Below are 50,942 nucleotides of genomic sequence, written 5' to 3'. Positions count from 1 at the left end.
GCTCCCCCTGTGAGAGTAGGACATTGCCAAGCAAAGAGGAAAAAGCAGCTAAAACTAGCTGCTTTTTGTCTTTAAGATTCTAAGTTTAATTGTAGGTTTGGGGGGAAATGTATATTTTTCTATAAAAGTGTATTTTTGGCTTATATATTACAAAAACAGCATATAAAATGAGAAAACGGCAAATATATTAAGATTTTGGCTTCTTATGAAATAGTTTATTTGGCTAATATGTTGAGAATGACAGGGTTCTAAGGGTCACAACAGTCTTCATTGAGGCTCATAGTTTAGATAAAATGATACAAGGCAAGAAAACATGATGAATTATTGCAGCCAAACCTTAAAGATAACGTAAATTTACATAAAACCTATAGTGAGATGACTGTCTACTAGTCTAGCAAGTTGGAGAATCTATATAGATAAATAATAGTCAAACAAAAAAACTCAGAAAGATCCACTAACGAACGTATGAGTTTTTAACAATTAGCTAATTAAGGGTCATCTTAAAGTGTTATGCGGTATCAAATATGAAGACGCTCTGAGAGTAGACCCTAAGCATCTCATATCTAATTATTGGAAAATACCACCGTTAATTGTATTCTTGTTTTGAGTTTTCATTTGAGTCTTTCACCATTAAAATGAACGACTTAACAAAAGCAGCTACTTTCTAATTATAGAACTATATACAACATATCCTAACCCTGCTATGAGCATAAATCCAAGGACAATCACTGTAATGGATAAAGGTGTATCTTCATCTTGATCATTTGTTAGAACTTCGCCTTCTCCTAAGATTACAAGATCCTCACTTGCAGCAGATAGTTCCTTTGTAAGTGAACAGAGTCCAGTGTTTAATTTACCCTCATATTCAGAAGCATAAACCAAATAGCTATCATCCATATTAAAGGCATAGCCACATGCTGCGGAATCTTTAGCTGTATAGATGGATATCTTTCCTTCTGATACCCCCTTCCAGGATTGATCTACTTGAAAAGTAACCTTCATAGGTTCTGATGGATTTAATTGATTTTTAATATCAATAACTTTTCCAGAGAACACTGCAGTCACTTGTTTATATTCCTCATCTACTGGAGGTGGCTGAATACATGAACATGCATATGAAGGGCTGGGCTGAAAGAACAGTGTTGAAGCAATTAGGAAAAAGCTAATACATATAAACTTTAAAAACCTCATTGTTTTTCCCCTCCTTTTATACTTAGACGAGGTTCAAAGAGGAAAGTTACATAGGTAGATAAAATATACTTATTAAGGAATGCTTAGTCAGCCAACTTTTTTATCGGAACCTTATTTTTCTTGGTTTCATCAGGGAATTGTCTGTGAAGATGGAGGATTAGTAGTCCATGCTGGTAATGAGCATCTACTCTGTCATCTCTTACACTGTAAGGGAGTTCAATGTCCCGTTTGAAGTTTCCCTGCATGATGCCTTCTTGTAATAGCTTAAACCCTTTATAATTTAAATTCACTTTGCCTTCCACTTCAAGTATGTTTTGATTGACGATGACATGGATATCATCCATATTGTTAATGCCTGGGATGTTAATGATGCAAAGTAGTTCATTCTCACCTTGGTACAAGTTGTATTGAGTAAGCTGATTTTGGAGAATTCCGTCAAAATTATTCCAGAAGCTTTCACCAAAAAAACCTTGAAATTGATCTTTTAGGTTAGAAAAGTCCTTTAAGTAAGGGTTGTTCATTTTCTTAGCACCTCCGATATATTCCTGATACATTTTATGAAGAGAATGTGTTTATGTGCCTATGTCATAGGGAATGTTCTAAAGATATGCGAAGTTTGTTACAATAGATACTTAAATAAAGGGGAATAGTAAATATAAGTATTTTGAGGGGGCGAAATATTGTTAGAAAATAGCTTATTTATGATTTTGATCATTTTAGTAATTAATATTACATATGTATCCTTCTTTACGATAAGAATGATTTTAACACTTAAAGGATATCGTTATGCTGCGGCCTTCCTTAGTACGATAGAAGTTGTCATTTATGTAATAGGTCTAGGTTTAGTTTTGGATAACTTGAATGAGATTCAAAATCTTGTAGCTTATGCTGCTGGTTATGGTATTGGTGTTGTTGTGGGAATGAAAATTGAAGAAAAGCTTGCTTTAGGGTATATTACTGTCAATGTAATTACAAAAGAGTATAATCGAAATTTGCCTAAGGAGCTTCGTGAAAAAGGATACGGTGTAACAACCTGGAAGGCTGAGGGATTAGAAGGTGACCGAACTTCTATGCAAATTTTAACTCCGAGAAAGTACGAGCTTGCCCTATATGCTAGGATAAAAGATATAGATCCAACTGCATTTATCATTTCGTATGAGGCTAAAACGATACATGGAGGATTCTGGGTAAAGAATGTAAAGAGAGGTAAGTTACAGGATGCAAAAGAGTAAGCCATTGAAAATACGATTTACTGTTGAGGAAAATGAAACGATTGATGCATGTATCGATATGATGAAGAATGAAGGTTATTTGCCTATCCGTCGAATAGAAGAACCAGTCTTTAAAGAGATAATAACAGAGATCGACGGTCTAAGAGATATTCAGCCATGTGGTCGAAAAATTGTATTTGAAGGTAAATTAGAAAAACCCGAACGTTGGTAACTATTTTTTCTATTAATGTTCGAATTTATGTTGTGTTTTCTTCAGTTTGATGGTATTCTATAAATAGAAATCACTTGAAAAGTATAGATTCAATATTCGTTTGCCTCATATAATCTTGGGAATTTGGCCCATAAGTTTCTACCCGGTAACCGTAAATTACTGGACTATGAGGGAAAGTGATAGGGTTTTCCTGTCGTTTTAACTTTATGACAAGTACCCATGTAATTGCTTTCTCTTAATAGGGAAACACTACATGGGTACTTTTTTATTTTTAGATAATTCAAATAGTATAAAAAAAGATGTTTTAGCTAGGGGGAATTATTGTGAAACCGGTTGTTGGGGTTATAATGGGTAGTGCTTCTGATTGGGAAACAATGAAACATGCATGTGAAATATTAGATGAGCTTTCAATCCCTTATGAAAAGAGAGTTGTGTCTGCACATCGAACTCCTGATGAGATGTTTACCTATGCTGAGAATGCAAAAGAGAGAGGTTTAAAAGTGATCATTGCAGGTGCCGGGGGTGCTGCGCATTTACCAGGTATGGTAGCCGCGAAGACTCTACTCCCTGTGATTGGTGTTCCTGTGCAATCAAAGGCACTAAATGGAATGGATTCTTTACTGTCCATTGTCCAGATGCCAGGTGGGGTTCCAGTTGCAACGGTTGCGATTGGGAAATCAGGAGCAACAAATGCAGGATTACTAGCAGGTCAGATTTTAAGCTTACATGATATAGAAATAGAGCATAGATTGTTTGAACGAAGAGAGCGAATGAAGCAAATGGCGATGGAAATGAGTGATCAGCTTGTTTAAGACAGTTTTACCAGGAAGTACAATTGGCATTGTTGGTGGAGGTCAACTCGGGAGAATGATGGCTATATCAGCTAAAGAGATGGGCTATCGAATTGCTGTATTGGAACCAACACCGGACAGTCCTTGTGGGCAGATTGCTGATATCGAAATAATCGGAGCATACCATGATCAAAGCGCCATCGAAAAACTAGCTGTTGTAAGTGATGTCATTACTTACGAGTTTGAAAATATCGACCATACAGCACTTACTTGGTTAGAAGAAAATACGTATTTACCACAAGGAGCCGAGCTCATCAGGGTCACCCAGGACCGGGAAACTGAAAAGGATAAGATTAGTAGTTTAGGAGTTCCGGTAGCGCCTTATCAAATAGTAAAGTCTGAAAAAGAACTTGAAGATGCAATTGAATCGATAGGACTACCTTGCGTGGTGAAGACTTGCCTTGGTGGTTATGATGGGAAAGGTCAGGTTGTCATTAAAAAGCTTGGTGACAAGGAAAAGGCATTTAACCTTTTAATAAGCGGTAAATGTATTGTTGAGGGATGGGTTCCTTTTGATAAAGAGGTTTCGATCATTATTGCAAGGAGTCCTAAAGGGGAAATCCAATGTTTACCAATGGCAGAGAATATTCATATTGAAAATATCTTACACCAATCTATTGTTCCTGCAAGGGTCAGTCGGGAAGCGTGTGATAAAGCGTATGAAGTGGCCAAAACCATTGCAGATGGAGTTGGACTAATTGGTACTTTAGCGGTAGAAATGTTCTTAGTTGGAGATGAGGTTTATGTTAATGAACTTGCACCTCGACCTCATAATTCAGGGCATTATTCAATCGAGGCCTGTGTGACATCACAGTTTGAGCAACATATTCGTGCCATATGTAATCTCCCTTTAGGTGAGACAATGCTCTTAACACCGGCCATTATGGTGAACTTATTAGGTGAACATGTGGAGTTAGCTTTGGAGCATATTGAGGTCCTAGAAGGTAGTAAGATTCATTTATACGGTAAAAAAGAGGCAAAGATTAAGCGGAAAATGGGGCACATTACTTTTATAGGTAAAGATCTTGAAACTATGATAGAAAATATTTCGACTCTAGCAATTTGGAAAGAGAAGATGGGGGTAATAGAATGATTGAACGTTATACAAGACCTGAAATGGGCATGATTTGGACCGATGAAAATAGATTTAATGCATGGCTAGAGGTAGAGATTTTAGCTTGTGAAGCATGGGCTGAGCTTGGAGATATCCCGAAGGAAGATGTTGCTTTAATTCGTCAAAATGCATCCTTTAATATTGGGCGTATTTTTGAAATTGAGGAAGAAACAAGACATGATGTCGTAGCATTTACAAGAGCGGTATCAGAAACACTTGGAGAAGAAAAAAAGTGGGTTCACTACGGATTAACCTCAACAGATGTTGTGGATACGGCCCTTTCTTATATATTGAAGCAAGCGAATGATATTTTGCGAAAAGATTTACAAAACTTCGTTGATATTTTGAAAAATAAAGCGTTAGAACATAAGTACACAGTAATGATGGGAAGAACACATGGTGTGCATGCAGAGCCAACGACGTTTGGCTTGAAACTTGCCCTTTGGTATGAAGAAATGAAGCGTAATGTAGATCGCTTTGAAGCGGCAGCAACAGGAATTGAATTCGGGAAAATGTCTGGTGCTGTTGGGACGTATGCGAATATTAACCCATTCGTTGAGACCTTTGTATGTGAAAAGCTAGGTTTACAAGCCGCACCAATTTCAACTCAAACATTGCAGCGTGATCGTCATGCTCACTATATGGCCACTCTTTCGTTGATTGCGTCTTCGATCGAAAAGTTTGCGACAGAGGTTCGTGGTTTACAAAAGAGTGAAACGAGAGAAGTGGAAGAGTTTTTTGCAAAGGGTCAAAAAGGGTCTTCCGCAATGCCTCATAAGCGTAACCCAATTGGTTCTGAGAATATGACAGGACTTGCGCGCGTGATTCGCGGTCACATGGTCACAGCTTACGAAAATGTGGCGCTTTGGCATGAACGTGATATTTCCCATTCTTCTGCTGAACGAATTATTTTACCAGATGCGACAATTGCACTGAACTATATGCTGAATCGTTTTGGAAACATTGTTAAGAATCTAACAGTGTTCCCTGAAAATATGAAGCGTAATATGGAAGCGACATTTGGTCTTATTTACTCCCAGCGCGTGCTTTTAGCCTTGATTGATGCAGGGATGTCAAGAGAGGAAGCCTATGACACGGTTCAACCAAAAGCTATGGAGGCTTGGGAAAAGCAAACCTCATTTAAAGATATTGTGATGACAGAAGAGAAGATAACGTCAAGACTCTCGCAAGCTCAAATAGATGACTGCTTTGATTACAACTACCATCTTTCGCAGGTTGATTATATTTTTGACCGAGTTGGACTATAAGTTCTAGGGGGATTCCTAATGGAGAAGCTTGGCTTGCTATACGAAGGAAAAGCAAAGAGAATTTATGCAACGAATGATGAAGAAGTTGTATGGGTCGAATACAAGGATAGTGCAACTGCCTTTAACGGAGAGAAGAAAGCGACAATCTTTGGAAAAGGTCGTTTAAATAATACGATTACTGGTTTGTTATTTGAAATGCTTGAGGAGAAGGGAATTTCGACACATTTAGTTGAAAAGCTTTCTGACACCGAACAGCTCGTAAAGCGAGTCAAAATTATTCCTATTGAAGTTGTGGTCCGTAATGTAACAGCAGGTTCTTTAGCCAAGCGCTTAGGGCTTGAAGAAGGTTTGGAGCTATCGCAACCAATTATCGAGCTATATTTTAAAGATGACGATTTGGGTGATCCTCTTATTAATGAGGATCATGTGAAATTGTTGAATATAGCAACTGAGCAGCAAGTCGCAGAGCTAAAGAGTAAGGCGCTTGATGTAAACGCAATATTATTGCCGTACTTTGCAGACAAGAATTTGAGATTAATAGATTTTAAGTTAGAGTTCGGGGTAACTCCAGAAGGAAACGTGCTATTAGCAGACGAAATTTCACCTGACACATGCAGGCTTTGGGATAAAGAAACCAATGAGAAGTTAGATAAAGATGTTTTCAGAAGAGATTTGGGCAACTTAACAGATGCATATGAGCAAATACTAGAGCGATTAGGGGGATCACCATGTACAAAGTAAAGGTATTCGTTACGTTAAGAGAAAGCGTTTTAGACCCACAAGGAACAGCGGTTAAAGGATCACTTCATTCGTTATCATACACAGAAGTTCAAGACGTTAGAATCGGGAAATTTCTAGAGTTGACGATTGAAAAAGGGACTCGTTCTGTTGATGAGCTTGTGAAGGAAATGTGTGAACGTTTGCTGACTAATACAGTCATTGAAGACTTTACGTATGTGGTGGAGGAGGTTGTCGCTCAGTGAAATTTGCGGTGATTGTCTTCCCAGGTTCGAATTGTGATGTTGATATGTTCCATGCGATTAAGGATGAGCTAGGTGAAGAGGTGGATTATGTGTGGCATGATACAGAGTCACTAGATTCCTATGATGCCATTCTTTTACCGGGTGGTTTCTCATATGGTGATTACCTAAGATGTGGTGCACTTGCTCGCTTTTCAAAAGTAATGGGGGCTGTTGTTAAGGCTGCAGCAGTTGGTAAGCCAGTTCTTGGTGTATGTAATGGATTTCAAATTTTGCTAGAAGCTGGTTTGCTGCCTGGTGCTCTTCGTCGAAACAAAGATCTAAAGTTTATTTGCGGGCAAGTGGAGCTAGTGGTAGAGAGTAACAATACAATATTTACTTCAGGCTATGAGGTGGGAGAAGTTATCACGATTCCAGTGGCTCATGGAGAAGGAAACTATTATTGTGATGAAAAAACACTGCAAGAGCTAGTGGATAATGAGCAAATTGCTTTTAGGTATAATGAAGATTTTAACGGAAGTCTTTCAAATATAGCGGGTATCACGAATAAACAAGGGAATGTGCTTGGAATGATGCCACATCCAGAGCGTGCTGTGGATACATTACTCGGTAGTAGCGATGGACTACAACTATTTCAATCTATTTTAAAGACTTGGAGGGTATCTTCTCATGTCGTTACTTCTTGAACCAACTTCGCAGCAAATTAAATCAGAGCATATCTACCGAGAAATGGGACTTAGTGACGAAGAGTTTTTGCTGGTTGAAAAAACGTTAGGACGTCTTCCTAATTACACGGAACTTGGTTTATTTTCGGTAATGTGGTCCGAGCATTGTAGCTATAAAAACTCGAAGCCCGTTTTAAGTAAGTTTCCAACAAAAGGAGAACGTGTTTTGCAGGGGCCAGGTGAAGGTGCTGGGATCGTAGACATTGGTGATGGTCAGGCTGTTGTGTTTAAGATGGAGAGTCATAATCATCCATCTGCTATTGAGCCATATCAAGGGGCAGCGACTGGTGTAGGCGGGATTATTCGTGACGTTTTCTCAATGGGTGCTCGTCCAATTGCTCTATTAAACTCGTTGCGTTTTGGAGAATTAACAACTCCTCGTATGAGATTCTTATTTGAAAATGTCGTAGCGGGTATTGCTGGCTATGGTAACTGTGTGGGTATTCCAACTGTGGGCGGGGAGATTCAGTTTGACCCTTCTTATGAGGGGAATCCACTTGTGAATGCGATGTGTGTGGGGTTAATTGAACATAAAGACATTAAAAAAGGTGTGGCATCTGGTGTTGGCAATACCGTGATGTATATTGGGGCGAAAACAGGTCGTGACGGGATTCATGGTGCCACTTTTGCCTCAGAAGAGCTGAGCGAAGAATCAGAAGCAAAGCGCCCAGCTGTTCAGGTTGGCGATCCATTTATGGAAAAGCTTCTTCTTGAGGCATGTCTTGAGCTTGTGAAATGTGATGCAATGGTTGGGATTCAAGATATGGGTGCGGCAGGTTTAACGTCTTCATCAGCTGAAATGGCAAGTAAAGGCGGATCAGGTATTGAGATGAATCTTGATCTTGTGCCGCAGCGTGAAACGGGTATGACGGCTTATGAGATGATGCTTTCTGAATCGCAGGAAAGAATGGTCGTTGTCGTTGAAAAGGGCCGCGAGCAAGAGATTCAAGATATTGTGATGAAATATGATCTAGAAGCAGTGGCGATCGGTGTTGTAACAGATGATAAAATGCTACGTTTGGTTCATCATGGCGAGGTTGTTGCCGAAGTTCCAGTTGATGCGTTAGCAGAGGATGCACCGGTTTACCATAAGCCATCAAGCGAGCCTGAATACTACCGTGAATTCCAAGCGATGGAGAATGACATTCCTGCTGTTGACGATGTTCAAGAAACCTTATTCAAGCTGTTAGCTCAGCCAACGATTGCGAGTAAGGAATGGGTTTACAACCAGTACGATTATATGGTGAGAACGAATACAGTCGTGTCACCGGGATCAGATGCAGCGGTTGTTCGTATTCGTGGAACGAGAAAAGCATTGGCCATGACAACGGATTGTAATTCTAGATATATTTATTTAGACCCAGAGGTTGGTGGGAAAATCGCAGTAGCAGAAGCGGCACGAAATGTTGTATGTTCGGGAGCTGAACCTATCGCGATAACAGACTGTCTAAACTTTGGAAATCCAGAAAAGCCAGAGATCTTCTGGCAGCTTGAAAAAGCAGTAGATGGAATGAGTGCTGCTTGCACGAAATTGAATACACCTGTTATAAGCGGGAATGTTTCTTTATATAACGAAACGAACGGAACAGCCATTTATCCAACGCCAACAGTTGGTATGGTTGGGTTGATTCAAGATATTGACCATATAACGACTCAAGCCTTTAAAAAGGATGGAGATTTAATCTATGTAATTGGGGAAACGGTTGCTGAATTCGGTGGTAGTGAGCTTCAGAAAATGACATATGGACGTATTTTTGGGCGTGCTCCTGAGCTTGATCTTGAAAAGGAAGCGACTAGACAATCCCAATTATTATCTGCCATCCGCGCTGGATACGTTCGGTCTGCACATGATGTCTCTGAAGGAGGACTCGGAGTAGCGTTTGCTGAATCCGTTTTCGGGACTACATTAGGGGCAGATGTTGAGCTAGAAGGAAATGCCACCGTAGCTTTATTTAGTGAAACTCAATCCCGTTTTGTTGTGACAGTAAGTTCTGAGGATAAGGAGCGCTTTGAAGATAGTGTTGAGGCAGTTTTGGTTGGAACAGTAACAAATGTACCTAAGCTGGTTATTCGAATGGAAAACACGGCGGTCATTAACGCAACAGTGGATTCATTATCCGCAATTTGGAGAGGAGCAATCCCATGTCTGCTGAAATCAAAGGCTTAAACGAAGAGTGTGGCATTTTTGGAATATGGGGACATTCAGATGCTGCTCAAATCACTTACTATGGCTTGCATAGTCTTCAGCATCGAGGACAAGAGGGTGCAGGAATTGTTGTTTCCAATGGAGAGCAATTAAAGGGTGTTAAAGGTTTAGGTCTGGTTACTGAGGTATTTAAGCAGGATGTGATGCAGGATCTTTACGGAAAAGCTGCGATTGGTCATGTGCGGTATGCAACTGCAGGTGGTGGTGGGTATGAAAATGTCCAGCCACTTCTGTTCCACTCCCAAAGTGGTGGGCTTGCTCTTGCCCATAACGGGAACTTAGTAAATGCGACAGCTTTAAAGCATCAGCTAGAAGGTCAGGGGAGTATTTTTCAAACAACATCAGATACAGAGGTTTTAGCCCATTTGATTAAACGTGGTGGAAACCTCCCTCTTTCAGAACGAATGAAGAACGCACTGTCTATGTTAAAGGGTGCATATGCTTTCTTACTTATGACTGAGAATGAAATGATGGTTGCTCTTGATCCGTTAGGAATGCGTCCATTATCACTAGGGCGGTTAGGAGATGCTTACGTAGTTGCATCTGAGACATGTGCTTTTGATGTGGTTGGAGCAACATTTGAGCGTGAAGTTGAGCCAGGAGAATTGATTATTATCTCGGATGAGGGAATCCGTTCAGAACGCTTTTCGGGTGTCCAACACCGTGCCATTTGTAGCATGGAGTATATTTATTTTGCGAGACCTGATAGTAATGTGGACCAAATTAACGTTCATAGTGCACGCAAAAATTTAGGTAAATGGCTTGCATTAGAGGCACCTGTCGAGGCTGATGTAGTTACTGGTGTACCGGATTCTAGTATTTCTGCGGCAATTGGATATGCAGAGTCAATGGGCATTCCGTATGAACTAGGTTTAATTAAAAACCGCTATGTAGGAAGAACCTTTATCCAGCCTTCACAATCCTTACGTGAGCAAGGCGTGAAAATGAAATTATCCCCAGTTCGTGGAATTGTTGAGGGGAAACGGGTAGTAATGGTTGATGATTCGATCGTTCGTGGGACAACGAGTCGTCACATTGTACAATTGCTTCGGGATGCTGGAGCAACTGAGGTACACGTACGAATCAGCTCACCTCCCATCAAGAATCCATGTTATTACGGAATTGATACATCAACAAAGGATGAACTGATTGCTTCATCAAATTCCATTGAAGAAATCCGCAGAATAATTGGTGCAGATTCATTATCCTTCCTAAGCAATGAAGGATTACTAAATGCAATCGGACGCCCAGACCAAGACGAAAACAAGGGACAATGCATGGCATGCTTCACGGGAAAATACCCAACCGAAATCTACCCCGACACCGTGCACCCATACGAAAAATGCTAGAAAAGATACTTTAAGCACAGTTTGGTTTAGCGCTTTAAAGGAATGGGGGCCTGGCCCCCATTCCTTTAAAGCAGTAAAGTTTTTTATTGCACTGGAGGTTAGTTGGATGGCTAGTTCGTATAAGGACGCTGGAGTGGATATTGAGGCTGGTTATGAAGCGGTTGCTAGGATGAAGAAGCATGTGGAGCGGACAAAGCGTTCTGGTGTGATGAGTAGTATTGGCGGATTCGGTGGCATGTTTGATTTGTCTGGACTAGGCCTTAAGGAACCGGTTCTTGTTTCTGGGACTGATGGTGTAGGGACGAAGCTGATGCTGGCTTTTATGGCGGATCGACATGATACGATTGGGATTGATGCGGTTGCGATGTGTGTGAATGATATAGTTGTTCAAGGCGCTGAGCCTTTGTTTTTCTTGGATTATATTGCATGTGGCAAGGCACTTCCTGAGAAGATTGAAGCGATTGTGAAGGGTATTTCTGATGGATGCGAACAAGCGGGCTGTGCATTAGTTGGTGGAGAAACGGCGGAGATGCCTGGTATGTATGACGAGCAGGAATATGATCTTGCTGGTTTCGCTGTTGGAGCTGTGGAAAAATCCAAGATCATTACTGGGGAAACCATTCAACCAGGTGATTGCTTAATTGGTCTAACATCTAGTGGACTTCATAGTAACGGCTTTTCTTTAGTTCGGAAAATTCTCCTTGAGAAAGCAGGGTATTCTTTAGGAGACCAGGTCGAGGGATTAGAAGGAACACTAGGGGACGAACTACTTACCCCGACACGTATTTATGTCAAACCACTCTTACACGCAATGAAAAACTACACACTTAAGGGAATGGCTCACATTACAGGTGGCGGATTCATCGAAAACATCCCGAGAATGCTCCCAGAAAATTGTGGTGTAGAGATTGACCATGGTTCGTGGCCAGTTCCTCCCATTTTCGACGTGCTACAAAGGGAAGGTAATCTCACACAAGAAGAAATGTACAATATTTTTAATATGGGAATAGGAATGGTGGTCGCCGTTGATCAGGATAACCTTATTCCAGTAATCCAATCTTTAGAATCCCAAGGTGAAAAAGCCTATATCATTGGACGTGTTAAAGAAGGATCAGGGGTCACATTTGGAGGAGGTTCCTTAACATGAAGCGAATAGCCATATTCGCATCAGGCTCAGGTAGCAATTTTCAAGCCATTGTGGACTCTATTAAAAATGGCACATTACAAGTAGAAGTAAGGCTCCTAGTTTGTGATAAGCTAGATGCAAAAGTAATTAAAAGAGCCGAGAAAGAGGGTATTCCTACTTTCTCTTTTTTTCCAAAATCCTATGAATCAAAGAAGAAGTATGAAGAAGCGATTCTCCAAGTTCTACAAACGTACGAAGTAGATTGGGTTATTTTAGCAGGCTATATGCGTTTAGTTGGAACCACTCTGCTGCAAGCCTATGAAGGGAAAATTGTTAACATCCATCCATCCCTTTTGCCAGCATTTCCAGGAAAAGATGCGATAGGTCAAGCATTTTCAGCAAGTGTTAAAGTGACTGGTGTGACCGTTCATTTTGTGGATGCTGGAATGGACACAGGACCGATTATTGATCAAGAAGCGATCAAGATCGATAGTCTTGATACGTATGAAAGCCTGCAAGCAAAAATTCAGGTGATCGAGCATGAGCTTTACCCTAAAACCATACAAGCATTAGTAATGGGAGGCAACATACATGAAAAATAAACGAGCACTTATAAGTGTTTCTAATAAAGAAGGGTTAATTCCTTTTGTCCAAAAGCTAACTGAGCTTGGGGTAGAAATAATTTCAACGGGTGGGACAAGTAAATTACTAGAAGAAAACGGAGTAAATGTAACTGGGATTTCCGAGGTTACAAGTTTCCCCGAAATGCTTGATGGTCGTGTTAAAACACTTCATCCGATGATCCACGGTGGACTTCTAGGAATTCGTGATAATGAAGAGCACGTTAAAACCATGAAAGAACATGGAATTCAGCCAATTGATTTAGTTGTCGTGAATTTATACCCATTTAAAGAAACAATCCAAAAGCCAGATGTGTCCTATGAGGATGCAATTGAAAATATTGATATTGGTGGACCTTCTATGCTGAGATCAGCTGCAAAAAACCATCGTTTTGTGACTGTTGTAGTGGACCCGTCAGATTACGAAAAAGTAGTAAATGAACTTACAACTAATGATGAAGTTTCATTTGAGACGAAGCAACGTCTAGCTGCTAAGGTTTTCCGTCATACAGCTGGCTATGATGCATTAATTGGTGAGTACTTAACAAACCTAGTAGAGGAAGAAAATCCCGAATCATTAACTGTTACTTATGAAAAGAAACAGGACCTACGTTATGGTGAAAATCCACATCAAAAAGCAGCATTTTATCAAAAGTCTATCCCAACTAAGGGCTCCATTTCTTCAGCTAAACAACTACATGGTAAGGAGCTTTCCTATAACAATATTAACGATGCGGACGCTGCACTCACAATTGTAAAGGAGTTCAAAGACCCTGCCATCGTTGCGGTGAAGCATATGAATCCTTGTGGAGTGGGTGTTGGGGAAACGATTAGCTCTGCTTATGACAAAGCCTACGAAGCAGATCCTATTTCAATCTTTGGTGGAATCGTTGCAGCAAACCGTGTAATTGATGCTGAAACAGCCATCAAGCTAAAGGAGATCTTCCTTGAAATCGTGATAGCTCCTGGTTTTACAGATGAAGCTTTTGAAATTCTTTCGTCAAAAAAGAACCTTCGTTTACTGCAGGTCGAGGTAGAAATTCATTCGAAAATTGAAACGCGTTTAACTACGGTAAGTGGTGGTGTACTGGTTCAAGAAAGTGACCACCTATCATTTGAAGATGCAGTTATTTCCATCCCAACAAAAAGGGTACCGACTGATTCAGAATGGGAAGACTTAAAGCTTGCATGGAAGGTCGTCAAGCATGTAAAGTCCAATGCGATTGTTTTAGCAAAGGATGGAATGACGATTGGAATCGGTGCTGGTCAAATGAACCGTGTGGGTGCAGCAAAAATTGCCATTGAGCAAGCGGGTGAACAGGCAACCAGCTCAGCCTTAGGATCTGACGCCTTTTTCCCAATGGATGATACCGTTGAAGCAGCAGCAAAAGCGGGGGTAACAGCTATTATTCAACCAGGTGGCTCTATCCGTGATGAGGATTCAATTAAGAAAGCAGATGAATACGGTATGACCATGGTATTTACAGGGATTAGGCACTTTAAACATTAAAAAAGGAGGGCGAATCATGAATGTGTTAATAGTAGGACGAGGTGGAAGAGAGCATGCCATTGCTTGGAAGGCGTCCAAGAGCCCTCTCGTAAAAAATGTTTTTGTTGCTCCAGGTAATCCAGGCATGACTGATGTGGCGACTTTAGTTCCAATTGATGAAAACGACCATGAAGCCCTTATTGCTTTTGCTAAAGAGAATGTGGTTGAATTAACGGTTATCGGTCCTGAAGGTCCATTAGTGAATGGAATTGTTGACCGTTTTCAAGAGGAAGCGCTCCAAGTTTTTGGACCACGTAGTCATGCAGCGGCAATCGAAGGTAGTAAAGCTTTTGCAAAAGACTTAATGAAGAAATACGGAATTCCAACTTCTTCCTATGCAACCTTTACTGAATACGCCGAAGCCAAAGCATATGTAGAAAAAGTGGGAGCACCTATTGTGATTAAAGCAGACGGGCTTGCTGCTGGAAAAGGTGTTGTCGTCGCTATGACGCTAGAAGAAGCATTGGCGAGCATTGAAATGATGATGGTGGAAGAAAAATTTGGTCAGGCTAGTACACAAGTGGTCATAGAGGAATACTTAGAAGGCGAAGAATTCTCGTTAATGGCCTTTGTTCATGGAGAAAAAGTATATCCAATGGTAATTGCACAAGACCATAAACGGGCTTTTGACGGAGACCTTGGCCCAAACACGGGTGGCATGGGTGCCTATTCTCCTGTACCACAAATTAGTAATGAGGTTGTGAACGTTGCAATTGAAACGATCCTAAAGCCAACAGTAAATGGAATGATAAAAGATGGTGCCCCTTTTACAGGTGTCTTGTATGCTGGGTTGATGCTAACGACAGATGGGCCAAAGGTCATTGAGTTTAACGCACGGTTTGGAGATCCAGAAACACAAGTGGTGTTAGCAAGATTAGAAAGTGATCTCGTTGAAGTAATGAGAGATTTGTTAGAAGGAAAAGAGCCTACGATTAACTGGTCAAAAGAGGCAGTAGTAGGTGTCGTCGTGGCTTCAAAAGGCTATCCAGAGGCTTATGATAAGGGAAATCTGATACTTGGATTAGAAAATATAACGGGTGCTCGGGTTTTCCATGCTGGAACCGCAATTCTTGATGGTCAATTTGTAACAGATGGAGGCCGTGTTCTAGTAGTAGCCTCATCTGGACAAACGATAAATGAAGCGAAGAATCAAGTATATGAACAGCTTCAGCATATCCAATCAGAACATGTCTTCTACCGCAATGATATTGGTGCAAAAGCTATCTCACGCGTTTCCGTTTAATAAATACAAAACAAATGGCAACAATACCACCAATAACAGAAGCGAGAACAAATGACATATCCGTCACATACTCCCAAAACATAGGATCAACTCCTTAATTAGTCCCCTTGCTGTTCGTAGCAAGGGGGTTTTTGTTTGAATTGTAAGCTATTGATTCTATAGTAAGTGCTTACACATAGAACCAATAGTTTGGCATATAGGATCGTGAATTTGGCTCATAGACCTGGAAAAAAGATTAAGTGATTATTCCATCAGAAGCCATTCTAGCAACACAAACCATGCTTGTTCACAGGATTCATGTCGGATTAAATGCCGTATTATGTTCCTGCTCTTGCTCGAGTTGCTGTTGCTCTTGAAATTGATGGTAGGCATACGTTACTGGGCAAAATCTAACAATACCCATTCCGATTTTCAGTGCTGCAATCATGGCAATCATCAAATAGCTTTCGTTATGAGGTCGTCTTGAAAGTTTAGCTGTTGCCCAAGCAAGCATTGTGAAGCCACATGTTAGTCGGATTAATGCATTAACTATTCCAATATTGGGTTTCATTTTTACACCTCTTGTAAGTTTACTTATTTTTCTAAATTTGTTTACTGCTTTACCTTGTGACTTATGTTAGGATAAAAAAAGAAGCTGACTGGATGGAGGAATGTGGATGTACGACCCAAAATTTCGCTGGAGAAATCAAGAATTACGTAAGCATGTTGAAATCATCGATGGTAAGTATTCACCGACAATACTCTTAACGAATGCCACTTTTCTTCACTCGGGACTCAAGCAATGGTTGAAAGCGAACATTTGGATTTATGAAGACCGTATAGTATATATAGGTGACCAATTACCGAATGCTGATGTACATACAGAGACGTTTGATTGCTCAGATCTTTTTCTTGTTCCAGGGTATATTGAGCCACATGCCCATCCATTTCAATTATATAATCCCCACTCTCTAGCCCAATATGCATCTATGTTTGGAACAACGACTTTGATAAATGATAACCTCGTCATGTTTTTGCAGTTACCAAAAAAGAAAGCGTTTTCTTTGATGGATGACTTTCAAAAGCTACCTCAGACTATCTATTGGTGGTGTCGATTTGATTCTCAATCACAGCTGGTAAATGAAGAGGAACTATTCTCTTCTGAAAATATTAAAGCTTGGCTCGAACGGGAGGATGTAATTCAAGGTGGTGAACTAACCGGTTGGCCCAAACTGCTTCAAGGCGATGATAGAATGCTTCAGTGGATACAAGAAGCGAAGTATCAAAAAAAGCGGATTGAAGGCCATTTCCCAGGGGCGTCTGAGCGAACACTCGCAAAAATGAAGCTACTCGGAACCGATTGTGATCATGAATCTCTTTCTGGAAGTGATATATACAATAGACTACTACACGGGTATACGGTGTCTCTTCGTTACTCTTCTATTCGTCCTGATTTACCTTTTTTATTAGAGGAAATAAAGGAATTACAGCTACAGAGTTATGATTCATTACTCTTCACTACAGATGGTTCAACACCCTCTTTTTACGAGCAAGGAGTTATAGACTATATGATTAAAATGGCGATTGAGAGTGGCATCCCACTAATCGATGCTTATCATATGGGCTCTTATAACGCGGCAAAATATTATCATATGGAAAGTATCTTAGGGCAAATTGCAACAGGTAGAGTCGCAAATATTAACTTCCTTACCTCAAAAGAAGTACCTACCCCAGTTCATGTTTTAGCAAAGGGAAAATGGTTGAAGTATGATGGTAAACCAACTTATGTAGATGAGCCTTTCAGCTGGGAGAGTAGTGGTTTAGGACCACTTGCCATCGATTGGAATTTATCAGTTGAGGATCTCCAGTTTTCAATAAAACTCGGGATGAAAATGGAGAACGCAGTCATTATGAAGCCGTATACCATAATGCTCGACAGTTCTGTAGACAACCTATCAGAAGATCATGATGAAAGCTTCCTCTTACTTATTGATCAAAAAGGAAAATGGAGGATTAATACCTTCATAAAGGGCTTTGCAAAGAATGTGCATGGGCTAGCAAGCTCTTATTCGAATACAGGCGATTATATTGTCATCGGTAAACGAAAACAGGATATGCTCCTCGCTTTTGGTCGGATGAAAGAGCTCGGGGGAGGAATTGTTCTCGTTGAAGAAGGAGAAATTATTTATGAGCTAAGCTTACCAATAGGCGGAAGAATGTCGATGCTTTCTTTAGAGGAGTTAATTCCGATTGAAAAACAATTCAAATCATTGATGAAGGACAAAGGCTATCCCTATATGGACCCAGTTTATACATTGTTATTTTTATCATCGACACATCTTCCTTATATTAGAATTACGCCTGTCGGAATCTATGATGTCATGAAGAAAATGGTACTCTTTCCTACCATAATGCGTTAAAATGTAAAAGTGGTATTCAAGAGATTTCATACTAATAAAACAACAGAATCATTCGATTTTTAGTAGATAATTTCACTAAATTAGAAAAGGTTGTGTCTCAAATGAAACGTATCCTCTACCTAGTCGCCCTATTTCTCCTTTTTCTAGTAGCAGTTGCTTGTTCAAAAGATGAGGCTGCTCCTGCAAGCACGGAGCCAATTGAAGCAGAAGAGACCGAAGAGACCGAAGAGAATGTTGAAAATGAAGAAACGTATAAAAAGATGCATCCGTTAACAGGTTTAGGAACAAATGAACCTATCAATCAGCGAACTATTGCGGTAATGGTGAACAATCATCCCAAGGCGCGCCCTCAATCCGGTCTACATAAAGCAGATATCGTCTATGAAGTGTTGGCAGAAGGAAATGTTACGAGATTTCTAGCCATCTTTCAAAGCGAGATGCCAGAAACAATAGGACCAGTTAGAAGTGCTAGAGATTACTACGTAAAGCTCAGCACTGGGTTTGATGCTTTCTATATCGCTCATGGTTATAGTCCCGATGCACAACAGCTACTAGAAACAGGTGTAGTAGATAATATAAACGGTATGATCTATGATGGAACCTTATTCAAGCGAGCTGAATTCAGGAAAGCTCCTCATAATTCTTATATTACCTTTGAGAATGTCATGAAGGGTGCAGAGGATAATAATGTGGCCACAACACATGACCTAGAACCACTTACCTTTTTAAATGAAGATGAAGTTGGAGCCATTCAAGGTGATGAAACTGGAGATGTTCGAGTTGCTTATTCCAAGAGTGATTTTTCAATTGTTGATTACAAGTTTGATTCGAGCGTTGGAAGATATTTACGCTACAGCATGGATGAGCTTACAGAAGATTTAGATTCAAAAGAACCTGTTTATCTAGATAATATATTGATTGTAGAAGCATCTCACGAAATCATTGATGATGCAGGACGAAATGACATTGATTTGACTTCTGGTGGTAATGCGTATTTATTGCAGAAGGGTAAAAAGATGGAAGTAGAATGGAAGAATGTGAATGGCAGAATCGTCCCTTATTCAAATAGTCAAGTTGTAGGTTTAGTCCCTGGTAAGACATGGATAAATCTAGTACCGAATTTGGACATGGTTTCAGTGATCTCAGCAAACTAATCTTATTTTAATAAAACTTAAGGAGTTAACCATATGCAAATAGAAAAACTGCGTGGAAAAGAACTGGATCAATTGTTTAAGGCTGTTCTTTCATTAAACGATCTCGAAGAATGTTATCGATTTTTCGATGATCTTTGTACGGTAAATGAAATTCAGTCTCTTTCTCAGCGCTTAGAGGTTGCTAGGATGCTTCGAGATGGACTAACCTACCATAAGATAGAAGCAGAAACTGGTGCAAGTACAGCTACAATTTCTCGTGTAAAACGTTGTTTAAACTACGGGAATGATGCCTATCAAATGGCATTAGAGCGTTTATATGAACCGGAAAAGAAATAGTTTGAGATTATCAACGATACTTATTCGTTGATTTTTTTCTTATTTAGACCATAAATCTTCATAATTTTCCTAAATAGAGGCAAACTACCTATATGAATTTGGTAAAGAAGGGAGTCGGTTAATATGGAAGTACATCATGATCAGGTAGGTTTATCAACAGCAGAGATGTCGTTTCTCTGGTCGAATTATATTGGGGATACCATGTTGATTTGTGTATTTGAGCATTTTCTCCGCAATGTTGAGGATAAGGATATTGAGAGTGTGCTATTGCATGGCTTGGATCTTGCAACAAAACACGCCAAGGAAGTAAAGGACATATTTATAAAAGAAAACTTCCCTATACCTCAGGGGTTTGGGCCACAGGATGTGAACCTAGACGCACCTCGTTTATTTTCCGATCAATTTTATTTGTACTACTTAAGGCTAGCAATTCGAGGAGGACTTGCAAATTTTTCAATAGCATTCTCCAATTCGCATCGTGATGATGTTAGAAAATACTTCATGCATTGTATTCACGAGGATACTGAGCTATTCAATAAAACAGTAGATTTGATGTTAGAAAAGGGTTTAACTAGCCGTCCTCCAGGTATTCCAGTTCCGAAAAAGATAGATTTTATTCATGACAAAGCATTTCTCGGAGAATGGTTTGGGGAAGATCGTCCCTTAACATCTATTGAAATCTCCAATATATTCTCAAATATTGAAACGAATATGCTTGGTTCTGCATTATTAACAGCATTTAGTCAGACAACTGAGGAAAAGAAGCTTAAAAACTATTTCCAGGACGGAATAAATATAGCTAAAAATCATATTGAATCCCTTTCGAAATTAATGGAAAATGATCCCTTAGTTCTTCCTCAATTATGGAATCCGGAGATAAGTGATTGTATTAAACCGGTTTTTTCAGATAAATTAATGCTACAGCATAATGGCCATGCTACAACGGGTGGTATTGGAAACTACGGTATAGCCCTTGCTTCTAGTCAGAGACGAGATATAGGAGCTATGTATATAAAATTAACAGCTGAGAGTATTATGTACGGAGAAAAAGGAGCAAGACTTGCCATCAGCTTCGGCTGGCTCGAGCAGCCCCCATTATCAATAGACAGGGATGAATTAGTGAAGAAGTAGTGCCGTTTCGGGTACTGCTTTTTTATTTTAAGAGTTTGGGCAGCGCTAATCATATATATTTGCAATTAATTGTTTTTCAACGATTAGACATTTTCACAAAGCCCCGCTTTATTAATATGAACATGCCCCAGTTTCCCCGAAAAATTTCCCAATAACTTACCTTCAGATTCAAAAGGTGTTTTTAGCTTCAATTTGATATAATGTTAAAATGGATAAGAAATGTGGAGGAACAATTATGTACGATATAAAGGAATGGAAACATATCTTTAAGCTTGATCCTAATAAAGAACTAAGCGATAGAGATTTAGATAAAATTTGCGAGTCGGGAACAGATGCAGTGATCATTGGTGGTAGCGACGGGATTACAGAGGATAATGTTCTTCATATGCTAGCGAGAGTTAGGCGATATGCGGTTCCTTGTGTGCTCGAGGTATCTACGATTGATTCAATAACCCCAGGATATGATTTCTATTTTGTACCGACCGTATTGAATAGCCAAAACCGAAAGTGGATTTTGGACTTGCAGCATGAAGCATTGTTGGAGTTCGGGGATATGATGAATTGGGATGAAATTATGGCCGAGGGGTATTGTGTACTCAATGCTGATTCCAAGGTCGCTCAAATCACAGAAGCGAAGACTGACTTAAATGATGAAGAAGTTATCGCCTATGCTAGAATGGCGGACAAGCTATTTCGCCTGCCGATTTTTTATTTAGAATATAGTGGGATTTACGGTGATCCACTCTTAGTGAATAAGGTAAGAACAGTCCTTGAGAACACGAGACTTTTTTATGGTGGGGGCATTGAAACCGCCGAGCAAGCAAGGGAAATGGCAAAGGCTGCTCACACGGTTGTCGTCGGAAATGTTTTGTATGAAAATCTTGAAGAAGCATTAGCAACTGTAAAAGCAGTTAAGGGGTAATTCTAGCTTTTTAGAAGGTACTATAGTATGATAAAATAAAGAACAAGTGTTCGTTGATTAATACGGTTAGGCGGTGGAGAAATGCAATTTATTAGTAATAAACTCTTATCAGGATTAAACCCAGAGCAACAAGAAGGAGTTAAGCATACAGACGGTCCATTACTATTGATGGCAGGTGCAGGAAGTGGAAAGACCCGAGTTTTAACCCATAGAATTGCCTACTTAATGGCTGAAAAGGGCGTAGCTCCGTGGAATATATTGGCCATTACATTTACTAATAAAGCATCACGTGAAATGAAAGAGCGTGTGGCTAGAATAGTGGGTGGGGTCGCTGAAGATATCTGGATCTCAACCTTTCACTCGATGTGCGTACGTATTTTGCGTCGTGATATTGATCGATTAGGCTATAGCCGGAATTTTACTATACTTGATACAACAGATCAGTTATCTGTTATTAAAAATGTCTTAAAGGATAAGAATATAGACACAAAAAAATTCGAGCCTAGAAGTATGCTAGGTTCAATCAGTGGTGCAAAAAATGAACTAGTCACACCTGAGGAATATGTAAAGACGGCGGCAGGACCATATGAGAGTATTGTGGCAAGTGTTTACACGGAATACCAAAAGCGTCTGCGGAAAAATCAAGCATTAGATTTTGATGATCTCATTATGACAACTCTCCATCTTTTTATGAGAGTTCCGGAGGTATTAGAAAGCTATCAGCGTAAGTTTCAGTATATTCATGTGGACGAGTATCAGGATACGAATAAAGCTCAATATATGCTAGTTAAGCAAATGGCTAGTCGATTCCAAAATCTATGTGTTGTCGGGGATTCCGATCAGTCGATATATCGTTGGCGCGGGGCGGATATTGGTAATATTCTTTCTTTTGAGAAAGACTATCCAAGAGCAAGAGTCATCTTGCTCGAGCAAAATTACCGATCATCAAAACGTATTTTACAAGCGGCGAATGAAGTTATTGAAAAAAATGCCAACCGGAAACCGAAAAAGCTTTGGACTGAAAACCCAGAAGGTAACAAAATTGTGTATTACCGTGGTTCAAATGAGCAGGATGAATGCTATTTTGTAGCTGGAATAATTAAGCAGCTAGTTGATGCAAGAAACGGAAAATACTCGGATTTTGCTATTCTATATCGAACAAATGCCCAGTCACGTGTAATGGAGGAAGTTCTTTTAAAATCGAATATTTCTTATAACATTGTGGGCGGAACTAAATTCTATGATCGTAAAGAAATTAAGGATATTCTTGCTTATCTTCGTTTGATTGCTAATCCGGATGACGATATAAGTTTAGAGCGTATTATTAATGTGCCTAAACGAGGAATTGGTTCCACAACGTTCGATAAGATTGCTAACTATGCTGCTTTACATGATATGTCCATTTATGAAGAGCTGCAGATGGTGGAACTAGTTGGTTTAAGTGGTAAAGTAACGCATGCATTGGTTGAATTTCGTGATCAGCTAAGAAATTGGGTTCAGATGCAAGAGTTTTTATCTGTAACCGAGCTAGTAAACGAAGTACTAGATAAAACAGGATACCGAGACATGTTAAGAAATGAAAAGACAATTGAAGCACAAAGCCGTTTAGAAAACATAGAAGAATTTCTATCCGTTACAAAGAATTTTGAAGAGAAAAACGAAGAGAAAAGTCTTATCTCCTTCTTAACGGACTTAGCTCTTATATCTGATTTAGATCGTTTAAATGAAGATGAAAAAGATGATCAAGGCAATGTGGTATTAATGACGTTGCATGCTGCTAAAGGATTAGAATTCCCAGTTGTTTTTTTAATGGGGTTGGAAGAAGGCGTGTTTCCTCATAGCCGTTCCTTTTTTGATGAGGCAGAGTTGGAAGAAGAACGACGCCTAGCTTACGTCGGAATTACAAGGGCAGAGAAAAATTTATATATTACAAATGCTGAAATGCGTACGTTATTTGGCCGTACAAGTATGAATCCAGTGTCACGCTTTATTTCTGAAATTCCAGAAGATTTACTTGAGAAAGCACATCTAGAAAAAGCAAAGGCATCTCCATTCTCGGGTTCAGCAGCTCGTCCTCTTCCTGAGCGACGTCCGCCTGTTATGCGTCCTGTTGCGAATACGACTGGTGGAGAATCGATTGGGTGGAGAGTAGGAGACAAAGCGACACATAAAAAGTGGGGAATTGGTACTGTTGTAAGCGTCAAAGGTGAAGGTGAATCCAAGGAATTGGATATTGCCTTTCCAAGTCCAACAGGCATAAAGCGGTTATTGGCCAAATTTGCCCCGATTGAAAAATCCTAAGTTCATGCTAAGTCACCTTAAAGGAGTGAGTGTATGTCTGAGCAAATAAAGACTAAGGTAAAAGAGCTTCGGAATCTCTTAAACAATTGGAATTATGAATATCATGTTCTAGACAAACCATCAGTATCAGATGCTGAATATGACGTGGCCATGCAAGAGCTTATTCGTCTTGAGGGAGAGAATCCAGATCTTCTATCTGTGGATTCTCCTTCCCAGCGGATAGGAGGACTACCATTATCTGTTTTTGAAAAAGTGGAACACAACACGCCAATGCTTAGTTTAGGAAACGCATTTAATGAAGCCGATCTTCGTGACTTTGATCGTCGTGTCAGACAAGGCGTGGGCGAGGATGTGTCGTATACGTGTGAGCTTAAAATAGATGGTCTAGCTGTCTCGTTACAATTTGAAGATGGACTTTTTATAAGAGGTGCAACACGCGGTGATGGTACAGTTGGGGAGGATATTACTCAAAATGTAAAGACCATCCGTTCCATTCCCTTACGACTATCAAAGCCTGTAAGCTTAGAGGTTCGTGGTGAGGCTTATATGCCGAAAAAATCGTTCGAAGCATTAAATGATATCAAGCTAAAGGCAAATGAAGAACCCTTTGCCAATCCTAGAAATGCTGCAGCAGGATCCTTACGCCAGCTTGATCCGAAGCTAGCGGCAAAGCGTAATTTATCCATCTATGTCTATGGAATTGGAAATGTGGGTCAGACAGGAGTGACTTCTCATAGTAAAGGGTTAGATTTGTTAGACGAGCTAGGTTTTAAAACCAATTCTGAACGTAAAAGATTTACAGGTATCGAGGAAGTTATCCAATATATTGAACAATGGCATGAAAAGAGGCCTGCTTTAGCTTATGAGATTGATGGAATTGTAATCAAAGTAGACTCACTGGAGCAGCAGGATGAACTAGGCTTCACGGCAAAAAGCCCACGCTGGGCCATTGCATACAAGTTTCCAGCCGAAGAGGTTATTACAAAATTAATAGATATTGAGCTCAATATAGGTCGGACAGGAGTGGTCACTCCAACGGCTATTCTAGAGCCAGTGCGAATAGCCGGAACGGTTGTAAGAAGAGCATCTCTACATAATGAAGACTTAATTCGCGAGAAGGATATTAAGCTTGGGGATTATGTTGTGGTGAAAAAAGCAGGAGATATTATTCCTGAAGTGGTCAATGTTTTGCCAGAACGAAGAACAGGTGAAGAAAAAGACTTTCTGATGCCTACTCATTGTCCAGAGTGTGAGAGTGAATTGTTACGCCTTGAAGGGGAAGTGGCACTTCGTTGTATCAATCCCATGTGTCCAGCCCAAATAAGAGAAGGCTTGATTCACTTTGTATCCAGGAACGCAATGAATATTGATGGTCTAGGTGAGAGTGTCATTAGCCAGCTTTTCCAAGAAAACCTCATAAAAGACGTAGCAGGTATTTTCCGATTACGAAAAGATCAGCTCATTGAATTAGAACGGATGGGAGAAAAATCTGCTACTAATCTAATAGAAGCTATTGAAGCCTCCAAAAAGAACTCCTTAGAAAAATTACTTTTCGGGTTAGGCATTCGTCATGTAGGTGCCAAAGCAGCTAAAACTCTAGCACAGCAATTTGAAATGATGGATAGGCTACAAGAAGTTACAGTAGAAGAACTAGAAGAGGTCAATGAAATTGGGGAGAAAATGGCGGAATCCATTGCTACTTATTTTGGGAAGCCAGAGGTTATAAAGCTTTTGGAAGAGTTAAAAGAACTTGGTGTTAACCAGTCATATACTGGACCCAAGCGCGTAAACATTTTAGCTATCGATTCTTTCTTTGCAGGAAAAACAGTCGTGCTTACAGGAAAACTGGAAATTTTAACACGAAATGATGCAAAGGAAAAAATTGAATTACTAGGTGGAAAAGTTGCCGGAAGTGTGAGTAAGAATACCGATTTGCTCATTGCTGGTGAGGCGGCAGGTTCCAAGCTAGAGCAAGCAAATAAGCACGGAGTAGAAATTTGGAATGAAGAGAGATTAATTCAAGAACTAGACAAATGAGGCTGTTTTCAAATAAATTTGTTGAGATGAACTAGACTTGTTTAAGGTTTAACGCTAACTTATAGCAGCAAAGTTTTATGAATAGAGCCGTAAAAAAAGGGGTGAAGAAGGATGAGGAGACTCGGGGTATTCTTCATAATAGCCATCCTCTTCGTAAGTGGATGTGTGCCAAAGTTTGAAAAAGATGAAGAGATTGTAAGCGAAACGGACAATTCGAAGGAAACCGCTATTGTTCCAAAATATAAGATCTCAGATCAGTATTATCGAACGGTATTGCCTTTTAAAGCAAGTGAATCTAGGGGATTAGTTGTTAAAGAAAGTAGTAACCGACTTGATATTGATGAATTTGAGACAGGATTAATGAGGATGTCACAAAATACATTTTCATCCGATAACTATTTATATCAGGATGGACAATACTTGGATAACTTGACGGTATCAAGCTGGCTCAAGCGTAAGCTCTCAGCGGATAAGTTAGAAGGTGCTGAAGGTGATGTTTTGGGATTAAATCCAGTTAAAGTTAAAGCTCCTGGTAAAACACTTAAGGATATAAATGAAGAGAGTCCGTTGTATTTATCCCATATGTTAGAGCAAAATTACCTTATTAAAGATGCCGAAGGGAAAGCGGAGTTAGGCGGTATCTCCATCGGACTTGCTCTCAACTCCGTTCACTATTACAAGCAAGAGGATGATTTTTCACGCGAGTTTCCAATAACTGATGGGGAACTGGAGCAGCAAGGCAAACTCATGGCTGATGAAGTTATTAAGAGAATTAGAGCCATCGAAGGGTTAGAAAATATCCCAATTGTTATCGGACTTTTTAAGCTGGAGGCAAGATCTTCGGTTGTACCAGGACGCTTTTTGAGTGTAGCTGAAGTGAAAGCGAAATCAAATTCGATTGATAAATGGGCTACTGTAAATGAAGAATATTATCTGCTTCCTTCATCAGAAGCAGAGCAGAATTACCGAGATGATCATACAAGAATGCTTAACTTTAAGGCAGACATCGATGAATATTTCCCTAATTATACGGGAGTTATTGGAAGAGGATTTTATCAGGATGAGCAATTAACAGAACTAACAATTGAAATTCCTATGCAATTTTATGGAAAAGCAGAAGTAGTCGGGTTCACTCAGTATGTAACTGGGCTCATTATGGAGCATTTTCCAGACTACTTTTCTGTCAAATGTTACATTTCTTCAATAGGTGGTCCTGAGGCATTGATTATCCGTGAAGTAAAGCAAGAAGAGCCGTTTGTTCACATCTATCAATAACTTTTTAGAGTGAAAGATTTGAAAGAACATAAGGTCTCAGTTAGAATAGGAAATGTAGAATGAAAACGTTTTTTTCTAGGGCGAAATGAAAGATTGATTCGTCTTAATTTATTTATTTTATTTAATCTTTAAGGGGGCAAATTCATTGGTAGTACCTTACAAACATGAACCATTTACCGATTTTACAGTGGAAGAGAACAAGAAAGCGTATGAAGCGGCTCTTGCTACTGTTGAGTCTTATTTAGGAAAAGACTATGATCTCATTATCGGTGGAGAGCGTATCTCTACAGATGACAAAATTGTCTCAGTAAATCCTGCGAATAAAGCAGAAGTGGTCGGTCGCGTATCAAAGGCAAACCGTGATCTTGCAGAGCAAGCAATGAAGGTTGCAGATGAAACTTTTAACACGTGGAGAAAAGTGAAGCCAGAGGTTCGTGCGGATATTCTTTTCCGTTCAGCTGCCATCATGCGTCGTCGCAAGCATGAGTTTTCTGCAATTTTAACAAAAGAAGCAGGGAAGTCTTGGAATGAGTCAGATGTAGAAACAGCTGAAGCCATTGACTTCTTAGAATACTACGGTCGTCAAATGTTAAAATTAAAAGATGGGCTTCCAGTTGAAAGCCGTCCAATTGAATACAATCGTTTTGGATACATACCTCTTGGAGTAGGCGTTATTATCTCTCCTTGGAACTTCCCGTTTGCAATCATGGCGGGTATGACAACTGCTGCAGTAGTTGCGGGAAACACGGTCTTATTAAAGCCAGCAAGTACAACTCCTGTAATAGCTGCTAAATTTATGGAAGTGCTTGAAGAAGCAGGTTTACCAGCAGGTGTAGTTAATTTCATTCCTGGTAGCGGTGCCGAAGTAGGAGATTATTTAGTCGATCATCCTCGCACTCGTTTCGTTAGCTTCACAGGATCTCGTGATGTTGGATTACGCATTTATGAGCGCGCTTCAAAGGTACATGAAGGCCAAATTTGGTTAAAGCGTGTAATCGCTGAAATGGGTGGCAAAGATACGATTGTTGTTGATAAGGAAGCTGATTTAGAACTAGCAGCTAAAGCAATCGTTGCTTCATCATTTGGATTCACTGGGCAAAAATGTTCAGCTTGTTCCCGTGCAGTTATCGTGGAAGATGTATATGATCAAGTATTAAATCGTGCAGTAGAGTTAACCAAAGAACTTTCTATGGGTGATTGTTCGGTTTACGGCACATTCATGGGTCCTGTTAATGACCAAGGTGCATTTGACAAGATCATGAGCTACATCGAAATCGGAAAAGAAGAAGGCAAGCTACTTCACGGCGGCGCGGGAGACAATTCAAAAGGATGGTTCGTCCAACCAACAATCTTTGCTGATGTAGATGAAAACGCTCGTATCATGAAGGAAGAAATCTTCGGACCTGTTGTAGCCTTCTGCAAGGCCCGTGACTTCGACCATGCAATTGAAATCGCAAACAACACAGAGTACGGCTTAACAGGAGCGGTTATATCTAACAACCGTGCCAACATGGAAAAAGCACGTGAAGATTTCCACGTAGGTAACCTTTACTTCAACCGTGGATGTACAGGTGCTATCGTTGGCTACCAACCATTCGGTGGCTTCAATATGTCAGGAACCGACTCCAAAGCAGGCGGACCAGACTACCTAGTGCTTCACATGCAAGCAAAAACAACATCAGAAATGCTGTAAAAGATAGGAACCCCACTCTTCTTGGTGAAGAGTGGGGTTTTTTAATTGAGGTTGGGTTTAGTGCTTTAAAGGAGTGGGGGCCTGTCCCCCACTCCTTTAAAGCGTTAAAATATGGTTGTATCATTTTGTTTGGATTTCTTTTATGATAAGAAACAGTAGATTTGGACTTTAGAATAATAATAAATGGATTATATAACAGCAGGGATGATGATGGGATGACGACGTTTTTGTTATTGATGGGGCTTGGAATGGTTTCGGCTTTTATTGGGACGCTTGCTGGAGGTGGTGGGATTATTACGCTACCTGCGATGTTGCTTGTGGGGATTCCGATTCAGGTTGGGATCGCGACGAATAAATTTTCTTCCGGAGTGGCTTCTTTTACGAGTATTCTGTATTTGTTGAAGCATAAAGTTTTTTCAATCAAGGGATTATTAGCAATTGTGTTAATTGCTTTTTTCGGAGGGATCGCTGGAGCTCTTGTTACGACTAGTGTAAGTGAACAGACCATGAATACAACAGCTTTAGTCCTACTTGTTTTTGCTCTTTTTGTAACAATGAAAAATAAAAAATGGGTTGCAAGTGTAGCGCAGGAAACAGAGCAGAAGTCTAAATATCTAAGCAAGATCATCCCGTTCTTTATTGCAATTTACGATGGTGGATTTGGGCCTGGGTCGTCCACATTTGGAATTATTCACTTCATGCGCGAGCAATACTCGTATGTGAAAGCAGCTCAGCTCTCAAGGGTACTCAATTTTGGGAGCTGTGCAGGTGCATTTATTATTTTCTATCAAACTGGGTATGTCGAGTGGCATTATGCGATTGCGCTTGCAATCGGAGCGGCAATTGGGACGCAAATTGGTATGGCTACGCTACCCAAGATTCCACTTAGCGTTGCTCGTGCTATGTTGATTACGATTATCCTATTGCTAATTGGACAGGTAGTTGTGAAAACATTTTAAAGATTTGTAGAAATATAGAAGAATGTGGATGAGAGTATCCATAATTCAAATCTTGTGTATAAAATCAGGAAGTGATTATAAAAATTGGTAAAAGCATGACTTCTTATGCAGGAAGTCATGCTTTTTTGTTGAAGAATTTTGGAGCTAGGAAGTTGGTTACATTGACTAGAAACATTATAAAGAAATTCTTGTAAATCCAACTGACAGCTAAATTTAGACCTTCTGATTTTCACGGTTTGACTGGTTATTCTGCAGCGATTTGCACATCGATTCGTCATGATCCAATAGATTATTTTATCCAGTGTAATACAGAAACAATGGACCTACACAAAAGAACAGTAAATGTTTTGGTCCATAAAGGAATTATAAATTTTTAATCAATCTAGTGAAGGTATTCCGCGGGTAAAAGAAAAGATTATCTTACGAATTACCCTGTATATAATGAAAACAATGAAGTTTCTACAAAGAGCATGGAATTAAGTAAGAGGTAGAAGCAACGTCATGAAGTGGAGAGTGTAACGCCCCTAGAAGTAGTGGCTAACGAGGTCAGAATGTTAATTGTCTTTATTCATTATTTAACAGATGATACATCCGTTTCTAACTCTTCTCAAACTCTAAAAGCTACATATATAGGTACGTATGAACGCTGGCAAGCAGATTGGTCTAAAATGAGCTGGCAATTATTATCTGTGGAATCTCAGGATCATTAAACGGGAATAAATTTTTAACCATGTAACTGAAAGAAGTGCTACCTACCTGAGGTGGCACTTCTTTGTATTTATAAAATTGAGTGCTCGAAATTCCAGCTTGTTGCTAAGGATTCTACTTCTCAATTTCCTTCTTAGGAACAAAATCAAAAATCTCTCGTGTCTCAAAAGTATCAATTAACCGATTCAGCCAGTCATAGTATTCAAGGCTGTTCTGGAGCTTGGTTGTATCTAATTCGGCTAGTTCACGAACTTCCTGTGAAACATCTTCATCAATTAGTAGTTCTTTTAATTCTTTCATTGATTTTTCAATGGCAACTATATTCATGGAAATACCTGCACGCCATTTTATGGAAAAGAAATCAAAAAAGGATTGGTGCCAGTCTTCTTCTATTGCATATAAGTCTTTTCGTGCTCCTTTTACCCAAACCTTATCGACCATATTAAGGTCTAGGAGGCTTCTAACAGAGGTACTCATGCTCGTCTTACTCATGCCAAGCTCTTCTTTCATTTCATCAAGAGTAAGAGGGGCACCTGAAAATAGAAGGAGACCATATAATCGCCCGATTGAGGGGGTAATCCCGTAAAGATTCATATTTTGCGCAATAGCATCTATGACTCTTGATCGCGAGCGTTCTAGTTTTTCAATGTCATTCATTAAGTATCACATCCTGTGTGTAGGTGTTATAAGTTATAGATTACCTATTCCCCCGTCGATTGTAAAGGATTGAATACATGTGTAAAAAGTAGAATAGTAGCGTATTTGTAAGTATATACATAGTAAATATCGTACAGTTTATTCTGTACGTACAATATAAACGAATAAGACGTAATATGCCGTTTGTCCTTGATTTGGAAGAGACTTATAATTAAATAGTCCCATAGGTAATCCAGAAGAGGTGAAAAAATGGAAAATAAACAACCAAAGATAAAGGTAAGCAATGTAACAAAGATTTTTGGAAAAGCATCCAAGAAAGCATTGCAATTACTAAAAGAGGGGAAGTCAAAAGAAGAAATATTAAAAGTAACTGGATCAACAGTTGGGGTCAATCGTGCCTCATTTGAAGTGAGTCCAGGTGAGATATTTGTCATTATGGGTTTGTCAGGAAGTGGAAAGTCTACTCTCGTAAGACTGCTAAATCGGCTAATTGAACCGACTAGCGGAGAGGTCTATATTGATGGTAGTGACGTTGTGAGGATGAGTAAAGAAGAACTAAGAAATGTTCGCCGCAATAAAATTAGTATGGTATTTCAGAAGTTTGCCCTTTTCCCACACAGAACTGTTTTGGAAAACGTAGAGTATGGATTAGAAATACAGGGTGTTGATAAGGGAGAAAGAATAAAGAAAGCCACAGAGGCTCTTGAGTTAGTTGGACTAAAGGGGTATGCACATCAATATCCTAGTCAACTTAGTGGAGGAATGCAGCAGCGTGTAGGTTTAGCAAGAGCGCTGGCAAATGATCCTGATATTCTTTTGATGGATGAAGCATTTAGTGCCTTAGATCCACTTATTCGAAAAGATATGCAGGATGAGTTGCTAGAATTGCAGTCTAGTATGGAGAAGACGATCGTATTTATTACCCATGATCTTGATGAAGCACTTCGAATTGGTGACCGCATAGCCCTTATGAAGGACGGGAATATTGTCCAAATTGGGACACCGGAAGAAATTTTGATGAGTCCATCAAATGACTATGTGGCTAGATTCGTAGAAGATGTAGATTTGTCAAAGGTTTTAACAGCAGGGCATGTTATGAAACGTGCTGAAACTGTTCAAATCGAAAAAGGTGCACGTGTAGCGTTAAAGCTTATGAGGGATCTTGGGATTTCGTCGATTTATGTAGTTGACAAGAAACAGAGTTTACTAGGAGCTATAACGGCACAGGATGCTTCTAAAGCCACGGATGACAACCAGGCAATGGAATTATACATTGACAAAGATATAACGACCGTTAAAAGTGAGACATTGTTGACAGATTTATTTGAAAAAGTTTCGACTGCAACCATTCCAGTTGCCGTGATAGATGAGAAAAAGCGTCTAAAGGGGATTGTTGTTCGTGGAGCTGTTATTGGGGCGTTGTCTGGAAACGAGAGATATATCAATGAACAATTAACTACTCCTGACTTAGGGGAGGTGAAGTAGATGGATGGACTATTACCTAAACTTCCACTAGCCGATTGGGTTGATAGATTTGTTGCGTGGCTAACTGTCACTTTTGAGGGATTATTTGATAGCATTGCAGAAGGCTTGGAATGGTTTGTTGACGGTATTGTAACGATACTAGCATTTCCACCTACCATTCTATTAATTTTTATTGTAAGTGCACTAGCCTGGAGGATTTGTGATAGAAGAATTGCCTTATTTGCACTAATTGGTCTTTTTCTAATTGATAATTTAGGTTTATGGGAGGAAATGCTTGAGACAGTTGCCCTCGTAAAAACATCTGTATTTATTTCTATTATTATAGGAATTCCTTTAGGGATTTGGGCATCACAAAGTCATCGAGTGAAGCAAGTTGTTACACTGATTTTAGACTTTATGCAGACGATGCCGGCATTTGTTTATTTGTTACCAGCGATCTTCTTCTTCAATATAGGAGTTGTTCCTGGAGTCGTTGCATCGGTTATCTTCGCCATGCCACCGACGATCCGCTTAACGATTCTAGGTATTCAGCAAGTACCAGCTGATTTAATAGAGGCAACTGAGGCCTTCGGATCAACGACAAAACAAAAGTTGTTAAAGGTACAGCTTCCACTAGCGAAGCCGACCATTATGGCAGGAATTAACCAGAGTATCATGCTCGCATTATCTATGGTTGTCATTGCCTCAATGGTAGGGGCACCAGGGCTAGGTACAGAAGTTTATCGTGCTGTCACTCAATTAAAAACTGGAATTGGTTTTGAAGCAGGTCTAGCTATTGTAATCATTGCCATTTTACTAGATCGATTCACTCAAAATATAGGAAAGAAAAAACAAGGGGGAACTTTATAATGTTTAAGAAAATTTTAGGAGTAACTTCAGTATTTGCGTTATCAATGGGATTAGCAGCTTGCGGTGGATCAGAAGAAGGTTCTGACTCAAGCAAATCGGTCGGCGAACAAGTAGATTATGAAATTGTTGGGATTGATCCAGGTGCTGGATTAATGAAGTTAACGATTGATAATGTTCTACCTGAATATGGACTTGAGGACTGGGAAGTCATTGAAGGCTCTGGTGCTGCGATGGCTGCTGCATTGAAAAAGGCTTATGACAAAGAAGAGCCTATTATTGTTACAGGCTGGAGTCCACACTGGAAATTTGCTAGCTTTGATCTTAAATACCTAGAAGATCCAAAAGGAATTTATGGCGGTGCAGAGGATGTTCATACAATTGCACGCCTAGGACTAGCTGACGATCATCCAGACGCACACAAACTACTTGATCAATTTAATTGGGAACCAGCAGACCTTGAGAGTGTTATGATGCTAACTCAAGAGGGAGCTGAATCAGAAGAAGCAGCAGCTCAATGGGTAAGTGAAAACGAAGAATTAGTAAGTACATGGACAAAAGGCGTTAACAAAGTTGATGGTGAAGAAATAAAGTTAGTATATGTTGCATGGGATGACGTAATTGCTAGCTCTTATGTTGTGAAAAATGTACTAGAAAGTGTTGGGTATAAAGTAGAATTAATTCAAGTTGATGCAGGTCCAATGTGGGCTGGTGTGGCTGATGGAAGCGCAGATGTAACAGTCGGTGCATGGTTACCAACCACACATGCTGACTACTACGCAGAATACGACGGCATGTTTGAAGACCTTGGATCAAACTTACATGGTACAAAGCTTGGACTAGTAGTTCCGGCTTACATGGACATTGATTCAATAGAAGACTTGAAGAAGTAAGTTGATTTGAGGGAAGATATAGAGTAGCAAAAAGGGGAATGATTTTTCAAATCATTCCCCTTTTTGTCTTTAACATCTTTAAGGTTTTAAATAACGCAGTAAGAGGCCAGTCCCCAGCGTTATAGCACTGGGAGCCAAGCCCCTTATCATGGTTATTTTTTATATTAGTAAAAATTTATTGCCATTATACTTTAAGGATAAAAAAGAGTTATTCTACTTGTTATAGGCTAACTCTTTTTAAACTCTTAGTTGAGTTGAGTTATTTACGTCTAATTCAAATCTCTAAAAATTAGAGTAAACCCAAATTGTAACTAATAGGGCAAAGGTTGAGATTAAAATAATTAGCGTAGATAATAATACTCTTTTATTAAAGTTAGCTTTATTAGTAGTAATTGCTTGAAAGAATCCTGCAAAAAATAAGGAGTCAAGTGCTTTTTCTTTTGGTGTAAGGACTTTTTTCTTATTTTGACTATCCCTTTTCATGAATACCCCTCCAAAGAACTCCATTTTTAACCAGCTTTGAAAATAATGGTTGTTCCTTATTTAATATCCACTCACCGTTGTGAAGGTTCCCCTAGGAAAATATGTTCCGCTGTTTCCTATTACAATAACACGTGCATTTTGTAACTCTTTTGCTGCATTTTGTGAATATCCTAACCTTCCATATGTTGCATATGCTACTGAAGTCCAAGCGGCAAATCTATTATATAATGCTGTTGTTCCGATAACACCAGCAGCTGTCGCCCATCCTGCTGGTCCTGTTAAAGTTGCTGCGGTTGCAGAGATTTGAACAAAACCAGCAATGTTATACCACCACTTGCCTATAGTTGAAGCATATTTTCCATGTTCCATTGAACCGATTACATTTGTTTCATAACGATTTATATAAGTTTAAAACTGGAATAGCCTGAGTTTTGGGATACTCTACCTGTAACTCTTAAATATTTTTGACTACTAGCACTAAGCTCTTGTAAAGTAAAGTTATCATCTGTTCTGTTGTAATAATTATCGTAAGCTCCCTTAGCTTCACGAATACTATCATCGATAACTACATAATTAGTCTCACTAGTGTTATCTTTAAAGCTATTATTTATCTCTTCAATATCTTCATATGTTACCCCTGGTAATACTGCTTCATTTAAAGTTTATTCCAGCTAATTCTAATTCAATACTATCCTTTACTGCTTTTGACTTAAATTTTTTATCTTCTTTTACGGATGCAAATTTCTTCTCTATACTTTTATTAATTGCCTTACTTTTATCTTTTAAAATCTTTCTAGATTTATTCTTTACTAGTAAAGTCCCTTTCTTAAAGTCGTTCGTGCCCTCCTCATAGAAGACTATTGATTCTATAAAGTTATCATTTAAATCATAGTAATCTTCTTTGACATGGAATATTATTCGCAATTCGTCTCCTATTCTTTCGTTAATTGTATTTGATGTTATTACCTTTTTCCTAATTTCTTCAAATATTCCTTGTTCATTTGGTTTATCGGCATAAACAAGTAGTTCTATTTGTTCAGGGGTTTCGTGTAATTCATATTCTGGACTTGCGGAAGTAGGACTTGTAGGACTTGTAGAATTTGCTGAAGCTAATTGCGGAAATGCAGAACCAATAAAAATTATTGTTGCAAGGAAAACAAACACCATTTTTTTCATTAATTTCACTCTTAGAATTTAGTAGATTACAAAAATAACCATACCACAATTCTTTGAGTTGTGGTATTGGGAAAATAGTCACAAAAACACCTTCTAATTCATATAAATTATATGTGATTTTCCCAATACACACATTCTAAAAAATATGTTATAATATTTCTTTTATTACTATTTCAACTTTTGCATACACTAAAAACTCAGTGAACCTTTGACATAGGCAGGTAGAACCTGTAACCATTGTGGTAACAGACTATACATCTTAATGAAACTTCTATTTATTCATTATTCTTCTGATTCTTTTCAAGTTGTAGGTGATATTATATTGACTTTGTAATGTCATTTTAATTTGTTTAGCACCCTTTTTACGTCCTTTAAAATTATATGCCTTTAAGATGACCTCTTTCACAACCTCATCTTGTGTATCACGTTTCTCTCTCTGTTCTTTTGATTGTAAATAGTAGTAGTTATAATACCCAGAGCGCGATACTCCCGCTGCGTCACAGAGATAGCTAACCATATTTTTAAGTTGATATTTTTCGATAACAGAGTGAATAAGTAGGAATTTTTGTTCAGCTGATAATTTTACTTCTTCAGCCTCCTTTCTGCAAAGTCTATCTTTTTTAACAATTCGTTTCTCCGCTTTCAATAAATTATTTACCGCTTCCAACCGTGCAAATCTTTCCTCTATTGAAAGTTCTTTATCCCTTGGTCTGCCAGAGTTTCCTTTTCTAGTATCTTTCAGTCCAACTACTCCGTTTTCTCTATATGCAGCACGCCATCTCTTACCTGATGAGACAACGCGATCCATCCCAATAAGCACGTTTTCTCTCGTCTTTCAGCTCTAGAGTTAACTGCTTTGTTTGATTGATATCACGACCATTTGCGTTTAAACAAACAGCATGCCAAGAGTCAATTTGCTCTTTGTATAACCCCTTTTTTCGGCAATATTCAGCTACCTCTACTTCATTCATTGCGTACGTTTCCATTACTACTAGAAACTTATCTTCACTACTCCACTGCTCAGATGTCCAATTCCAGGAGTGGGATTTCCAGCTGCTCGAGCATCCTTTCTCCACTTATAGAGTGTGGGTTCAGTTATTCCGACATCTTCACTTATTTGACTGATAGACTCATTGTTAGGGGGCATCAATCTCTTAAGAATGGACTCTTTCATTTCCGTGGTATATCTTTGGCCATTATTTCTTTTCATGTCGATCGACCTCCGTGTGTTTATTAAACTTTACACTAAAGTTGTCTACGACATCTATCCTAACAGAGGGGGGCATTCACTTTAGGGCTAGAGTTGATTAAACAAAGTAAACTTTGGTATTATCAGTGTATTGTTTGTTTAGGATTTCTCGGAGGTGAAGAGTAAGATGTCGCGTATTACAAAGGATGAGGTTAAATACGTTGCAAATTTAGCGCGTTTGGCGATAACAGAGGACGAAGCTGAGATATTTCAAAAGCAGCTTGATGCGATTATTACGTTTGCAGAGCAATTAAATGAGTTGGATACAGATTTGATTCAACCGACTACGCATGTTCTACATATGAGGAATATCATGAGAGAAGATAAGCCGGGCAAGGGACTTCCAATAGAGGATGTACTTAAGAACGCACCAGATTCAAAAGATGGACAAGTTCGCGTTCCAGCGATTTTAGAGTAAGGGGAGGGCCCTAGCATGTCGTTATTCGATCATAAAATATCGGAACTACATAGTAAATTACATAAAAAAGAGATTACCATCACTGATTTAGTGGATGAATCTTATAAGAGAATTCATGCAGTAGATGACACAATTAAAGCTTTTTTAACGTTAGATGAAGAAAATGCTCGTTCTCTTGCAAAAGATATGGACAACCAATTGGGCAATAAAAATGAATTTGGATTGTTATTCGGCCTTCCAATCGGTGTGAAAGACAATATTGTAACAAAAAATCTTCGCACGACGTGTGGAAGTAAAATCCTAGCTAACTTTGACCCGATCTATGATGCAACCGTCGTTGAAAAGTTAAAATTGGCTGAAGCGATTACAATAGGAAAACTAAATATGGACGAGTTTGCAATGGGTTCATCTAATGAGAACTCTGGATTTTTCCCCGTAAGAAATCCTTGGAATACGGATTATGTTCCTGGTGGTTCAAGCGGAGGTTCAGTTGCTTCTGTTGCAGCGGGTGAAGTTCTTTTCTCACTAGGTTCTGATACCGGTGGGTCCATTCGTCAGCCTGCTTCATACTGCGGAGTTGTCGGTCTAAAACCTACATACGGTCGAGTTTCTCGTTATGGTTTAGTGGCATTCGCTTCATCATTAGATCAGATCGGTCCAATAACTAGAAATGTAGAAGACAATGCGTACCTTTTACAGGCGATTTCAGGACTAGATCCAATGGACTCAACATCAGCAAACGTTGAGGTACCAGACTTCCTATCATCTTTAACAGGTGATGTAAAAGGCTTACAAATCGCCGTTCCAAAGGAATACTTAGGTGAAGGTGTCACTGATGAAGTTCGACAGTCTGTCATGGCTGCACTAAAAGTACTTGAGGGATTAGGGGCAACATGGGAAGAGGTTTCACTGCCTCATTCCAAATATGCACTAGCTACCTATTACTTACTATCTTCATCTGAAGCATCCTCCAACCTATCCCGTTTTGACGGTGTACGTTATGGAGTGCGCTCTGATAATGCAAAAAATCTACTAGACCTTTACAAGCAAACTCGTAGTGAAGGGTTTGGAGACGAAGTCAAGCGCCGGATTATGCTTGGCACGTTTGCCCTAAGCTCAGGTTACTATGATGCTTACTATATCAAGGCTCAAAAGGTTCGTACATTAATTAAACAAGACTTTGAAAATGTATTTGAAAAATTTGATGTCATTATTGGGCCAACGACTCCTACAACAGCCTTTAAGCTTGGAGAAAAGACGGACGATCCTATGACCATGTATGCAAACGATATATTAACGATTCCAGTCAACCTAGCAGGTGTACCTGGAATTTCAGTACCATGTGGATTCTCAAACGGTCTACCACTTGGATTACAAATTATTGGCAAGTATTTTGATGAGTCCACTCTTTACCGTGTTGCCCATGCTTTCGAGCAAGCAACGGATCATCATAAGCAAAAGCCAGCATTGTAAGGGGGTTCTGACGATGAATTTCGAAACGATTATTGGACTTGAGGTCCATGTTGAGCTGAAAACGGAATCCAAAATATTTTCAAACAGTCCGAACCATTTCGGTGCAGCCCCTAATACGCAAACCACTGTGATTGACTTAGGGTATCCAGGGGTTCTACCTGTCGTAAATAAGACCGCTGTTGATTATGCGATAAAAGCGGCCATGGCTTTGAATTGTGAAATCGCGACAGATACAAAGTTTGACCGTAAAAACTATTTTTACCCGGATAATCCCAAAGCTTACCAAATATCTCAATTTGATAAGCCAATCGGTGAACACGGCTGGGTTGAAATTGAAGTCAACGGGAAGAAGAAGCGAATCGGAATTACTCGCCTACATTTAGAAGAAGATGCGGGAAAACTAACGCACACAGGTGATGGGTACTCATTAGTGGACTTTAACCGTCAAGGGACACCACTTATTGAGATCGTTTCTGAACCTGATATACGTACTCCTGAAGAAGCTTATGCGTATTTAGAGAAGGTCAAGTCGATCATTCAATATACAGGTGTTTCCGATTGTAAGATGGAAGAAGGCTCGCTTCGTTGTGATGCAAACATATCATTGCGTCCAATCGGGCAAGAGAAGTTTGGTACAAAAGCTGAACTTAAGAACTTAAACTCGTTTGCCTTCGTGCAAAAGGGTCTTGAATTTGAAGAAAAGCGTCAGGAAAAGGTTCTTCTTTCTGGCGGAATTATTCAACAGGAAACGCTTCGCTATGATGAAGCGACAAAACAAACGGTGCTAATGCGAATTAAGGAAGGCTCTGATGACTATCGTTATTTCCCAGAGCCAGATCTTGTCCAGCTGCATATCGATGATGAGTGGAAGGCACGAATTCGTTCTGAGATTCCAGAGCTACCAGATGCTCGAAAAAAGCGTTATGTCGAAGAGCTTGGTTTACCTAGTTATGATGCAGTGGTCTTAACGATTACAAAGGAAATGTCCGATTACTTTGAAGCGACTGTCAAGCACGGTGCCGATGCAAAGCTTGCATCCAACTGGTTAATGGGTGAGGTTTCAGCCTACCTAAACTCGGCTGGCAAAGAGCTTTCAGAGATTGCGTTAACGCCAGAAAGCCTGGCAAAAATGATAACACTAATTCAAGATGGCACTCTTTCTTCCAAGCTTGCGAAAAAAGTATTCCAAGAGCTTGTTGAAAAAGGTGGAAACCCTGAGGAGATTGTCAAAGCAAGTGGCCTTGTCCAAATTTCAGATGAAGGCACCTTACGTAAAATTGTAACCGATGCACTAGATTCCAATCCACAATCCATTGAAGACTTCAAAAATGGGAAGGAACGTGCGATTGGCTTCCTTGTGGGACAAATGATGAAGGCAACTAAGGGTCAAGCAAACCCGCCATTATTGAATAAGATTTTGTTAGAGGAAATTGGTAAGCGTTAGAAAAGAAGCACCTAGTCTACTTTGAGACTAGGTGCTTTCTACTTAGTAACACTTGAGCATATTTGGTGAATACATGTAGATGTTTGTTAGGGGTATAGATTCTAGGGGTGAAGTAAAAATGCAGGCTATAGGTTAAAGTTTTTAAATCTGAGGATTTTCATCAGGAGCAAAAATGGCTATGATGATGATATCAGAATCATCAATCTCGTAATAAACTTTAAATTTTCTGATGACAACTCTAGAAGCTCCAGAGTACTTTCCAATATCCTCAGTGTATGTTTTTGATACTATCGGATTGGTTAAAGAGTGTTCGATTTCCAGTACTAACAAAGACCCTGTTCTCCACCAATATTTTGAAGATTGTAAGCTACCCCATTTTCAATATTCGCGTTATCAAAGTCTACTTCTACTTGCTCAGCATTGTCTGGGACTGGAAAGTTTTCATTAATTGCTGATTTCTTATAGCTTGCGTTTTCATTATAGGAGGAACATCCAGCAACAAGTACTACGAATAAAAGTAAGAATAATAATCCTTTCGTTTGAATAAGACTCACCTCATCAAAAATAAAATAATTAGTATTCTGTATGTATTTGCTTCAAGTGACTTTAGTTAAATCATAATGTTTGCAGGACCTTTTAAGATTGTATTTCCTTATTTTACCAGTACAACACCAAGTTATTTTAACTATAAGACTTTTAATCTTTGAATTATACAACTACCATTAATTAGGAAGGTGAATGGAGGAGATTGCTTATTTTTGAAGAGCTGATATATGAGTGGCCGGACATTGATGCATTTAAGGAGGAAGTATCATATCTATTAAAGGGATTTGAAAGTGCTGAATCATATCAGGAACAGATTTTTGGTTATCGATAAGATAAATGCACTTAGGAATCAAGTGTTAACGATGCTTACGATTGCCCGAATTAGAGGTTAATTAAATACTTCTGATGTGAAATACCTTGAAGAACAACAGTATAGCAACAAAATGTGGCCAGTCTATGAAAAAGTTATAGACCGTTATTATGCATGCTTACTAAAGTCACTCATCAAAAAGCAACTCATGCATAAGAACGGTAAGCAATTACTGAGTATTTAATTATCCATTTTATTATATTGATTACGCCCTGGCTCAAGTTTGTGCATTACAGATATGGAAGATTGCGCAAATAGATCCAGTTGAAGCGTTGAGGATCTACATGGCCTTATGTGAACAGGGAGGTCGTTTATCTTTTCTAGACCTACTTGAACATACTGGTATTTCATCACCGTTCGACGATTCAGCTTTTGAGGACATGGTGGATACAAATAAAGCATGGTTTCTTAGGTTATGACTTACTCTTTCTAACCAATTTCTCATGCTCTAGGAGCCATTCTTTTCTCCACAGCTCGCCTGCATAGCCTGTTAATGTTCCATTTGATCCGATGATTCGATGACAGGGGATAATGATACTTAGCTTGTTTTTACCATTTGCACTGCCAACTGCTCTAACGGCTTTCGTATTCCCTATATGATCGGCGATGGATTTATAGGATGCTGTGACACCATAGGGTATGCTTGTTAGAGCGTTCCATACTGTTTTCTGAAAGTCAGTGCCTTCATAGGCATAGGGAAACGTAAAATCAAGGCGTGTACCGTTAAAATATTCATCAAGCTGCTTCATGCATTCTTCTACGACCTTAGGTGTTTGATTTAGAGAATCCTCTACTTCTAGATTACTTTCAGAGAACAAAATAGAAATGATCGCTTCAACTGTGCCAACTATTTCTAAAACTCCGAGGGGTGATGCATACTCTGCTTTATAAAGTTTACTCATGTTCAGACTCCTTTCACAAATAGCTAAATAGTTTTTCGGAATTTACTAGGAGAACAATTTTTCAAGCGACGAAAGATCTTATAAAAATTAGAAGGACTCTGGAATCCAACTTCATAGCAAATTTCCAGATTCGATCGATCTGTGCTTGTTAGAAGATGTGCGGCTTTGTCTATTCGTATTTTTTCGAGAAGAGTCCTTGGAGTTTCGGATGTTTCTTGTTTAAATAGTCGATCCAAATAGAAAGCACTGACTCCAACATGATCAGCTATATTCTGTAATGATAGCCTACTTTTATAATGAAAAATCAAGAAAGACATGACCTTTTTAACAAGTACAGTATGCGGGGAATCCTCAATTTCTGGCTGACATCTTTTGCAAGCACGAAAACCAGCTTCTTCAGCTGCACCCAGACTAGGGTAAAACTTTACATTTACTTTTTTAGGCTTTCTAGATCGGCAAGAAGGTCTGCAGTAGATGCCGGTTGTTTTTACGGCCGTATAAAATAACCCATCATACTTTTGATCACAAGTCAGTATTTTCTCCCACATCTCATCAAATGAAAGATTTATAGTAGACAGCATTGATCCACTCGTCCTTTCAAGGTTATCTCTCATATAAATGGGAGGTATCCTTATACTCCATTAATTGTGCAGCATTCAAATCCATGAAGGCAATTATTTTGTCAGAAAGGGCATTTCCGAAGCTAAACCTTTTGACTCCTAATTGCATAAGCTTATGACAGTTTGTTATTCCAGGCAAAGACAATACATTAAGAGGAGCATCTAGCTGGGAAACGATTTTCTTTATGTCTTCATCTTCGGTCAATCCTGGTACAAATATTCCGCTTGCTCCACTCTCCACATAAGATTTAGCACGAACGATGGTTTCCGTTAAAGGATCTTCTAGTTGGAAATAAGTATCGGTTCTAGCATTTATATAAAAATCCTTAAAACCATTTTGATCTAGTGATGCTCTAATCTTAGATAATAATTTGCTATGTTCTACAATGCCTCTTAATCCGTTTTGTTTCTTTAGAGAATCTTCGATATTAATGCCGGCGACTCCAACATGGGTGGGCTGTTCTTAATACGTTGTCAACAATGGTTGAAAAATCTTCACTGTATCCAGCCTCAATATCTGCAGAAACGGGTATTTTAAGATGATTCACTATTCCCTTAATAATTTCTAAGTGCCTCTCAAAATCAATAAGTTCTCCGTCTGAAAGTCCTAAAGAGTTGGCAATGCCATAGCTTGTTGTACCGATGGCTTGAAAACCTGATTTTTCAAGTGTTAAAGCAGAAAGCAGGTCCCAGGCATTTCCGATGAATAGTAGATCTTCTGTAGTATGAAGCAGATTGAATTGCTGAATTTTGTTCATTTAGCTACCTTCAAATGGTTGTTTTCCACATTGTATCAAAGGGTAACAACCATTTCGTCCTCATTCTTGCTGTTATGGTCTAGGGAACAAAAAGTGTGAAACTTTTATCTTTGAATCAGAATCAGGTTAAGGATTTATAAAATAAACTAAATTATCTGTCCAATCCCCGAACTCTTGAATGAAACCTTTTCTAATACATTCATACTGCATACCCACACTCTCTGCTAATTTGATTGATGCTACATTATCAAGGTTAATGTGAGCCTCGATTCGATGGTAGTTCAGTTTTTCAAATGCAAGATTAAGTGATTTCTTTACTGCTTCTTTCCCGTATCCTTTGTTCCAGTGTTGATTAAGAATGGTATAACCAAATCTTGCCCATTGGAAATCTTGTCTGATAAGCGTGGAGAAATCAATGACTCCAATGTGGGCATTGTCCTCTTTTCTAAAGATACCGAAGACATAGGCCTTATCGTCTTTAGCAAGCTGCTGGTGTTTCTCAACCATGAGAGCAAACCAGTCCTCCGTACAAAAGCTCATATCCATTTTGCCTTCATCGTATTTATGTTGGGAGCGCATCGTATTATTATTTTGGAGGAACCAATTTTCGAAATCCTGATCATCATAGGGTCTTATTATTAATCGATCTGTTTCTGAACGGTAATCAAAGTATTCCATTGTCTTGCACACACCTTTTCGAATTAAAGTCAAAACTATGATAATCTTAGCCTATCATAATCACACGGTGTATATCATGGGTTTTTTGGATTGTTATACAAAGGGGGGAACATCAATGATTAAAGAGGTGCTATTCGTATATAACGCAAAAAGTGGGATTTTAAATGGAATACAGGATCTTGTCCATAAAATAGTTTCGCCTAAAACATACCCATGTCATTTATGCGATTTGACCTATGGAATGGTGGGCATGAAGAGTGAATGGAGAACCTTTGTAGAATCCCTTCCTTTTGACGTTTTGTTTTTACATCTTGATGAGTTGCCTACAGATTTACTAGTAGCTGATTATCCGTGTGTTTTTGTGCGAATGAATGATGGAGTTCGGTTGTTAATTAGTCGGGAAGAGCTACAAACTTACCAATCCATATCCGAAATAATTAGTGGAGTTACGAGTGCTTTAGAACATCTAGAGTAATTTTCCTGTAATCTTTGTTTCTCAACCAAAAGTAACGGTTATACTATTCCAATGAGCTCAAAGTTGAAATGTATAATTTTTCCGTTATAATATAAGGTTGATAGGCAAACGTTGATTAGAGGAGAGGTTGGGTATATATAGGGAAGCTAAGAATATACTCCAATTACTTGTCTTTATTTCATAAAACAGGATGATGATAATATGAAAAGAGCACGAATTATATATAACCCGACTTCTGGAAGAGAGATTTTCAAGAAGAACTTACCTGAAGTTTTGCAAAAACTGGAACAAGCTGGATATGAAGCATCATGTCATGCCACTACAGAGGCAGGTGATGCGACGAATGCTGCCCGTATAGCCGTGGAGCGTAAATTTGATGTGGTCATAGCAGCTGGTGGAGATGGAACGATAAACGAGGTCGTAAACGGGATAGCAGAGCAAGACTATCGCCCAACCCTAGGTATAATTCCAGTAGGAACCACGAACGACTTCGCCCGAGCTCTAGGTGTCCCGAGAACAATTGAAGAAGCAACGAACATTATTTGTGAAGGCAAAACTCTGCCAATCGACCTTGGAAAAGTAAACGACACGTTCTTTATCAATATTGCCGGTGGTGGAAGATTGACCGAGCTTACATATGAAGTGCCGAGCAAACTTAAAACGATGCTTGGTCAATTAGCCTATTATTTAAAAGGAATAGAGATTCTTCCCTCCATTAAACCGACTCACGTTGAAATTGAGTATGATGGGAAATTCTTTGAAGGCGAAATCATGTTGTTTTTAGTCTGTAATACAAATTCCGTTGGTGGATTTGAAAAGCTCGTTCCGACAGCTGATTTTAGTGACGGGATGTTTGACTTAATTATTCTAAAGAAAACCAACCTCGCTGATGTAATACGTATATCCACCTTAGCTATAAAGGGTGAACATATGAATGACCCTAGTTTGATTTATACGAAGGCCAACAGGATAAAGGTCACTTCATCAGAGAAAATGCAGCTGAACTTGGATGGTGAATACGGCGGTCTGCTTCCTGGAGAATTCATTAATTACTATCAACATTTGAATGTGTTTGTGGCTCAGGAGAAGATTGAGCAGATATATGGGACGGATTGAAAATGGTGTCAGTTGTATCTGACGCTATTTTTTTTTGCAGGAAACTTCCAATAGATACAAGTTTCCTTTTTATAATACCTGTTGATATGGTAGCTGAATAGAATAAGCTTGTAAAATAACACTCGGGAGATTGGTTACCAGAGTGTTATTTTATTTACTCCCGGGGACAAGGATTTTGCCTAATCCCTTATACCCACTCTTGCATACCCTACTATAAAGGTGAAAAGGGCGGTGAAAGGACAAGTGGATAGTTGATGTATCTCGCGGGACAATGAACCTGTCCCTTCGTCCCAAACCTAACCCTTCGTCAAATAGAGGTGAAAACTGTGATACATGAAGGTTTGTTGTTGTACATTAATTTAGTTGCTACTGTTTTGTTATTTATGTATATTTACCGGATTCGAAGTTTAATAGGCTTTCAGGCTGGAATGAATATCTCGATGGTTGCAGGTGGGATGATCTCGATTGCTGCGGGTGTTTTGCTGATAGCTCAGTTTCCCCTTCAGTTTGCTCCAGTAACAATCGGAACAGCTCTTTTAGGAATGCTTGTAGGCGGGGCATTTGGTGTCCTCTTTGATTACCAAACGATGCTAACCGGATGGGCGAACGGCTTGATGATGGGGTTTATGGCTCCGATGATTGGGGCTGTTACGGATGGATCGGACTTATTTTTATGGTTTATGGAGATAGCCCTATTTGCGTCCTTTGCCTTTGTCGCCTTAGCGGCTAAAGGGGCATAGGTTTATGGGGATTGTCGTATTCTTATTCCTCATTCAACTTGGATTTCTTTTTTACACGTACCTGGCTTTACATGCACGGAGATGGCTCTTTGACGACCGTTTTGGGAAAACCTATACATTTGCAACAACTGGAGTCAGTGGTTTTGTGCTCGGAATGATGCTGATTTTCCTGCTGCAGCCCTTTCAAGACTACGTAGCCCTTGGTGTAATCGTGCTCGGTGGACTAATTGGCATACTTTTTGGGTCTTTATATAAAACGCAAACTGTCCTTTCGGGCTTTTGGAACGGATCTGTCGGTGGTTTAATGGGAGCCATGCTTGGGCTAGTTGTGTTAGATCCTGCCCTCTGTGGATTACCGGGAGTAGCAGCACGTGACATCATCGGGAATATCCTCATGTTCTCAATCTTCGGAACGATCGTATTGGTCGTAACATTATGGTTGGTTAAATTTTCACTTCGAGTGTAAGGGGGAGGTACTCTGTGAAGAAATGGTTGTTTGCTTTACTTGCTATAGCTGGGTTTCTATTAGTCTATTTCTTTTGGCCACAAAATGAAGAATTACCTAAGATGAAAAAGATCACACCTTTTACAGCGGAGACAATGGAAGGTGCAGTCTATGAATCTCAAAATGATAAGTTGAAAATAGTTGCCTTCTTTTATACAAATTGTCCGGATATATGCCCAATGACCTTTGTTGACTTAAAGCAACTGCAGCAGCAATTAAAGGAAGCAGGAACTTTTGGAAATGATGTTGAATTTGTCACCATTACATTGGACCCAGAGTATGACACCAAAGAAATTTTACAAAGCTACGCAGAGAATTTTGAAGTAGATCCCGAAGGCTGGAAGATACTGAGAACAACACTCGAAGGCACAGAAAAAACCGCAACTGATTTTCAGATGAATTTTAAGAAAGAGGGAGACCTCATTGCCCACCGAACCACGATGTTCCTAGTGGATGCTGATCATAATATTCGAGCGCTATATAGTATGGCCATTCCAGGCGAAAAAGCAGATATCTCGAAAATTGCAGGTGACATCCAGTTACTTCTTGAGTAAATAGCATTGATTCCTTCATTTATGTTACAATCATCCGAGGGACAAGGGGAGGGACAAGGGGACAGGTACGATGTCCCAATATATTGGGTCACGGTACCTGTCCCCTTGTCCTACCAGTCAATTTTATTGAAAAAGGAAGTAGAACATGTCAAAATTTACTGCACCAATAGAAAAAAACGAAATATATAATGTTACCTTTGAGGACCTTACCCATGATGGAGCGGGCGTGGCAAAGGTAGAAGGATTCCCGATCTTTGTAGCGGGAGCACTCCCGGGTGAAGTGGGGAATGTAAAGGTAACAAAGGTGAACAAGGGCTATGCTTTCGGGCGACTTATGGAGCTTGAAAGAGAAAGTGAGTTCCGAGTAGAGCCGCCTTGTCCTATTTATAAAAACTGTGGTGGCTGTCAGCTTCAACATATGAGCTACGAGGGTCAATTACAGGCAAAGCATAAGCAAGTCACTGATGCTATAGCGCGGATCGGCAAAGTTCAGGATGTAATTGTGCATCCTGTACTTGGAATGGACGAGCCATGGCGTTATCGAAATAAAGCACAGGTTCCGGTTGGTGAGGAAGAAGGTGCTCTTATTGCTGGTTTCTATCAGCAGCGATCACATGAAATCATCGATATGGAAGAGTGTCTCATTCAAGAGCAAATAAATGATGACATTGTTCAAGAAGTTAAGAGTATATGCAATAGACATGGTGTTCCGGCTTACAACGAAGAGCGTCATAAAGGAAGCCTTCGTCATATTATGGTTCGATATGGTCAAGTGTCCGGCGAAGCGATGATTGTTCTAGTTACAAAAGGAGAATCTCTTCCAAGAGAGATCATTCAAGAAATAAGAGAGATCTCACCGAAAATTAAATCCATTGTTCAAAATGTCAATCCAAATCGAACCAATGTCATTATGGGCGATAAATCAATCCTTCTTTGGGGTGAAGAATATATAAATGACTCCATCGGAGATATTAAATTTGCCATATCCGCGAAGTCTTTTTACCAGGTGAATCCAACTCAAACCAAAGTGCTTTATGAAAAGGCTTTGGAGTATGCAAACTTGAATGGTAGCGAGACCGTGATTGATGCTTATTGTGGAATTGGAACGATTTCATTGTTCCTTGCACAAAAGGCAAAGCATGTGTATGGTGTAGAAATTGTACCTGAAGCTATTTCGGATGCAAAGCGAAATGCAAAATTAAACGCTATCGAAAATGTTGACTTTGCCGTTGGGGAAGCAGAGAAAGTCATTCCTTGGTGGTATTCGACAGGTGTTCGGGCCGATGTAATTGTAGTTGATCCACCACGCAAGGGCTGTGATGAAGCACTTTTGAAAACCATTATTGAGATGAAACCTAAGAGAGTGGTGTATGTTTCCTGTAATCCAGCTACGTTAGCACGTGATTTGCGAATTTTAGAAGACGGTGGGTTTAGGACGGTAGAAGTGCAGCCAGTGGATATGTTTCCGCATACAACACATGTGGAAGTAGTTGCTCAGTTGATTTTGAAATGTAACTAACCAATAATTCCAACCGAAAACACAATAAACCTTTCCGATTTCTCCTTCGAGTGAGAAAAAAGATTTCGTAAAAAAGCGTGAGAAAAGCAGGGCTATCCCTTACGGGATAAGCCTTTCTTCTTATTGTGGTCTCGGAAAACTTTATTATCATTCGAGAAAAAGTGTGAAAAAAAGCGTGAAAAAAGAGCGGGGAAAAGTGAGAAAAAGCTAAGAAAAAGGTTAAAAAGCGGGAGTTATGCGAAAACTTTATTATAACAGCGAACGAAGGAATGCGGGTTTGGAGCGGGTGAATTCGGTAGGGAATTTTAGCGATGTACATAGTAGAAACAAAAAAGGGTGAAAAAATTCCTTTTTTGTTAAGGTTTAAGGTTAGGAAAAATCATTTGGTGTAGATATTTCAAGCAACTCTTCAAAAAGGGTTACTGTAGTGTTGTATGTATATTAGTAGGAGATAAGTTGTTGTCACCCCATAACTCTTTCTTACAATCTGTAACTCACTCTTACAATCTGTAAGTAAGATTTACAATGAACGGGAGAAAGCAAGAGTCAAATATGTAGTTCAAAGAAGAATCGGGAGCGTACCGTTGGTACGCCTTCTCGGTTCTTTTTTATTATGGATAAAGCCTGAAAAGGTATGTTACACAAGAGATCCAGGTGAAATAGGCAGGAGAAAAAGCGTGAAGAAAAGCGTGGAAAAGTGCCTGGAAATCCTTCATCACTACATCTTACTCCTTATTTCTACTCTGTAAAACCGAGTTCCAATTTCCAATCTTGTTTGTCCATAATTTCCACCTGATATCTGTCAAAAATGGCGGTTTTCATTGTAAAACTTACTTTCAGAAAAGAAGAAAGGAAAAGGGCGTGAGGGCAAGGGGGAGAAGGGATTGCGGGGGATGGAAGGATTTTGTAAAACTGAGTTACAAAGGCACATAGTAGAAGGTTAGGATTAAGGATTAGGAACGCCCCACCAGTTGCCCAATTAAAAGTATAAGCAGATTGCTACAGCACTTGAAAATATTTTGGATGATCATTTTTGGTAAAAAATAAATTACATATAAACTGATAATAAGGGAACTAACTGAATTTGGAAGGTTTATTCTATAGGCTATTAATACAATCTAAACATATGAAAGGGGTTAGAAAACATGGAAAATTCAAAGGTTACAGTGAGATATCATATACATGATGATTTGATAAATAAGACGTATTACAAAGAAGAAACTGGCTTTCAAATCGACAAAGAACACGTAGTTACCTTTTATGAATACAATTTACTTGGAATAGATCGAATAGGCGAAAAAGTTGATGATTATTTAGTTGTGTATGATGATGATTACTTTAAAACTATTTTTATGCAGATCGAGAATATAGATATATATGATATTGAACTTTCAAATGAAACAGTAATAAGTTTTTTAAAATATTTACTTAAACAGAGGTATGATAAGTAAATAG

Annotated in this window: 54 protein-coding genes, 2 pseudogenes and 1 riboswitch; of the genes and pseudogenes, 39 read left to right on the top strand and 17 right to left on the bottom strand. The window is 39.3% G+C overall.

Features of this window, described 5'->3' with window-relative positions:
- Positions 1-657 precede the first annotated feature (657 nt).
- Both ACOI1C_RS18650 and ACOI1C_RS18645 read right to left on the bottom strand, forming a co-directional pair.
- On the bottom strand, positions 658-1,191 hold the full coding sequence (locus tag ACOI1C_RS18650) for a hypothetical protein (RefSeq protein WP_422512095.1): 534 nt from the start codon (positions 1,189-1,191) through the stop codon (positions 658-660).
- Positions 1,192-1,274: 83 nt separating this feature from the next.
- Entirely contained in the window at positions 1,275-1,712 is a 438-nt protein-coding gene (locus ACOI1C_RS18645) for an Hsp20/alpha crystallin family protein (protein ID WP_422512094.1), read from the bottom strand.
- A gap of 159 nt (positions 1,713-1,871) precedes the next feature.
- Here ACOI1C_RS18645 and ACOI1C_RS18640 point away from each other — a divergent pair, with 159 nt between their 5' ends.
- The 14 genes from ACOI1C_RS18640 to purD all read left to right on the top strand — a co-directional run bounded on the left by ACOI1C_RS18640 (position 1,872) and on the right by purD (position 15,665).
- A complete protein-coding gene (locus ACOI1C_RS18640; protein ID WP_422512093.1) occupies positions 1,872-2,423 on the top strand; it encodes a DUF2179 domain-containing protein in 552 nt (183 codons plus the stop codon).
- On the top strand, positions 2,410-2,634 hold the full coding sequence (locus ACOI1C_RS18635; RefSeq protein ID WP_422512092.1) for an NETI motif-containing protein: 225 nt from the start codon (positions 2,410-2,412) through the stop codon (positions 2,632-2,634). The genes ACOI1C_RS18640 and ACOI1C_RS18635 overlap by 14 nt, the downstream gene beginning before the upstream one ends.
- 85 nt (positions 2,635-2,719) lie before the next feature.
- A riboswitch (purine riboswitch) is annotated at positions 2,720-2,821 on the top strand.
- A gap of 136 nt (positions 2,822-2,957) precedes the next feature.
- Positions 2,958-3,446: a 5-(carboxyamino)imidazole ribonucleotide mutase gene (purE, locus tag ACOI1C_RS18630; protein WP_422512091.1), complete on the top strand. Its 489-nt coding sequence runs from the start codon at positions 2,958-2,960 to the stop codon at positions 3,444-3,446.
- Positions 3,430-4,578 (top strand): 5-(carboxyamino)imidazole ribonucleotide synthase, encoded by a 1,149-nt coding sequence (gene purK, locus ACOI1C_RS18625; protein WP_422512090.1) that lies wholly within the window; start codon positions 3,430-3,432, stop codon positions 4,576-4,578. The genes purE and purK overlap by 17 nt, the downstream gene beginning before the upstream one ends.
- Entirely contained in the window at positions 4,575-5,867 is a 1,293-nt protein-coding gene (purB, locus tag ACOI1C_RS18620) for an adenylosuccinate lyase (protein ID WP_422512089.1), read from the top strand. Before purK ends, purB begins: the two co-directional genes overlap by 4 nt.
- 18 nt (positions 5,868-5,885) lie before the next feature.
- On the top strand, positions 5,886-6,608 hold the full coding sequence (gene purC, locus ACOI1C_RS18615) for a phosphoribosylaminoimidazolesuccinocarboxamide synthase (RefSeq protein WP_422512088.1): 723 nt from the start codon (positions 5,886-5,888) through the stop codon (positions 6,606-6,608).
- On the top strand, positions 6,596-6,850 hold the full coding sequence (gene purS / locus ACOI1C_RS18610; protein WP_422512087.1) for a phosphoribosylformylglycinamidine synthase subunit PurS: 255 nt from the start codon (positions 6,596-6,598) through the stop codon (positions 6,848-6,850). The genes purC and purS overlap by 13 nt, the downstream gene beginning before the upstream one ends.
- A complete protein-coding gene (purQ, locus tag ACOI1C_RS18605; protein ID WP_422512086.1) occupies positions 6,847-7,533 on the top strand; it encodes a phosphoribosylformylglycinamidine synthase subunit PurQ in 687 nt (228 codons plus the stop codon). Before purS ends, purQ begins: the two co-directional genes overlap by 4 nt.
- Positions 7,517-9,739, top strand: a complete 2,223-nt coding sequence (gene purL / locus ACOI1C_RS18600) for a phosphoribosylformylglycinamidine synthase subunit PurL (RefSeq protein ID WP_422512085.1) — start codon at positions 7,517-7,519, stop codon at positions 9,737-9,739. The genes purQ and purL overlap by 17 nt, the downstream gene beginning before the upstream one ends.
- On the top strand, positions 9,715-11,127 hold the full coding sequence (purF, locus tag ACOI1C_RS18595; protein WP_422512084.1) for an amidophosphoribosyltransferase: 1,413 nt from the start codon (positions 9,715-9,717) through the stop codon (positions 11,125-11,127). Before purL ends, purF begins: the two co-directional genes overlap by 25 nt.
- A gap of 106 nt (positions 11,128-11,233) precedes the next feature.
- Positions 11,234-12,274, top strand: coding sequence for a phosphoribosylformylglycinamidine cyclo-ligase (gene purM, locus ACOI1C_RS18590; RefSeq protein WP_422512083.1), 1,041 nt, complete (start codon positions 11,234-11,236; stop codon positions 12,272-12,274).
- Complete coding sequence (gene purN, locus ACOI1C_RS18585; protein ID WP_422512082.1) at positions 12,271-12,855, top strand: phosphoribosylglycinamide formyltransferase; 585 nt, start codon at positions 12,271-12,273, stop codon at positions 12,853-12,855. The genes purM and purN overlap by 4 nt, the downstream gene beginning before the upstream one ends.
- A complete protein-coding gene (gene purH / locus ACOI1C_RS18580; RefSeq protein WP_422512081.1) occupies positions 12,845-14,383 on the top strand; it encodes a bifunctional phosphoribosylaminoimidazolecarboxamide formyltransferase/IMP cyclohydrolase in 1,539 nt (512 codons plus the stop codon). Before purN ends, purH begins: the two co-directional genes overlap by 11 nt.
- Before the next feature lie 16 nt (positions 14,384-14,399).
- Entirely contained in the window at positions 14,400-15,665 is a 1,266-nt protein-coding gene (gene purD / locus ACOI1C_RS18575) for a phosphoribosylamine--glycine ligase (RefSeq protein ID WP_422512080.1), read from the top strand.
- Here purD and ACOI1C_RS18570 read toward each other — a convergent pair.
- On the bottom strand, positions 15,643-15,747 hold the full coding sequence (locus tag ACOI1C_RS18570; protein ID WP_422512079.1) for an EYxxD motif small membrane protein: 105 nt from the start codon (positions 15,745-15,747) through the stop codon (positions 15,643-15,645). The genes purD and ACOI1C_RS18570 overlap by 23 nt on opposite strands.
- A gap of 213 nt (positions 15,748-15,960) precedes the next feature.
- Positions 15,961-16,215 carry a YgaP family membrane protein gene (locus tag ACOI1C_RS18565; RefSeq protein ID WP_422512078.1) on the bottom strand — a complete coding sequence of 85 codons (255 nt, stop codon included), beginning with the start codon at positions 16,213-16,215 and terminating at the stop codon, positions 15,961-15,963.
- Between the two features lie 106 nt (positions 16,216-16,321).
- On the opposite strand from ACOI1C_RS18565, the gene ACOI1C_RS18560 reads away from it, so the two are divergent.
- The 12 genes from ACOI1C_RS18560 (at position 16,322) to ACOI1C_RS18505 (ending at position 30,582) form a co-directional block, all read left to right on the top strand.
- Entirely contained in the window at positions 16,322-18,064 is a 1,743-nt protein-coding gene (locus ACOI1C_RS18560; protein WP_422512077.1) for an adenine deaminase C-terminal domain-containing protein, read from the top strand.
- Positions 18,065-18,165: 101 nt separating this feature from the next.
- A complete protein-coding gene (locus tag ACOI1C_RS18555; RefSeq protein WP_422512076.1) occupies positions 18,166-19,218 on the top strand; it encodes a DUF3048 domain-containing protein in 1,053 nt (350 codons plus the stop codon).
- Positions 19,219-19,251: 33 nt separating this feature from the next.
- Positions 19,252-19,554 (top strand): YerC/YecD family TrpR-related protein, encoded by a 303-nt coding sequence (locus ACOI1C_RS18550; protein WP_422512075.1) that lies wholly within the window; start codon positions 19,252-19,254, stop codon positions 19,552-19,554.
- Positions 19,555-19,677: 123 nt separating this feature from the next.
- Positions 19,678-20,685, top strand: a complete 1,008-nt coding sequence (locus ACOI1C_RS18545; protein ID WP_422512074.1) for a DUF3231 family protein — start codon at positions 19,678-19,680, stop codon at positions 20,683-20,685.
- A gap of 235 nt (positions 20,686-20,920) precedes the next feature.
- Complete coding sequence (locus ACOI1C_RS18540; protein ID WP_422512073.1) at positions 20,921-21,607, top strand: heptaprenylglyceryl phosphate synthase; 687 nt, start codon at positions 20,921-20,923, stop codon at positions 21,605-21,607.
- Between the two features lie 81 nt (positions 21,608-21,688).
- On the top strand, positions 21,689-23,908 hold the full coding sequence (pcrA, locus tag ACOI1C_RS18535; protein ID WP_422512072.1) for a DNA helicase PcrA: 2,220 nt from the start codon (positions 21,689-21,691) through the stop codon (positions 23,906-23,908).
- 33 nt (positions 23,909-23,941) lie between these two features.
- Positions 23,942-25,945 carry an NAD-dependent DNA ligase LigA gene (gene ligA / locus ACOI1C_RS18530; RefSeq protein WP_422512071.1) on the top strand — a complete coding sequence of 668 codons (2,004 nt, stop codon included), beginning with the start codon at positions 23,942-23,944 and terminating at the stop codon, positions 25,943-25,945.
- Between the two features lie 111 nt (positions 25,946-26,056).
- Positions 26,057-27,220, top strand: a complete 1,164-nt coding sequence (locus ACOI1C_RS18525; RefSeq protein WP_422512070.1) for a CamS family sex pheromone protein — start codon at positions 26,057-26,059, stop codon at positions 27,218-27,220.
- A gap of 145 nt (positions 27,221-27,365) precedes the next feature.
- Positions 27,366-28,913, top strand: coding sequence for an L-glutamate gamma-semialdehyde dehydrogenase (gene pruA / locus ACOI1C_RS18520; RefSeq protein ID WP_422512069.1), 1,548 nt, complete (start codon positions 27,366-27,368; stop codon positions 28,911-28,913).
- A gap of 215 nt (positions 28,914-29,128) precedes the next feature.
- Positions 29,129-29,872: a sulfite exporter TauE/SafE family protein gene (locus tag ACOI1C_RS18515; RefSeq protein WP_422512068.1), complete on the top strand. Its 744-nt coding sequence runs from the start codon at positions 29,129-29,131 to the stop codon at positions 29,870-29,872.
- Between the two features lie 236 nt (positions 29,873-30,108).
- Positions 30,109-30,249 (top strand): hypothetical protein, encoded by a 141-nt coding sequence (locus ACOI1C_RS18510; protein WP_422512067.1) that lies wholly within the window; start codon positions 30,109-30,111, stop codon positions 30,247-30,249.
- 174 nt (positions 30,250-30,423) lie between these two features.
- Entirely contained in the window at positions 30,424-30,582 is a 159-nt protein-coding gene (locus ACOI1C_RS18505) for a hypothetical protein (RefSeq protein WP_422512066.1), read from the top strand.
- 112 nt (positions 30,583-30,694) lie between these two features.
- On the opposite strand, the gene ACOI1C_RS18500 is transcribed toward ACOI1C_RS18505, so the two are convergent.
- Entirely contained in the window at positions 30,695-31,237 is a 543-nt protein-coding gene (locus ACOI1C_RS18500; protein WP_422512065.1) for a GbsR/MarR family transcriptional regulator, read from the bottom strand.
- 249 nt (positions 31,238-31,486) lie between these two features.
- Between ACOI1C_RS18500 and ACOI1C_RS18495 the strand changes: the two genes are divergently transcribed.
- Genes ACOI1C_RS18495 through ACOI1C_RS18485 form a run of 3 tightly spaced genes read left to right on the top strand, consistent with a single transcriptional unit; the run spans position 31,487 to position 34,461 of the window.
- Positions 31,487-32,722 (top strand): quaternary amine ABC transporter ATP-binding protein, encoded by a 1,236-nt coding sequence (locus ACOI1C_RS18495; RefSeq protein WP_422512064.1) that lies wholly within the window; start codon positions 31,487-31,489, stop codon positions 32,720-32,722.
- The gene (locus ACOI1C_RS18490) at positions 32,723-33,571 is read left to right on the top strand and encodes an ABC transporter permease (protein WP_422512063.1); all 849 of its coding nucleotides are present in this window, start codon (positions 32,723-32,725) and stop codon (positions 33,569-33,571) included.
- Positions 33,571-34,461 (top strand): glycine betaine ABC transporter substrate-binding protein, encoded by an 891-nt coding sequence (locus ACOI1C_RS18485; protein WP_422512062.1) that lies wholly within the window; start codon positions 33,571-33,573, stop codon positions 34,459-34,461. The genes ACOI1C_RS18490 and ACOI1C_RS18485 overlap by 1 nt, the downstream gene beginning before the upstream one ends.
- Before the next feature lie 282 nt (positions 34,462-34,743).
- Here the strand turns inward: ACOI1C_RS18485 and ACOI1C_RS18480 are convergent, their stop codons facing one another.
- From ACOI1C_RS18480 to ACOI1C_RS18455, 6 genes and pseudogenes are all read right to left on the bottom strand, one after another.
- On the bottom strand, positions 34,744-34,944 hold the full coding sequence (locus ACOI1C_RS18480; RefSeq protein ID WP_422512061.1) for a hypothetical protein: 201 nt from the start codon (positions 34,942-34,944) through the stop codon (positions 34,744-34,746).
- A gap of 60 nt (positions 34,945-35,004) precedes the next feature.
- On the bottom strand, positions 35,005-35,313 hold the full coding sequence (locus ACOI1C_RS18475; RefSeq protein ID WP_422512060.1) for a hypothetical protein: 309 nt from the start codon (positions 35,311-35,313) through the stop codon (positions 35,005-35,007).
- A gap of 282 nt (positions 35,314-35,595) precedes the next feature.
- A complete protein-coding gene (locus tag ACOI1C_RS18470; protein WP_422512059.1) occupies positions 35,596-36,120 on the bottom strand; it encodes a hypothetical protein in 525 nt (174 codons plus the stop codon).
- Between the two features lie 274 nt (positions 36,121-36,394).
- Positions 36,395-36,937, bottom strand: a pseudogene (locus ACOI1C_RS18465) (IS3 family transposase); the annotation flags it as partial.
- Positions 36,903-37,091, bottom strand: a complete 189-nt coding sequence (locus ACOI1C_RS18460) for a hypothetical protein (RefSeq protein WP_422512058.1) — start codon at positions 37,089-37,091, stop codon at positions 36,903-36,905. The gene ACOI1C_RS18460 and the pseudogene ACOI1C_RS18465, both read right to left, overlap by 35 nt.
- A gap of 20 nt (positions 37,092-37,111) precedes the next feature.
- Complete coding sequence (locus ACOI1C_RS18455; protein ID WP_422512057.1) at positions 37,112-37,330, bottom strand: transposase; 219 nt, start codon at positions 37,328-37,330, stop codon at positions 37,112-37,114.
- Between the two features lie 166 nt (positions 37,331-37,496).
- On the opposite strand from ACOI1C_RS18455, the gene gatC reads away from it, so the two are divergent.
- From gatC to gatB, 3 genes are read left to right on the top strand one after another with little or no spacing between them, the layout of a single operon-like run.
- A complete protein-coding gene (gene gatC / locus ACOI1C_RS18450; protein ID WP_422512056.1) occupies positions 37,497-37,787 on the top strand; it encodes an Asp-tRNA(Asn)/Glu-tRNA(Gln) amidotransferase subunit GatC in 291 nt (96 codons plus the stop codon).
- A 15-nt stretch (positions 37,788-37,802) separates the two neighbouring features.
- The gene (gene gatA / locus ACOI1C_RS18445) at positions 37,803-39,260 is read left to right on the top strand and encodes an Asp-tRNA(Asn)/Glu-tRNA(Gln) amidotransferase subunit GatA (RefSeq protein ID WP_422512055.1); all 1,458 of its coding nucleotides are present in this window, start codon (positions 37,803-37,805) and stop codon (positions 39,258-39,260) included.
- A gap of 13 nt (positions 39,261-39,273) precedes the next feature.
- Positions 39,274-40,704, top strand: a complete 1,431-nt coding sequence (gene gatB / locus ACOI1C_RS18440) for an Asp-tRNA(Asn)/Glu-tRNA(Gln) amidotransferase subunit GatB (protein ID WP_422512054.1) — start codon at positions 39,274-39,276, stop codon at positions 40,702-40,704.
- A gap of 141 nt (positions 40,705-40,845) precedes the next feature.
- Here gatB and ACOI1C_RS18435 read toward each other — a convergent pair whose 3' ends face one another.
- The 6 genes and pseudogenes from ACOI1C_RS18435 to ACOI1C_RS18410 all read right to left on the bottom strand — a co-directional run bounded on the left by ACOI1C_RS18435 (position 40,846) and on the right by ACOI1C_RS18410 (position 44,578).
- Positions 40,846-41,034: a hypothetical protein gene (locus ACOI1C_RS18435; RefSeq protein ID WP_422512053.1), complete on the bottom strand. Its 189-nt coding sequence runs from the start codon at positions 41,032-41,034 to the stop codon at positions 40,846-40,848.
- Positions 41,028-41,258 carry a hypothetical protein gene (locus ACOI1C_RS18430; RefSeq protein ID WP_422512052.1) on the bottom strand — a complete coding sequence of 77 codons (231 nt, stop codon included), beginning with the start codon at positions 41,256-41,258 and terminating at the stop codon, positions 41,028-41,030. Before ACOI1C_RS18430 ends, ACOI1C_RS18435 begins: the two co-directional genes overlap by 7 nt.
- Positions 41,259-42,033: 775 nt before the next feature.
- The gene (locus ACOI1C_RS18425; RefSeq protein WP_422512051.1) at positions 42,034-42,522 is read right to left on the bottom strand and encodes a methylated-DNA--[protein]-cysteine S-methyltransferase; all 489 of its coding nucleotides are present in this window, start codon (positions 42,520-42,522) and stop codon (positions 42,034-42,036) included.
- A gap of 23 nt (positions 42,523-42,545) precedes the next feature.
- Entirely contained in the window at positions 42,546-43,103 is a 558-nt protein-coding gene (locus ACOI1C_RS18420) for a bifunctional transcriptional activator/DNA repair enzyme AdaA (protein WP_422512050.1), read from the bottom strand.
- Positions 43,104-43,125: 22 nt separating this feature from the next.
- Positions 43,126-43,900: pseudogene (locus ACOI1C_RS18415) on the bottom strand (isocitrate lyase/PEP mutase family protein).
- A gap of 126 nt (positions 43,901-44,026) precedes the next feature.
- Positions 44,027-44,578: a GNAT family N-acetyltransferase gene (locus ACOI1C_RS18410; protein WP_422512049.1), complete on the bottom strand. Its 552-nt coding sequence runs from the start codon at positions 44,576-44,578 to the stop codon at positions 44,027-44,029.
- A gap of 115 nt (positions 44,579-44,693) precedes the next feature.
- Between ACOI1C_RS18410 and ACOI1C_RS18405 the strand changes: the two genes are divergently transcribed.
- The 7 genes from ACOI1C_RS18405 (at position 44,694) to ACOI1C_RS18375 (ending at position 50,938) form a co-directional block, all read left to right on the top strand.
- Positions 44,694-45,053: a hypothetical protein gene (locus tag ACOI1C_RS18405; protein ID WP_422512048.1), complete on the top strand. Its 360-nt coding sequence runs from the start codon at positions 44,694-44,696 to the stop codon at positions 45,051-45,053.
- Positions 45,054-45,254: 201 nt separating this feature from the next.
- Positions 45,255-46,169: a diacylglycerol kinase gene (locus ACOI1C_RS18400; protein WP_422512047.1), complete on the top strand. Its 915-nt coding sequence runs from the start codon at positions 45,255-45,257 to the stop codon at positions 46,167-46,169.
- 347 nt (positions 46,170-46,516) lie between these two features.
- Positions 46,517-46,909: a hypothetical protein gene (locus tag ACOI1C_RS18395; protein ID WP_422512046.1), complete on the top strand. Its 393-nt coding sequence runs from the start codon at positions 46,517-46,519 to the stop codon at positions 46,907-46,909.
- 4 nt (positions 46,910-46,913) lie between these two features.
- Entirely contained in the window at positions 46,914-47,375 is a 462-nt protein-coding gene (locus ACOI1C_RS18390; protein ID WP_422512045.1) for a hypothetical protein, read from the top strand.
- A 14-nt stretch (positions 47,376-47,389) separates the two neighbouring features.
- Positions 47,390-47,968 carry an SCO family protein gene (locus tag ACOI1C_RS18385; protein ID WP_422512044.1) on the top strand — a complete coding sequence of 193 codons (579 nt, stop codon included), beginning with the start codon at positions 47,390-47,392 and terminating at the stop codon, positions 47,966-47,968.
- A gap of 145 nt (positions 47,969-48,113) precedes the next feature.
- The gene (gene rlmD, locus ACOI1C_RS18380; RefSeq protein WP_422512043.1) at positions 48,114-49,487 is read left to right on the top strand and encodes a 23S rRNA (uracil(1939)-C(5))-methyltransferase RlmD; all 1,374 of its coding nucleotides are present in this window, start codon (positions 48,114-48,116) and stop codon (positions 49,485-49,487) included.
- Between the two features lie 1,145 nt (positions 49,488-50,632).
- The gene (locus tag ACOI1C_RS18375; protein WP_422512042.1) at positions 50,633-50,938 is read left to right on the top strand and encodes a hypothetical protein; all 306 of its coding nucleotides are present in this window, start codon (positions 50,633-50,635) and stop codon (positions 50,936-50,938) included.
- The last annotated feature ends 4 nt before the right edge of the window (positions 50,939-50,942 follow it).

This window comes from Bacillus sp. DJP31 (assembly GCF_049310945.1).
Taxonomy (GTDB): Bacteria; Bacillota; Bacilli; order Bacillales; family SA4; genus Bacillus_BS.
This window is presented reverse-complemented; position numbering and strand designations above follow the sequence as displayed.

Coding starts and splice junctions, on each gene's coding strand:
- ACOI1C_RS18425 (WP_422512051.1), bottom strand. CDS start 42,522: ATGAGTAAACTTTATAAAGCAGAGTATGCATCACCCCTCGGAGTTTTA.
- ACOI1C_RS18635 (WP_422512092.1), top strand. CDS start 2,410: ATGCAAAAGAGTAAGCCATTGAAAATACGATTTACTGTTGAGGAAAAT.
- ACOI1C_RS18570 (WP_422512079.1), bottom strand. CDS start 15,747: ATGTTTTGGGAGTATGTGACGGATATGTCATTTGTTCTCGCTTCTGTT.
- ACOI1C_RS18390 (WP_422512045.1), top strand. CDS start 46,914: ATGGGGATTGTCGTATTCTTATTCCTCATTCAACTTGGATTTCTTTTT.
- purM (WP_422512083.1), top strand. CDS start 11,234: ATGGCTAGTTCGTATAAGGACGCTGGAGTGGATATTGAGGCTGGTTAT.
- ACOI1C_RS18545 (WP_422512074.1), top strand. CDS start 19,678: ATGGAAGTACATCATGATCAGGTAGGTTTATCAACAGCAGAGATGTCG.
- purN (WP_422512082.1), top strand. CDS start 12,271: ATGAAGCGAATAGCCATATTCGCATCAGGCTCAGGTAGCAATTTTCAA.
- ACOI1C_RS18505 (WP_422512066.1), top strand. CDS start 30,424: ATGTTAATTGTCTTTATTCATTATTTAACAGATGATACATCCGTTTCT.
- purL (WP_422512085.1), top strand. CDS start 7,517: ATGTCGTTACTTCTTGAACCAACTTCGCAGCAAATTAAATCAGAGCAT.
- pcrA (WP_422512072.1), top strand. CDS start 21,689: ATGCAATTTATTAGTAATAAACTCTTATCAGGATTAAACCCAGAGCAA.
- ACOI1C_RS18540 (WP_422512073.1), top strand. CDS start 20,921: ATGTACGATATAAAGGAATGGAAACATATCTTTAAGCTTGATCCTAAT.
- purH (WP_422512081.1), top strand. CDS start 12,845: ATGAAAAATAAACGAGCACTTATAAGTGTTTCTAATAAAGAAGGGTTA.
- purF (WP_422512084.1), top strand. CDS start 9,715: ATGTCTGCTGAAATCAAAGGCTTAAACGAAGAGTGTGGCATTTTTGGA.
- ACOI1C_RS18555 (WP_422512076.1), top strand. CDS start 18,166: ATGAAACGTATCCTCTACCTAGTCGCCCTATTTCTCCTTTTTCTAGTA.
- gatB (WP_422512054.1), top strand. CDS start 39,274: ATGAATTTCGAAACGATTATTGGACTTGAGGTCCATGTTGAGCTGAAA.
- ACOI1C_RS18650 (WP_422512095.1), bottom strand. CDS start 1,191: ATGAGGTTTTTAAAGTTTATATGTATTAGCTTTTTCCTAATTGCTTCA.
- ligA (WP_422512071.1), top strand. CDS start 23,942: ATGTCTGAGCAAATAAAGACTAAGGTAAAAGAGCTTCGGAATCTCTTA.
- ACOI1C_RS18480 (WP_422512061.1), bottom strand. CDS start 34,944: ATGAAAAGGGATAGTCAAAATAAGAAAAAAGTCCTTACACCAAAAGAA.
- ACOI1C_RS18375 (WP_422512042.1), top strand. CDS start 50,633: ATGGAAAATTCAAAGGTTACAGTGAGATATCATATACATGATGATTTG.
- ACOI1C_RS18550 (WP_422512075.1), top strand. CDS start 19,252: ATGCAAATAGAAAAACTGCGTGGAAAAGAACTGGATCAATTGTTTAAG.
- purC (WP_422512088.1), top strand. CDS start 5,886: ATGGAGAAGCTTGGCTTGCTATACGAAGGAAAAGCAAAGAGAATTTAT.
- ACOI1C_RS18645 (WP_422512094.1), bottom strand. CDS start 1,712: ATGAACAACCCTTACTTAAAGGACTTTTCTAACCTAAAAGATCAATTT.
- ACOI1C_RS18460 (WP_422512058.1), bottom strand. CDS start 37,091: ATGAATGAAGTAGAGGTAGCTGAATATTGCCGAAAAAAGGGGTTATAC.
- purB (WP_422512089.1), top strand. CDS start 4,575: ATGATTGAACGTTATACAAGACCTGAAATGGGCATGATTTGGACCGAT.
- ACOI1C_RS18485 (WP_422512062.1), top strand. CDS start 33,571: ATGTTTAAGAAAATTTTAGGAGTAACTTCAGTATTTGCGTTATCAATG.
- purD (WP_422512080.1), top strand. CDS start 14,400: ATGAATGTGTTAATAGTAGGACGAGGTGGAAGAGAGCATGCCATTGCT.
- ACOI1C_RS18420 (WP_422512050.1), bottom strand. CDS start 43,103: ATGCTGTCTACTATAAATCTTTCATTTGATGAGATGTGGGAGAAAATA.
- ACOI1C_RS18410 (WP_422512049.1), bottom strand. CDS start 44,578: ATGGAATACTTTGATTACCGTTCAGAAACAGATCGATTAATAATAAGA.
- purS (WP_422512087.1), top strand. CDS start 6,596: ATGTACAAAGTAAAGGTATTCGTTACGTTAAGAGAAAGCGTTTTAGAC.
- ACOI1C_RS18470 (WP_422512059.1), bottom strand. CDS start 36,120: ATGAAAAAAATGGTGTTTGTTTTCCTTGCAACAATAATTTTTATTGGT.
- ACOI1C_RS18455 (WP_422512057.1), bottom strand. CDS start 37,330: ATGAAAAGAAATAATGGCCAAAGATATACCACGGAAATGAAAGAGTCC.
- ACOI1C_RS18500 (WP_422512065.1), bottom strand. CDS start 31,237: ATGAATGACATTGAAAAACTAGAACGCTCGCGATCAAGAGTCATAGAT.
- ACOI1C_RS18405 (WP_422512048.1), top strand. CDS start 44,694: ATGATTAAAGAGGTGCTATTCGTATATAACGCAAAAAGTGGGATTTTA.
- ACOI1C_RS18400 (WP_422512047.1), top strand. CDS start 45,255: ATGAAAAGAGCACGAATTATATATAACCCGACTTCTGGAAGAGAGATT.
- gatA (WP_422512055.1), top strand. CDS start 37,803: ATGTCGTTATTCGATCATAAAATATCGGAACTACATAGTAAATTACAT.
- ACOI1C_RS18565 (WP_422512078.1), bottom strand. CDS start 16,215: ATGAAACCCAATATTGGAATAGTTAATGCATTAATCCGACTAACATGT.
- ACOI1C_RS18495 (WP_422512064.1), top strand. CDS start 31,487: ATGGAAAATAAACAACCAAAGATAAAGGTAAGCAATGTAACAAAGATT.
- gatC (WP_422512056.1), top strand. CDS start 37,497: ATGTCGCGTATTACAAAGGATGAGGTTAAATACGTTGCAAATTTAGCG.
- ACOI1C_RS18475 (WP_422512060.1), bottom strand. CDS start 35,313: ATGGAACATGGAAAATATGCTTCAACTATAGGCAAGTGGTGGTATAAC.
- ACOI1C_RS18515 (WP_422512068.1), top strand. CDS start 29,129: ATGACGACGTTTTTGTTATTGATGGGGCTTGGAATGGTTTCGGCTTTT.
- rlmD (WP_422512043.1), top strand. CDS start 48,114: ATGTCAAAATTTACTGCACCAATAGAAAAAAACGAAATATATAATGTT.
- ACOI1C_RS18525 (WP_422512070.1), top strand. CDS start 26,057: ATGAGGAGACTCGGGGTATTCTTCATAATAGCCATCCTCTTCGTAAGT.
- ACOI1C_RS18560 (WP_422512077.1), top strand. CDS start 16,322: ATGTACGACCCAAAATTTCGCTGGAGAAATCAAGAATTACGTAAGCAT.
- ACOI1C_RS18490 (WP_422512063.1), top strand. CDS start 32,723: ATGGATGGACTATTACCTAAACTTCCACTAGCCGATTGGGTTGATAGA.